General features: G+C 69.4%; 33 protein-coding genes (1 of these 33 only partly in view). 12 read left to right on the plus strand and 21 right to left on the minus strand.

The genetic code is table 11. The annotated features are described in order from the left end of the window. The 3 genes in view from ACFVKT_RS18295 to ACFVKT_RS18305 are tightly spaced (at most 17 nt apart) and all read left to right on the plus strand, a layout consistent with a single transcriptional unit that may run on beyond the window. A protein-coding gene (locus ACFVKT_RS18295; RefSeq protein ID WP_385732590.1) for a glycosyltransferase crosses the window boundary here: on the plus strand, nucleotides 1-200 show its final stretch. The gene continues 913 nt to the left of window position 1, outside the view; the window shows 200 of its 1,113 coding nt (coding positions 914-1,113); its start codon lies off the left edge, out of view; its stop codon occupies nucleotides 198-200. A gap of 17 nt (nucleotides 201-217) precedes the next feature. Next, nucleotides 218-874, plus strand: coding sequence for a lipopolysaccharide biosynthesis protein (locus ACFVKT_RS18300; RefSeq protein WP_385732592.1), 657 nt, complete (start codon nucleotides 218-220; stop codon nucleotides 872-874). Continuing rightward, on the plus strand, nucleotides 871-2,001 hold the full coding sequence (locus ACFVKT_RS18305) for a GNAT family N-acetyltransferase (protein WP_385732594.1): 1,131 nt from the start codon (nucleotides 871-873) through the stop codon (nucleotides 1,999-2,001). The genes ACFVKT_RS18300 and ACFVKT_RS18305 overlap by 4 nt, the downstream gene beginning before the upstream one ends. Nucleotides 2,002-2,032: 31 nt before the next feature. Here ACFVKT_RS18305 and ACFVKT_RS18310 read toward each other — a convergent pair whose 3' ends face one another. Next, nucleotides 2,033-3,355 carry a glycoside hydrolase family 26 protein gene (locus ACFVKT_RS18310; protein WP_385732595.1) on the minus strand — a complete coding sequence of 441 codons (1,323 nt, stop codon included), beginning with the start codon at nucleotides 3,353-3,355 and terminating at the stop codon, nucleotides 2,033-2,035. Nucleotides 3,356-3,536: 181 nt separating this feature from the next. On the opposite strand from ACFVKT_RS18310, the gene ACFVKT_RS18315 reads away from it, so the two are divergent. Further along, nucleotides 3,537-4,799 (plus strand): ATP-grasp domain-containing protein, encoded by a 1,263-nt coding sequence (locus tag ACFVKT_RS18315; protein ID WP_385732597.1) that lies wholly within the window; start codon nucleotides 3,537-3,539, stop codon nucleotides 4,797-4,799. After that, nucleotides 4,799-6,046, plus strand: coding sequence for an NAD(P)/FAD-dependent oxidoreductase (locus ACFVKT_RS18320; protein WP_385732599.1), 1,248 nt, complete (start codon nucleotides 4,799-4,801; stop codon nucleotides 6,044-6,046). The genes ACFVKT_RS18315 and ACFVKT_RS18320 overlap by 1 nt, the downstream gene beginning before the upstream one ends. A 46-nt stretch (nucleotides 6,047-6,092) precedes the next feature. On the opposite strand, the gene ACFVKT_RS18325 is transcribed toward ACFVKT_RS18320, so the two are convergent. The 3 genes from ACFVKT_RS18325 to ACFVKT_RS18335 form a co-directional block, all read right to left on the minus strand. Next, nucleotides 6,093-6,977, minus strand: a complete 885-nt coding sequence (locus tag ACFVKT_RS18325) for a chaplin (protein ID WP_385732601.1) — start codon at nucleotides 6,975-6,977, stop codon at nucleotides 6,093-6,095. Nucleotides 6,978-7,082: 105 nt separating this feature from the next. Then, a complete protein-coding gene (locus ACFVKT_RS18330; RefSeq protein WP_385733168.1) occupies nucleotides 7,083-7,274 on the minus strand; it encodes a chaplin in 192 nt (63 codons plus the stop codon). Nucleotides 7,275-7,562: 288 nt separating this feature from the next. Continuing rightward, nucleotides 7,563-7,973 (minus strand): rodlin, encoded by a 411-nt coding sequence (locus ACFVKT_RS18335; RefSeq protein ID WP_385732603.1) that lies wholly within the window; start codon nucleotides 7,971-7,973, stop codon nucleotides 7,563-7,565. A gap of 261 nt (nucleotides 7,974-8,234) precedes the next feature. Between ACFVKT_RS18335 and ACFVKT_RS18340 the strand changes: the two genes are divergently transcribed. Together ACFVKT_RS18340 and ACFVKT_RS18345 are read left to right on the plus strand one after the other, a co-directional pair. Then, nucleotides 8,235-8,645 (plus strand): rodlin, encoded by a 411-nt coding sequence (locus tag ACFVKT_RS18340; protein WP_385732605.1) that lies wholly within the window; start codon nucleotides 8,235-8,237, stop codon nucleotides 8,643-8,645. Between the two features lie 260 nt (nucleotides 8,646-8,905). Beyond that, a complete protein-coding gene (locus tag ACFVKT_RS18345; RefSeq protein WP_385732607.1) occupies nucleotides 8,906-9,313 on the plus strand; it encodes a rodlin in 408 nt (135 codons plus the stop codon). A 73-nt stretch (nucleotides 9,314-9,386) separates the two neighbouring features. On the opposite strand, the gene ACFVKT_RS18350 is transcribed toward ACFVKT_RS18345, so the two are convergent. Next, nucleotides 9,387-11,306, minus strand: coding sequence for an AMP-dependent synthetase/ligase (locus tag ACFVKT_RS18350; protein WP_385732609.1), 1,920 nt, complete (start codon nucleotides 11,304-11,306; stop codon nucleotides 9,387-9,389). 82 nt (nucleotides 11,307-11,388) lie between these two features. After that, nucleotides 11,389-12,198, minus strand: a complete 810-nt coding sequence (locus tag ACFVKT_RS18355; RefSeq protein ID WP_385732611.1) for an SDR family NAD(P)-dependent oxidoreductase — start codon at nucleotides 12,196-12,198, stop codon at nucleotides 11,389-11,391. A gap of 182 nt (nucleotides 12,199-12,380) precedes the next feature. Between ACFVKT_RS18355 and ACFVKT_RS18360 the strand changes: the two genes are divergently transcribed. Continuing rightward, nucleotides 12,381-12,956 carry a TetR/AcrR family transcriptional regulator gene (locus ACFVKT_RS18360; RefSeq protein WP_385732613.1) on the plus strand — a complete coding sequence of 192 codons (576 nt, stop codon included), beginning with the start codon at nucleotides 12,381-12,383 and terminating at the stop codon, nucleotides 12,954-12,956. A 1-nt stretch (nucleotide 12,957) separates the two neighbouring features. Here the strand turns inward: ACFVKT_RS18360 and ACFVKT_RS18365 are convergent, their stop codons facing one another. The 4 genes from ACFVKT_RS18365 to ACFVKT_RS18380 form a co-directional block, all read right to left on the minus strand. Continuing rightward, on the minus strand, nucleotides 12,958-14,532 hold the full coding sequence (locus ACFVKT_RS18365) for a von Willebrand factor type A domain-containing protein (protein ID WP_385732615.1): 1,575 nt from the start codon (nucleotides 14,530-14,532) through the stop codon (nucleotides 12,958-12,960). Nucleotides 14,533-14,685: 153 nt separating this feature from the next. Next, the gene (locus ACFVKT_RS18370) at nucleotides 14,686-15,549 is read right to left on the minus strand and encodes an ABC transporter permease (protein WP_385732617.1); all 864 of its coding nucleotides are present in this window, start codon (nucleotides 15,547-15,549) and stop codon (nucleotides 14,686-14,688) included. Beyond that, on the minus strand, nucleotides 15,546-18,203 hold the full coding sequence (locus ACFVKT_RS18375; protein WP_385732619.1) for an alpha/beta fold hydrolase: 2,658 nt from the start codon (nucleotides 18,201-18,203) through the stop codon (nucleotides 15,546-15,548). Before ACFVKT_RS18375 ends, ACFVKT_RS18370 begins: the two co-directional genes overlap by 4 nt. Nucleotides 18,204-18,383: 180 nt before the next feature. Beyond that, on the minus strand, nucleotides 18,384-19,793 hold the full coding sequence (locus ACFVKT_RS18380) for an APC family permease (protein WP_385732621.1): 1,410 nt from the start codon (nucleotides 19,791-19,793) through the stop codon (nucleotides 18,384-18,386). 427 nt (nucleotides 19,794-20,220) lie between these two features. Between ACFVKT_RS18380 and ACFVKT_RS18385 the strand changes: the two genes are divergently transcribed. Then, the gene (locus ACFVKT_RS18385) at nucleotides 20,221-21,063 is read left to right on the plus strand and encodes a hypothetical protein (protein WP_385732623.1); all 843 of its coding nucleotides are present in this window, start codon (nucleotides 20,221-20,223) and stop codon (nucleotides 21,061-21,063) included. A 52-nt stretch (nucleotides 21,064-21,115) separates the two neighbouring features. Here ACFVKT_RS18385 and mmsA read toward each other — a convergent pair whose 3' ends face one another. Genes mmsA through iolC form a run of 5 tightly spaced genes read right to left on the minus strand, consistent with a single transcriptional unit; the run spans nucleotide 21,116 to nucleotide 27,326 of the window. After that, nucleotides 21,116-22,618 (minus strand): CoA-acylating methylmalonate-semialdehyde dehydrogenase, encoded by a 1,503-nt coding sequence (mmsA, locus tag ACFVKT_RS18390; RefSeq protein ID WP_385732625.1) that lies wholly within the window; start codon nucleotides 22,616-22,618, stop codon nucleotides 21,116-21,118. Between the two features lie 14 nt (nucleotides 22,619-22,632). Further along, nucleotides 22,633-24,558: a 3D-(3,5/4)-trihydroxycyclohexane-1,2-dione acylhydrolase (decyclizing) gene (iolD, locus tag ACFVKT_RS18395; RefSeq protein ID WP_385732627.1), complete on the minus strand. Its 1,926-nt coding sequence runs from the start codon at nucleotides 24,556-24,558 to the stop codon at nucleotides 22,633-22,635. Beyond that, on the minus strand, nucleotides 24,555-25,370 hold the full coding sequence (gene iolB / locus ACFVKT_RS18400; protein WP_385732629.1) for a 5-deoxy-glucuronate isomerase: 816 nt from the start codon (nucleotides 25,368-25,370) through the stop codon (nucleotides 24,555-24,557). The genes iolD and iolB overlap by 4 nt, the downstream gene beginning before the upstream one ends. 7 nt (nucleotides 25,371-25,377) lie before the next feature. Then, nucleotides 25,378-26,313: a deoxyribose-phosphate aldolase gene (locus ACFVKT_RS18405; RefSeq protein WP_385733170.1), complete on the minus strand. Its 936-nt coding sequence runs from the start codon at nucleotides 26,311-26,313 to the stop codon at nucleotides 25,378-25,380. Nucleotides 26,314-26,360: 47 nt separating this feature from the next. Further along, a complete protein-coding gene (iolC, locus tag ACFVKT_RS18410) occupies nucleotides 26,361-27,326 on the minus strand; it encodes a 5-dehydro-2-deoxygluconokinase (protein ID WP_385732631.1) in 966 nt (321 codons plus the stop codon). 124 nt (nucleotides 27,327-27,450) lie between these two features. Between iolC and ACFVKT_RS18415 the strand changes: the two genes are divergently transcribed. Both ACFVKT_RS18415 and ACFVKT_RS18420 read left to right on the plus strand, forming a co-directional pair. Beyond that, entirely contained in the window at nucleotides 27,451-28,380 is a 930-nt protein-coding gene (locus tag ACFVKT_RS18415) for a sugar phosphate isomerase/epimerase family protein (RefSeq protein ID WP_385732633.1), read from the plus strand. Nucleotides 28,381-28,707: 327 nt separating this feature from the next. Next, nucleotides 28,708-28,908: a helix-turn-helix transcriptional regulator gene (locus ACFVKT_RS18420; protein ID WP_385732635.1), complete on the plus strand. Its 201-nt coding sequence runs from the start codon at nucleotides 28,708-28,710 to the stop codon at nucleotides 28,906-28,908. 154 nt (nucleotides 28,909-29,062) lie between these two features. Here the strand turns inward: ACFVKT_RS18420 and ACFVKT_RS18425 are convergent, their stop codons facing one another. The 5 genes from ACFVKT_RS18425 to ACFVKT_RS18445 form a co-directional block, all read right to left on the minus strand. Then, complete coding sequence (locus ACFVKT_RS18425) at nucleotides 29,063-30,103, minus strand: zinc-dependent alcohol dehydrogenase family protein (RefSeq protein WP_385732637.1); 1,041 nt, start codon at nucleotides 30,101-30,103, stop codon at nucleotides 29,063-29,065. A gap of 55 nt (nucleotides 30,104-30,158) precedes the next feature. After that, nucleotides 30,159-31,004, minus strand: coding sequence for a hypothetical protein (locus ACFVKT_RS18430; protein WP_385732639.1), 846 nt, complete (start codon nucleotides 31,002-31,004; stop codon nucleotides 30,159-30,161). A 105-nt stretch (nucleotides 31,005-31,109) separates the two neighbouring features. Further along, complete coding sequence (locus tag ACFVKT_RS18435; RefSeq protein WP_385732641.1) at nucleotides 31,110-31,895, minus strand: hypothetical protein; 786 nt, start codon at nucleotides 31,893-31,895, stop codon at nucleotides 31,110-31,112. A gap of 345 nt (nucleotides 31,896-32,240) precedes the next feature. Then, nucleotides 32,241-32,789 (minus strand): hypothetical protein, encoded by a 549-nt coding sequence (locus ACFVKT_RS18440; RefSeq protein ID WP_385732643.1) that lies wholly within the window; start codon nucleotides 32,787-32,789, stop codon nucleotides 32,241-32,243. Nucleotides 32,790-33,642: 853 nt separating this feature from the next. Next, on the minus strand, nucleotides 33,643-41,640 hold the full coding sequence (locus ACFVKT_RS18445) for a ricin-type beta-trefoil lectin domain protein (protein WP_385732645.1): 7,998 nt from the start codon (nucleotides 41,638-41,640) through the stop codon (nucleotides 33,643-33,645). Between the two features lie 624 nt (nucleotides 41,641-42,264). On the opposite strand from ACFVKT_RS18445, the gene ACFVKT_RS18450 reads away from it, so the two are divergent. Further along, the gene (locus ACFVKT_RS18450; RefSeq protein ID WP_385732647.1) at nucleotides 42,265-45,840 is read left to right on the plus strand and encodes a DNRLRE domain-containing protein; all 3,576 of its coding nucleotides are present in this window, start codon (nucleotides 42,265-42,267) and stop codon (nucleotides 45,838-45,840) included. Here ACFVKT_RS18450 and ACFVKT_RS18455 read toward each other — a convergent pair. Beyond that, nucleotides 45,837-45,983 carry a hypothetical protein gene (locus ACFVKT_RS18455; RefSeq protein WP_385732649.1) on the minus strand — a complete coding sequence of 49 codons (147 nt, stop codon included), beginning with the start codon at nucleotides 45,981-45,983 and terminating at the stop codon, nucleotides 45,837-45,839. The genes ACFVKT_RS18450 and ACFVKT_RS18455 overlap by 4 nt on opposite strands. Nucleotides 45,984-46,133: the final 150 nt, after the last annotated feature.

Raw genomic sequence — 46,133 nt, forward strand, 5'->3', positions numbered from 1 at the left:
TCGAGGACCTGCCGGCCCAAGCGGGCCTCAGCGCCCGCCGGGTCCAGGGCGGCTCGGACTCGTTCGCCCGCGCCCTGCGGAAGGTCCGCGAGGAGGGCCCAGCCCCCCGCTCGGTACCGGAAGCCGCCCACCACTACTGCATCACCCGCAGCGCCGCACAGCTCATGGACGTGTACGCGGCCGCTGTGACCCGCACCTGACTGGGAGTGAGTTCCTGATGACCGAAAACCCCACCAGAGGCCTCCGCCCGAACGCGGCGGCCATCGCCCGCGCGAAGACCATGCCCCCCTGGTCGCTGCTCGCCGCCGGCGCCGTGATCGGCGGGCTGCTCGGCGGCGCGTTCGGGGTCGTGAAGGCGCCGATGTACACGGCCACGAGTTACGTCGTCGCCGTACCGACCGAGAAGTCGGACCCGGCGGCCGCCCTCGGCTTCGCCCAGGCGTACGGCCGGGTCGCCACCCAGCTCGCCGTGCTCGGCGACGCGCAGGTGTGGGCCGGTGTGCCGGTGAAGACGCTCCAGGAGAGCGTGCAGACCGCGACCTCCCCGGACGCCCCCATGGTCTCCGTCTCGGCCACCTCCTCGCGCCCCGACCTCGCCGCCGACATGGCCAACGCCGTCTCGCGCGCACTGACCCGGCACGCGAACGACGCCAAGGCCGACACGAACGTCGAACTCCAGCAGTTCGCCCGTGCCACGAAGCCCACCGAGGCGTCCTCGGCCTCGCCGGGCGTGACCGGTCTGGTCGGCGCGAGCGCGGGCGGCCTGCTCGGCGGCCTCGTACTGCTCGTCCGTCCCCGACGCACCGTGGACGCCGCCCACCCGGCCTCCGTGCCGAGCCCCGCCACGGCCGCCGATGTGCGCGGGCAGATGTGAGCGGCACGCTGCAAACCGTCGTCGCCGGGACGCTGGTGGCCGAACTCGTCACCGACGAGCGCGAGTTCGCCGAGCTCGGCCCGGCCTGGGGCCGCCTGTACCGGAGTTGTGCCACCGCGACCCCGTTCCAGAGTCACGCCTGGCTGCACTCCTGGTGGCTCTCCTACGGCACCCCCGGCCGACTGCGGCTGGTGCTCGTGCGTGATGACGACGGCGAACTGCGGGCGGTGGCGCCGCTGATGCGCGTACGCCGTCCGCTGCCCGCACTCGTACCGCTCGGCGGGGCGATCTCGGACTACGGGGACGTCCTCATCGACGACGAGCACGCCGACCGGGCGGCGGCCACACTCACCGAGGGGCTGTCCGCGGCCGCCCGCACCGCTCTCATCGACTTCCGCGAGGTACGGCCCGGCGGCGCGGTGGAGCGGATCTTCGAGCGCTGGCGCGGGCCGCGCAGCCGGGTACGGGACTCGCTCTGCCTGGAGCTGCCGGGCACCTCGATGGACGAACTGGTCGGCCGGCTGCCCTCCTCGAAGGCCCAGCGGGTGCGGGCCAAGCTGCGCAAGCTCAGCGCGCTCGGGATCGAGCAGCGCGTCGTACGCCCTGACGAGGTGGACGCGGCGCTGCGGCGGCTGCTCGAACTGCATCAACTGCAGTGGCAGGGACGGAAGGTGACGTCCGAACACCTTCAGGAGAGGTTCTCCGAGCATCTGGTCCGGTCGGTCGGTCCGATGGTGCGCTCGGGGGACGCGGTGGTCACCGAGTTCCGGCTCGACGACACCGTGATGGCCGTGGACCTCACGCTGCTGTCGCGGCGCCTGGCGGGCGGCTATCTGTACGGCGCCCACCCGCAGCTGCGTGAGCGGAAGGCGGATGTCGCGGTGATACTGCTCAACGCCTGCGCCCAGCACACCGAGACGGGTGGACGCGCGGCGCTGAGCCTGCTGCGCGGCGACGAGCCCTACAAGCACCACTGGCGCCCGGACCCCGTCGTCAACCAGCGCCTGCTGCTCGCCCGGCGGCGAACGGCGCCGCTGATGTCGGCGGTCGTCTGCGACGTCGCCGCGCGCAGCCGGGGCAAGGAGCTTCTGCGACGCTGGAGGGAGCGCGGTGGCGGCAGTCCGTGAACGACCCACCGCCACCGCTCTCCTGCCCGCCTCACCTGTCGCGCGACCACCAGTCGAAGCGGAGGCAGAGCTTCCCGCCGATCCAGTACTCGACCCAGTCACCCAGCTGCACCGGGGAGCAGTTGGGCGGGGGCACCGGGTTGGGCGGCGGAGTCGGCTTGGGCGTGGGAACGGGCGTGGGAACCGGAACGGGTGTGGGAACCGTGTGGCCGGACAGCGCCGAGCGGTAGATCTCGGACGCCTTCGGATTGTCCGCGCACTGCCACACACCGTGCGGGCAGTAGTCGGTGACCGTGTTGTACAGCGGCTTGTGCTCGTCCATCCACGCGAGCATGCGCTTCATGTACGCCGCGTTGTCACCGTTGCGGAAGAGTCCCCATTCAGGATAGGAAATGGGCTTGCCGTGGGATTTGGCGAAGTCCACGTGCTCCTGAAGCCCGTAAGGCTCTTTCACCTGCTCGTCGAATGACAGCCCCGACGGCTGGTCGTACGAATCCATACCGATGATGTCGACCGTGTCGTCCCCCGGATAGCACTGCGTCCAGGGGATGGCGTCCCGGCCGCGGTTCGGGGTGAAGTCGAACCGGAATTTCTGTCCCGGCACCGCCCGCATGGTGGTGACGATTCTGTTCCAGTACTTCTTCCAGGCCTCCGGGTCGGGACCGCAGCGATGGGTGTAGGTAATGCCGTTCATTTCCCAGCCGAGCACGATGACGGTGTCCGGAACCTTCAGTTCGACCAGCCGCTCCGCCAGCGCGCGGAAGTGTTTGTCGAACGCTCCGGCGGCGGCCTGGCGCAGCAGCACCCGGACCTCGGCGTCGGACACGCGCCCCTCGTTGCGCTCCATCATCGGCACGTTGAGGACGAGCATCCGGTCGTCCTGCTCGAGCCGCCAGTCCGCCCAGACATCGAGGAATCCGGGGGCGCCCTCGATGTTGCTCCACCGGTCGCCGGGCAGATACGTGTGCCCGACGCGGAGTTCGGTGCCGCCCAGCCATTTGCTGAGCTCGGCGATCCGGGCGACACCGCGGGCGCCGTAGTCCAGGTAGGCGCCGAACGCGGGTGCCTTTTCGGCCGGCTTCGGTTCGGTCGTGGCCGTGGGAGTCACGGGTGTCGTAGGTGCGGTTGGTGTCGCGGGTGCGGTAGGTGTCGCGGGTGGCGTGAGTGGTGCGGGCGTCACAGGTGTCGTCGCCGGGGTCACCGAGGCCGGTGTCGGCGCCGGCGGATCGTCGACTCCCACCACCCCGGCGCCCACGGCGTATCCCGGACCCGACGCCAGGGCGACCGACGCGACGATGCCGGCCGCGACGCACGCCAGCCGCCTGCTCCGGAGCCGTTGCTGCTGAGGGGCCATGCCTGCTCCTCTCTCCACTCTCTGTTCCGACGGCACATTCCGTCTTCCGGTACTCCGATTTGCCTTCTGGCTACTTCTGCCTACTGACACTCAGTCATATGAATACCCATTCCGCCAACCGAGGCTCCGGCCTTTGTGTGCGCCGATCACCCGCACGGGTGACCGACCCGAAGGAAATTCCGTGCCGTTTCTCGACACCCGCGTCCCCGCCGTGCTTCTACGGATCGACCGGAACCCCTTTCACCACGGAACGCTGGGCGCCGCACGCTCACTCGGCAGAGCGGGCGTGGAGGTCCATGTGGTCGCCGATTCAACGGGAAGTCCCGTCCGCAGGTCGCGTTTTGTCTCCGAGATGCATCCCCCGCCACCGCCCGGCGCATCCACCGGAGAAATCGTCACCGCATTGCGCCGAGTGGCCGCGCGCGTATCCCGTCCCGCCGTACTCATCCCGATGGATGACGCGAGCGCCGTCGCCGTCGGCCACTGCCGTGAACACCTCGCCCCCTCGTATCTGCTGCCGCAGCAGCCCGACACGCTCGCCGAGCGCGTGGCCGACAAGGCCGAACTGGCCGCCGTGTGCGAGAGCGCGGGCGTTCCGCACCCGGTGACGCTGATCCCGGACAGCCCGGCGCAGGCGGTCGCGGCCGCCTGGCAGTTGGGGCTGCCGGTGGTGGCGAAATGGAGCCGCCCCTGGCTGGTGCCCGGCGGGTCGGGGCTGCGCAGCACGGTGGTGGTGCGCTCGCCGCAGGAGGCGCAGGCACTGTATCTGCGCGCCGAGGAGGCGGGCAGCCGCCTGCTGTTGCAGGCGTTCCTGCCGCCGGGTCCCGACCGCGACTGGTTCTTCCACGGGTACGCCGACCGGTCCGGGGCGGTGTCCGGAGGCGGGCCCGGCCGCAAGCAGCGCGCCTGGCCGCGCGGCGCCGGACTGACCGCGGTCGGCCGCTGGACCCCCAACCCGCAGCTCCAGTCGCTCGTCGAACAGCTCATCGGCGCGCTGGGCTACCGCGGCGTCTTCGACCTCGACTTCCGCAGGGACGGCGCGAGCGGCCGCTACCACCTGCTCGACTTCAACCCCCGCCCCGGCGCCCAGTTCCGGCTCTTCGCCGACGGGGCCGGCCTGGATGTCGTACGCGCCCTGCACCTGGACCTGACACACCGTCCGCTGCCGGACCCGGCGCCGCTTCCCGGCCGCACGTTCGTGGTGGAGAACTACGCCCCGCTCAGCGCGCTGCTCCTCCGGCCCGAAGGCTGCGAGCTGGCCTGGCACGCACGGGACGACCTCGCGCCCGGGCTCACGATGTGGGCCCTGTGGGGCCGCCATGTGGTCCGGCGCCTGCTGGACCGCGTACGGCGTTCGGCGCCTGTCGCCGATCGGCCGCGGGTCGTTCGACAGCCGGGCACCCCGGCTCCCCTGACCGACGACGAGAAAGCGAGTAGCTGCTGATGTACGACCTCCTGGTGGTGGGAGCCGGCCCGTACGGCCTGTCCGTCGCCTCCCACGCCGCGGCGGCGGGGCTGAGCCTGCGCGTCCTCGGCCGGCCCATGGCGTCCTGGCGGGACCACATGCCCCGCGGCATGTTCCTGAAGTCGGAGCCGTGGGCGTCGAACCTCTCCGACCCCGCGGGCCGCTGGCGCCTCGACACCTACTGCGCCGGTCAGGGCGTCCAGGCCCGGCACGGCGAGCCCATCCCGGTCGAGATGTTCGCCTCGTACGGCCTGTGGTTCGCCCGCAACGCGGTGCCCGAGGTCGACGAGCGCACGGTGGTCCGGGTGAGCTGCGTCCCCGGCGGCTTCGAGGCGGTCGTGGACGACGGCGAGATCCTGCACGCCCGCACGGTCGTCCTCGCCATCGGCGTGCTGCCGTTCGTCGAGGTACCGGCCGCCCTGCGCGAGCTCGATCCCTCGTACGTCTCGCACAGCAGTCACCACGGTGACCTCGACCGTTTCCGCGGCCAGGACGTCACCGTGATCGGCGGCGGCCAGGCGGCGCTGGAGACGGCGGCCATCCTCGCCGAACAGGGCACCCGCGTCCGGGTCCTGGCCCGCGCCGACGAGCTGAACTGGAACGACGTGCCGCCCGCCTGGGAGCGCCCGTGGTGGGAGTCGGCCCGCGCCCCGCACAGCGGCCTGGGCCCCGGCTGGCGCAACTGGTTCTACGCCGAGCGCCCCGGCCTCTTCCGCCGCCTCCCGGAGGCCACCCGCGCCCGGATCACGGCCACGGCCCTGGGACCGGCGGGCGCCTGGTGGGTACGCGACCGCGTCGAGCCGGCCGTCGAACTGCTGCTTGGCCACCAGGTCGCGGCGGCCTACCCGTCCGGAAACGGCGTACGCCTGGAGACGGTGAGCGGCGGCGGTGAACTGACGACTCTGGAGACCGAACACGTCATCGCCGCCACGGGGTTCAGGGCGACCCGCGAACGGCTCGGCCTGCTCGCAGACGAGTTGCGCGGGGACCTGGCCGCGGTGGCCGACGGTTCCCCCGAGGTCGGCCGGGACTTCGAGTCCTCGGTGCCCGGCCTCTTCATGGCGGGCCTGGTGACGGCGTCCGGCTTCGGCCCGGCGATGCGCTTCGTGCACGGCGCCGCGTTCACGGCCCAGACGCTCGTACGAGGGGTACGGCGGCGGCTGCGCACGATGCCTGTGCCGGTACCGCACCGGCGGCGCGAGGTCCCGGACCCGGTTCGGCGATGACACGGGCTCGGGTGCCGGGCGCGTAACGCGTCCGGCACCCGGAGTGCTACCGACGGGAGGCGGCTCGGCCTCGTCGGTACAGGACGGTTCCGCCCACGAGAAGGGCGGCGCTGGCGGCCGAGGTCGCGAGCAGTCCCTCACTGCCGGTGTGCGGCAGGGCGGGCGGGGTCCCGGGGGGAGTCTTGCGCGGGGTGCCGGGGACGGTAGGGGGAGTTGTGCTGGGCGGGGTGGTGGTTGTGGGGGGTGTCTTCGTCGGCGGCGTCGTGGGAGGCGTCGTCGGCGGTTTGGTCGGTGGGAGCGTCGGCGGTGTGGTGGGAGGTGTGGTCGTCGGGGGCGTGGTCGGCGGAGTGTCGCCGTAGCCCGCGGGGCCGTTGCCGCAGTCGTTGCCGAACGTGGGGTTGCCTACGCCGACCGCGTCCGCCGTGTTGCCGCACGCGTTCACCGGCACGTCCACCGGGGCCTGGACGTTGCCGCCCGACAGGACGCCGGGCGAGCCGTACGTCTCGCCGTGCGCCGTGGAGCCGGAGCCAGCACCGGTGCCGCCGCCCTGGTCACCGCCATGGCTACCCGGGTGACCGCCACCCGAGTGGCCGGAACCGGAGCCGTAGCCCGACGAGTCGTCGGCGCCGGAGCTGTGCGGCGCACCGTGGGAACCGTGGGAACCGTGGGAACCGTGGGAACCCGAACCCGAGCCGTTGGCACAGGAGTTCCCGAACGCCGGGTTGAGCACGCCGATCACGTCGACGGTGTTGCCACAGGCGTTCACCGGTACGTTCACCGGAAGCTGGAGGTTGTTGCCCGACCCCACGCCGGGCGAGTCCTGGGCGCTTCCGTTCGCGTTCGAGTCGGCGAAGGCGGGCGTGCCGTACAGGGACAGGATGCTCGTCGCGGCCGCGGCCACGACCATTCCCTTGCTCAGGGTCTGTCGCAATCTCTTGCCTTCCTGCTCGATGAAGTGAGGAAAGCCGGCCCTGGAACCGAAAGGCGTTCCAAGGCCGGCTGTGACCCAGCCGATGTGGCTGCTGTGACGTCTGCGTCAGTCGTTGACGCAGGTGTTGCCGAACGCGGGGTTCAGCAGGGCGATGACGTTGATCGAGTTGCCGCACACGTTGACCGGAACGTGGACGGGGACCTGGACCACGTTGCCCGAGAGGACACCCGGCGAACCGACGGCCGCACCCTCGGCTCCGGCGTCCGCGAACGCGGGGGAGGCGAGTCCCAGGGCCATGATCGCGCCCGCGACGACAGCAGCGCTCTTCTTGAGCTTCACGTGCTTTCCCTTCTCTGCGGTCATGCCCCTATGTCGGCCGAAACCGAGCGAGCACAACATGAACGGCTCGCACCATGACCTGCAGCCTGTAAACGAGGGACAGCCGACCGAAGAAACTACACAACGTAAGCCGCTTGGGAATTCACTCGAATCGCCCTGCGGCAGAACGGGAAGACAATTGCGGAAAAGCCCGGGCCCGCCCATGCGTCAACACGCCGGGCGGCCCGAGCCTTTTCGGGGTATCGGTCAGCCGTTGCCGATGCCGTTGCCGGACAGGACCGGGATGTCGTCCAGGATGTGCGACAGCGGCTCGTCGCCCTTGGCCTGGGTCGAGTTCTCGGCGCACTGCTGGTTCTGCGGGGCCGACAGGATCGGGATGTCCTGGACGGCGACTCCGCCGATGAGGGCGGCTCCGCCCACGTTGCCCTTGACGGGCACACCGAGGCAGAGCTTGTTCAGCGAGCCCTGAGCCAGGCTCAGCTGCGGGCTCTTGTCGCCCTTGGTCTTGGAGTTGCCGAACTGCTGGACCGCACCGTTTCCACTGACCGAAGTGGTTCCGTTGTCGTCACCGATGGCAAGCGCCTGAGGGGCAGCCGCCGCCGAGATACCGACCACGGAGGCGGCGACCGCCGCCGCGGCCATTGCCTTCTTAAGCATTTCGCGTTCCTTTCCTGGCAGACACACGTGTTCCTGCTCTCGCATCAACCGGGCCACGCCTGAATGGTTGCGATGCTTCACCCGAATGGCCCGTTCGGCGTGGGGCGGCCCCTGGGAATCGAGCGCGAATACAAATGGCGCGGGCATGCCGGAATCACTCTTCGATGTGGGCCATCGGAGTGAATGAGAGCAACCAAGAACGGCCGGGGCAGTTGACCAGAGCGCTCCGGTGGACGGGGTTTCTCCAGAAGGGACTAGCTAGTGATCAAGAAGGTTATGGCTGCTGCGGCGGTCGCCGCTTCCGTCGTCGGTGCATCCGCTGCCGCCGCGACGCCGGCGCTGGCGATCGGGAACGACGGTGGCACGACGTCCACCAGCGGCAACGGCGCCGTGCAGTCTTACGGCAACTCGGCCACCTACGGCCACATGAGCCCGCAGATGGCGCTCATCCAGGGCTCGCTCAACAAGCCCTGTGTCGGTCTGCCGGCCAAGCTCAACCTCGGTGGAGCCGCCCTCATCGGCGGTGTCGCGCTGCAGGACATCCCGGTCCTGTCGGCCCCGCAGAACCAGCAGTGTGTCGAGAACTCGACCCAGGCCAAGGGCGACGAGCCGCTGTCGCACATCCTGGACGACATCCCGGTCCTGTCCGGCAACGGTGTCGGCAACAAGTAGTTCTCTTCGGAGTTCGCACCGACGGGCCGCCGGTTTCCCGGTGGCCCGTCGGCTTGTGGTTCACGAACTGGCGGCCTGTCCGCTTGTGGTTCACGAACCGCCGGCCCGTCCGCTTGTGGTTCACGAACTGACGCGCCCCTGAGGGGCGTTCTCAAAAACATGCTGGGCCAAACGGGGCATAACCCGCAACCCCGGCAGGGGCTACACAGTTGATCATCACGCAGCTCCTCACTGGAGTCCGCTTTCCGAAGGGAATGAACATGAAGAAGCTGTGGGCAACCGCCGCTATTGCCGCTTCCGTCGCTGGTATCTCGGCCGGGGTCGCCCCCCAGGCCCTGGCGATCGGCAACGACAACGGCACCACGTCCACCAGCGGCAACGGCGCGGTCCAGGAGTTCGGCAACTCCAAGACCGAGGGCGACATGAGCCCGCAGCTCTCGCTCATCCAGGGTTCGCTCAACAAGCCCTGCATCGGCCTGCCCGCGAAGGTCAACGCCGGCGGCATCGCGGGCATCGGCGGCGTCGCCGTCCAGGACATCCCGATCCTGTCGGCCCCGCAGAACCAGCAGTGTGTCGAGAACTCGACCCAGGCCAAGGGCGACGAGCCGCTGTCGCACATCCTGGACAACATCCCGGTCCTGTCCGGCAACGGCACCGGCAACCACTGATCGCAGCACCGGTAGAGCGGGCCGTCGAGCACCATCGGCGGCCCGCTTTCCCATGCCCTGGGCACCTGAGTTCTCAGCCCCCGTACAGCGCCTCGATCTCCTCCGCGTACGCCGCCGTCACCGCGTGGCGTCTGACCTTCAGGGACGGGGTGAGCAGTCCGTTGTCCTCGGTGAACTCGCCTGCCACCAGGGTGAAGCGGCGGATGGACTCGGCGCGCGAGACCGCCTGATTCGCGTGGTCGACGGCTTTCTGGACCTCGGCGCGCATCCGGGGGTCGGCCGCGAGCGCGGACAGCGAAGTGTCGGCGGGCAGGTCGCGTACGGCGAGCCAGTGGGCGACGGACTCGGGGTCCAGGGTGATCAGGGCGGCGACGTAGGGGCGGTTGTCGCCGACGACGACGCACTGGCCGACGGGCGAGCGGCTGCGCAGGCGGTCCTCCAGGACGGCGGGTGAGACGTTCTTGCCGCCCGAGGTGACCAGCAGGTCCTTCTTGCGGCCGGTGATGGTGAGGTAGCCGTCGTCGTCGAGGGCGCCGAGGTCGCCGGTGGCGAACCAGTCGTCCCGCAGGACCGCGTCCGTGGCCGCCGGGTTGTTCCAGTAGGCGCCGAAGACGACACCTCCCTTGATGAGGACCTCGCCGTCGTCGGCGATGCGGATGGCGGTGCCGGGGACCGGGAGGCCGACGGTGCCCGGGCGGGGGCGCAGGGGCGGGACGATCGTCGCCGCCGCCGTGGTCTCGGTGAGGCCGTAGCCCTCGTAGACGATGATTCCGGCGGCGTGGAAGAAGAGGTTGAGGTCGCGGTCGAGCGGGGAGCCGCCGCTGATGGCATAGCGGGCCCGGCCGCCGAGTTCCTTGCGGATACGGCGGTAGACCAGCAGGTCGTAGAGCGCCCAGGCGGCGTAGAGGCCCGGTCCTGGTCCCTTGCCCGTCCCCAGGAACTTGTTCAGGTACGCCTCGCCGAAGCGGACGCCGATGCGGTCGGCGCGGTCGAAGGAGGCTCCGCGGCCGATCTTCTCGGCGGTCGCGCGGCCGGTGTGGTGGATCTTCTCGAAGAGGTAGGGGACGCCGACCAGGAAGGTCGGTCTGAACTCCCTGAGGGCGGGGCGGAGTTCGGCGGGCTTGATGCTCGGGCAGTGGCCCACCTCGATGCGGGCCATCAGGCATGCGATCTGGAGGGTGCGGCCCATGATGTGGGCGAGCGGGAGGAAGAGGAGGGTCGAGGCGGTCTGGCCTGTGACCTCCTCGAAGACGGGGTGCAGCAGCTCGACCGTGTTGGCGGCCTCGGCGTGCAGGTTGGCGTGGGTGAGGACGCAGCCCTTGGGCCGGCCGGTGGTTCCGGAGGTGTAGCAGATGGTGGCGATGGAGTCGGGGGTGAGGGCGGCGCGGCGCTTGACCACTTCCTCGTCGGTGATGTCCCGGCCCAGGGCGGCGAGTTCGGCCATGGCATGCGCGTCCAGCGTCCAGACGCGCGGGAGTTCGGCGTGCCGGGCCGTGGCGGTGGTCACGGTGTCCGCGTTCTCCGAAGTCTCGACGATCACGAAGTGTGCGCCCGAGTCCCTGACGATCCACTCCACTTGCTCGGCGGACGAGGTCGCGTAGACGGGGACGCTCTGGCCGCCCGCCGCCCAGATCGCGAAGTCGAGGACCGTCCACTCGTAGCGCGTACGGGACATCACCGCGACCCGGCCGCCCGGTTCGAGCCCGGCCGCGATCAACCCCTTTGCGGTGGCGGTGACTTCGCGGGCGAAGGACGCCGCGGTCACCGGGAGCCAGGTGCCGTGTTCCTGGCGGCGCAGGACGACGGTTTCCGGGAACTCGGCCGCGTTGGTGAAGGGCAGGTCGGCGGTGCTGCCGGTGGTGGGTGGCTGGACCAGGAGCGGGGTGCGGGCCTCTCGGACGGTGCCGGTCGAGTCCCTGGTCAGCTCCACCTCGGTGCCGGACGCGAGGCCGGTGCGCTTCCCGGCCCGCTTCAGGTCCTTGCGTACGCCCATGACGGCTCCCGGTCGCAGGGTGCTGAACGGGGGTCAACTTACCCAGGCGTGACGGTGATTCAACGGGCTGTGCCTGGCCGGTTCAGCTGGTCGCGGGTGCGGAGGACTCCGGCTCCAGCACCTTGCGTGTGACGCGCTCGCCGATCGCCGCCACCAGGGTGCGCGGGCGGCGCGGGTTCAGGTGGGCGCCGAGTGCGTTGCCCAGTCCCGGGGTGATGTACGCGCGGTCGCGGTCGAGGGCGCGCAGGGCCGCGCGGACGACCGGTTCCGAGGGGGACACAGAGCCCATCGCGGCCTTGCGGGTGCCGATCGCCTCGAAGAAGCCCGTCTCGACCGGCCCCGGGCACAGGGCGGTGACCCGGATGCCGCGGCCTCGGTACTCCTGGCGCAGCGCCAGCGAGAAGTTGAGGACGAAGGACTTGGTGGCGCCGTAGACCGCGAAGTACGGGGACGGCTGGTAGCCCGCTGTGGAGCCGACGTTGAGGACGGCTCCGGAGCCGCGCTCCAGCATGCCGGGGAGCACGGCGTGGGTGAGGTCGACGAGGGCGACGACGTTGACCATGATCTCGTCGTGCTCGCGGCGCGGGTCGATCTCCGCGAAGCGGCCGCAGGTGCCGAAGCCGGCGTTGTTGACCAGCAGGTCGACGGTGAGACCGCGGGCGGTGAGGGCCTCGGCGACGCGGTCGGCGGCATCGGGGTCGGCGAGGTCGTGGGGCAGCACGTGCGCCTGGACGCCGTACGTCGTACGCAGCCGGTCGGCCAGTTCTTCGAGGCGGTCCCGGGAGCGGGCGAGAAGGATCACGTCGTGGCCGCGGGCGGCGAGCTGGGTGGCGAACTCGGCGCCCAGCCCGGAGGAGGCCCCGGTGATGAGGGCGGTGGATGTGGTGGTCATGGCTGTTCCCCTTCAGAAGGTCGGGGTGATGACGAGTCGAACGGTCGAACGTCTAACTAAGACACTACTGTAGCTCTTATTCTTCTAATTGCAACAGAGCTGATTCACTTCTATGGAAAACCGCGACCGAGGCGTATCATCTACGTCCAGTGGGATCAGGAAACGACGGAGTGGAGGTGCCCATGGGCCGAGCGCTGCGAGCCGATGCCGAGCGCAGTGTGCGCGTGATTCTGGAGGCGGCCGAGGGAGTGCTCGCCGCCGATCCGGGCGCGTCCATGGAGCAGATCGCCGAGGCCGCCGGGGTGGCCAGGACGACGGTCCACCGGCGTTTCGCCAGTCGGCAGGCGCTGATCGAGGCGCTCGCCGAGTCGGCCGTACGGCAGCTCACTCAGGCCATCGAGGACGCGCGGCCCGACACCACACCGCCGCTGGTCGCGCTGCACCGCGTCACGGCCAACGTGCTGCGGATCAAGGGGGCTTGGAGCTATGCCCTGGGGCGGCCGAGCGACGAGGGCGGCGCCGCCGCGGCGGGCTGGGACCAGGTCGGGGCGCGCTGCGCCGAACTCCTGGGGCGTGCCAAGGCCGAGGGCCTGCTCGACCCGGCCGCGGACCTGGAGTGGGTCCGCCGCGTCTACTACGCCCTGATCGGCGAGGCCCTGCACGACGACGAGCGGCCGGACCCCGATCCCGACGCCCTGGCGACGCTCGTCGTCGACACACTGCTGTACGGCGCCGGGCGGCGGACCGGCGCCGGCTGACTCAGCGCCTCATGCCGGCCGCTGTGCCGATGGCTTCGGCGAGTTCGCGTACCGCCTTGTCCTCTGTGCTGTCCGCCAACTCGTCCGCGCGGGAACTGAGTTCGCTCAGGGGGAGGCTGCCCGGGAGTCGTGTCCAGCGGTCGTCCCCCTGGCGGAGGGCGTCGGCGAAGTACGCGGCTACCGCGGCGACCTGGAGGCCGTCGGAGGAGGTCCAGAGGTTGTCGTCTAGGTCGGCGGCCTCCAGCTGGCCGGACTCCTCGTGCGGGGAGCGGGTTTCGGGGTCGAGCCAGCGGACGCTCGCCGTGGCGAGGTGGCCGGAGGCGCCGGGCTCGGTGCGGACCGCGTAGAGGGCGGTCACCGTGTGGCCGGGGCCGACCTCGCCGCCGTCCACGCGGTCGTCGCGGAAGTCCTCGTCGGCTACCTGGCGGTTGTCGTAGCCGATGAGCCGGAACTGCTCGACCGTCTCCGGGTCGAAGGCGACCTGTGCCTTGGCGTCGCGGGCGGTGAGGTCGATGTTCTTCGGGAGTTCCTCGCAGAAGACCTCACGGGCGTCCTCGGTGTCCGAGACGTACGTCGTGTGGCCGTCGCCCTTGTCGGCGAGTTGCTCCATCAGGTCGTCGCCGTAGTCGCTGCCGACGCCGACGCCGAAGAGGGTGATGCCGTGTTCGCGGCGGTTGTCCGCGATGCGCTCCAGGATCGTGTCGGCGTCGGTGTCGCCGGTGTTGGCGAGGGCGTCGGAGACGAGGACGACGCGGTTGGTGGCGCCCTCACGCAGGCCTTCGGTGGCGGTGGCGTAGCCGGTTTCGACGCCGGCGCCGAGGTTGGTCGACGACTGGGGTTCCAGGCTGTCGACGGCGTCGTGGACGCGGCCTCGGTGATCGCCGAGCCGGGTCATGGGCAGGACGGTCTCGGCCTCGTCGCTGAAGGTGACCAGGGCGACCGAGTCGTCGTCGCGGAGGCGGTCCGTCATCACGTCGAGGGAGTCCTTGGCCAGGTCGAGGCGGCCCGGTTCGTCCATGGAGCCGGAGACGTCGATGACGAACGTGAGGGCGGCGGGCGGGCGTTCGTCGTCGTCCTCCTCCGCGCGGGTGGCGAGGCCGACCCGGACGAGCGACCAGTCCTCGTCGTCGGTGCGGGCGCCGTCGACGGTGACCGAGAATCCGTTGCCGTCGGGGCGTTCGTAGTCCTGGCGGAAGCTGTTGACGAACTCCTCGGGGCGGATCGTCGACGGGTCGGGCATCCTGCCGTCCGCGAGGGTGCGGCGGGCGTAGCCGTACGAGGCGGTGTCGACGTCCAGGGCGAAGGTGGAGAGATAGTCGGGGGACGGGGCGAACTCGCGGCCCTCGTCGCCCTGTTGCTCGCCGCTCTGTTCGCCTTGGGTGGCGCCCGAGGAGTAGGCGGGGGCGGGCAGCGGTGCCGTGCCGTCGTTCCGGTCCGTCGAGAAGCCGTGCTCACCGCCGCCCCCGCTGCAGCCGGTGAGCAGGAGAGCGCCCGCAGTTGTCAGAGTGAGCAGCGTGCCGTGCAGCCGACGACTACGGGTGGTGGCAGCCCTCGCCCGTATGTGGTCCTTCCCCATCTGTGCCCCCTCGGTGAGCGGCCCGTATATGGGCCGACGTCTGTGACTGTGACGTCCGAGGGGGCCGGGATGTGCGCTACGGAGCGTTGCGGATGGATCTCGAAGCGGCCACGGCGGGCGGCCGCCGAGACCGGTAGGTGATCCTCCGGAGACCTACGACACGATGTCCTTGCGCCGGAAACCCCGGAAGGCCAGGGCAAACAGGACGAGGGCGTACGTTACCGAAATCGCGGCGCCCTGGATCATGCCTGACCACTCCAGTTGCGGCTGGACGGCGTCCGCCCAGGCGAACTGCCAGTGCGCGGGCAGGAAGTCGCGCCAGTGGCCGAGAGCCGTGACGGCGTCCAGTACGTTCCCCACGATGGTCAGACCGACGGCTCCGCCGACCGCGCCCAGGGGAGCGTCCGTCTTGGTCGACAGCCAGAACGCGAGCCCCGCGGTGACCAGTTGGGAGACGAAGATGTACGCCACCACGACCAGCAGCCGCTGCGCCGCGGTACCCGCGGAGAGCGCGCCGCCGGTGGGAATCTCCAGCGGGCCCCAGCCGTAGGCCGCGGTGCCGACCAGCAGTGCGACGATCGGCAGCAGCACCATGGCGGCGAGGCTGAGGCCCAGCGCGACGGTCAGCTTGGACCACAGCAGCCGGGCCCGGGGCACGGGCGCCGCCAGCAGATAGCGCAGCGAGGACCAGCTCGCCTCGGAGGCGATGGTGTCCCCGCAGAACAGCGCGACGGGGATCACCAGCAGAAATCCCGCGGAGACGAAGAGGTTCACCGCGGCGAAGTTCGCGCCCGACGCGGTGGCCGTGTCCATCAGGGTGATCTGGTTGCCCCGCCCGTCCGGAGTACCGCCGATCGCGAAGGCCGCGACCAGCACGAAGGGCAGCACCGTGAGGATCGCGCCCATGACGAGGGTGCGGCGGCGCTTGAGCTGCCGGATGAGTTCGACGCGCAGCGGCAGGGTCCGGCGCGCCCGGTATCCGTCGGCCGTCTCGGCCCGCTCGACGAGGGTGCTCATGCGTTGCCCCCGATCAGGGTGAGGAAGGCGTCTTCGAGCCGGCGGTGCGGGCCCACCGATTCCACGGGTACTTCGAGCCGTACGAGCTCCACGACCAGGCGCTGTGCGCTGCCGCCGGGATCGAGCCGGACCAGGATCCCGTCGTCGGTGACGACGGCCGAGGCCACGCCCGGCAGCGCACCGACCTTCTCGGCGACCGGCTCGTCCACGCGGGAACCCGTGCCGATGAGCAGGGTGTCGCCGGAGCCGACGATCTCGGACACCGGGCCCGCCTGTATCAGCCGTCCACGGTCCATGACCACCAGGTGGGTGCAGGTCTGCTCGACCTCGGCCAGCAGGTGGCTGGAGACGATGACCGTGCGCCCGGCGGCGGCGTAGCGGATCATCACCTCGCGCATCTCGCGGATCTGCGGCGGGTCCAGGCCGTTGGTGGGTTCGTCGAGGATCAGCAGGTCCGGGAGGCCGAGCATGGCCTGCGCGATGGCCAGGCGCTGGCGCATGCCCTGGGAGTAGGTGCGGACCGCGCGGGCCAGCGCGTCGCCGAGGCCCGCGATCTCCAGGGCCTCCTCCAGGTGGGCGTCCTCGGGCGGACGGCCGGTGGCCTGCCAGTACAGCTTCAGGTTGTCGCGGCCCGAGAGGTGCGGGAGGAAGCCCGCGCCCTCGACGAAGGCGCCGACCCGGGACAGGACCGGTGCACCCGGCTGGATCTCGTGGCCGAAGACGCGGATCTCGCCGCCGTCCGGCTTGATCAGGCCCATCAGCATGCGCAGGGTGGTCGTCTTGCCCGCGCCGTTCGGCCCGAGGAGGCCCAGGACCTGGCCCTTCTCCACGCGGAACGACAGCTCCCGTACCGCGTACCGGTCCGCCGACTTCGCGTACCGCTTGCTCAAGTCGGTGATCTGGAGCGGGACTTCGGCCAGCTCGGGGTCGGGCGGCGCTGCGGTCGTACGGCGGCGGCCGGTCAGCAGCAGGACCAGGGCGGCCAGCGCTCCGGCGAGCGGCAGCCACCACACCCAGGAGGGGAGCGACGCGGCGGCCGTCGTCACGGCGGGGGCGGTGGGGACGTGCAGGTCGCTCTTCAGGGAGACCGTGTACGTCGCCGGGGCGCCCGGTGAGGCGTAGCCGAGGTCCGTCGAGGCCAGGACCAGGCGCAGCCGGTGGCCCTCCTGCACCTCGTAGTCGATGGCTGGCAAGGTGACGGTGACGTCCTTGCCCGCCTTGGCTCCCTCGACCCGGATCGGAGTCACCAGCTGGGAGGGGAGCACCTGTTGACCGCCGCCGGGGCCGACGTCGTACACCTTCGCGAAGAGGACGGCCTCGTCGGTGCTGGAGGTGACGTGCACCGTCACCGTGGGCGATCCGGTGATCCGCAGGTCGCTGCCGAGGGACGACGACTGGAACTGCGCGTACTGGCCCGGGAAGTCGAGGGACACCCCGACGCCGAGGGAGGAGAGCTGGGAGAGGCCGCCCGCGCCGCCGAGGCCGGGGAGGGCCGAGATGGCGGGCGGGTTCGCGCCCGCGGGGTTCTCGAAGCTCTGCTCGCGTCCGGCCAGCTCCACGGCGTGCTCGCCGCTCTCCAGGCCGGGGTAGGTGTCGCCGCTCGCGCCCCGGAGCAGTGCGGCGCCGTCGGTGGAGTCGACGCCTCCGGTGCGGGTGACGCGGAACGCGGGGCCGGTGTCGACGCCCGTCTCGTCCTTCAGATACCGGTCGAACCAGGAGCTGACCCGGGCCTGGACGCGGTCCGCCTCCAGGTCGCCGCCGTCATGGCCGCCGGAGATCCAGTCGACGTCCACGGGTGCGCCGTTGGCGCGGAGCTGCCTGGCCATGGCGTCGGCCTGGCCGAGCGGGAAGAGGGAGTCGGTCTGGCCCTGCACGATGAGGGTCGGCACCTTGATGCGGTCGCCGACCGCGGAGGGGCTGCGCTCCTCAAGGAGCTGGGTGGCCGCCGCGTCCGGCTTTCCGGACTCGGCCACGCGGTTGTACATCTCGCACAGCTGGGTCTCGAACTTGTCGCAGCCGCCGCCGGAGTTGATGAAGATGCCGGCCCAGAGCTTCTTGAAGACGCCGTTCGGGAAGAGGGCGTCCGACAGGTTCCAGTAGGTGATCTCCGGGGCGATCGCGTCCACCCGCTGGTCATAGGCGGCGGCCTCCAGGGCGACCGCCCCGCCGTACGAGGCGCCGGTGACGCCCACGCGCGGGTCACCGGGCTTGTCGAGCTGGACCTCCGGGCGCTTCGCCAGCCAGTCGATGAGCTTGGAGACGTCGGCGACCTCGCCGTTCGGGTCGTTCAGCCCGATCTTGCCCGTGGACCTGCCGAAGCCGCGCGCCGACCAGGTCAGCACCGCGTAGCCGTCCCGCGCGAGCTGCTCGGCCTGTGCCTTGACGTCGTCCTTGCTGCCGCCGAAGCCGTGCCCGAGGAGTACGGCTGGGCGGCGGTCCGTGCTCGGGCCCGCAGTGAAGTACGAGGTGTCGATGCGCACCCCGTCGCCCATGTCCATGAGGCGGTCGGCGCGCTGTACGGACGGGGCGTCGTCGGAGGCGACGGCCGTCCACGTCCCGGCGCCGGCGAGCACCACGACGGCGGCCGCGGCGGCGATCCACCGTCGCGGCCGCCGCAGTGTGGGCACCCGAGGTCGGGGCAGTCGAAGATCCATGCGTCAACGGTAAGGCCCACCACTGTCAACCGATGCCGCCGCCGGTCTGAACCCCCGCCCCTCCCACGGGAGTACGGCCCGGGCCCGGCATACCGCGACCGTGGTACGAGCGGCCGGGGACCGGCTGCCCGATCACCTGGCTGTCCGACCGGCCTCCTGCCCGGCTGTCCGACCGTCCGGTTACGCCCGTGCGTCCTCCGGGATCGACACCAGCCACCGGGTCTCGCGGCGAGGCCGCAGGTAGAAGGCCCAGTACAGGGTGGCGGCGGCCACGATGCCGCCGGTCCACAGGAGGTACTCGGCCTCCTGCATGCTGAGGATGTAGGCGAGGACGGCGATCAGGAGGACCGGTACGGCGGGCCACAGGGGCATGCGCCAGGCGGGTGTGTGGGTGTGCGGGCCGCGCCGGGCGAACAGTGCGGCGACCGCGACGAGCAGGTACATACCGGTCACCGAGACGCCCGTGACGCCGTACAGGGTGTCCAGGTTGACGAAGCAGAGGGCCGCGCCGGGGACGCCGACCAGGAGGGTGGCGACCCACGGGGAGCCGAAGCGGCCGAGCCTGGACAGGACGCCGTTGACCGGTTCGGGCCAGGCCTTGTCGCGGGCCGAGGCGAACAGGACGCGGGAGTTCTGGATGACCATGACGATGCCGGCGTTGATGATCGCGAGGGCCACACAGAGGCTGACGAAGGTGCCGACGGCGGAGTTCGACCAGGCGGTGACCATGGTGCTGATGTCGCCGCCGGTGAGGGCGGAGAGGTCGGGGGCGCCCATGGTGATCGCGACGACCGGGACCAGGATGATCACCGTCGAGATTGCGAGGGTGGCCAGCACCGTGCGGGCGACGTTGCGGCGCGGGTTCTCCAGCTCCTCGGAGAGGTAGACCGCGGTCGAGAAGCCCTGGGTGATGAAGAGGGCGATCGCGAGTCCGGAGATGACCAGCATGGCCGTCACGGTGTCGGTGTGACCGCCGGATCCGGCCACCTGCATCGAGGTGAGGCTGCCGAGGCCGCGCTCGCTGTGCGAGAAGCCGAGGACCGCCACCACGGCCGCCGCGATGACTTCGAGGACCAGGAAGACGCCGGTGATCCAGGCGTTGGCGCGCAGGTCGAGCAGGCCCGCGAGGGTGGCGAGCAGCATCACGCCGGCGCCCGCCATCGAGGGGTTCAGATGCACGATCGGCGCCAGATAGTCCGCCGTGCCCATGGCGATCACCGGCGGCACGATCATGACGACCAGGAGGGAGAGGACGAAGACCAGCCAGCCCGCGAGCCGGCCGGCCATCGTCGAGACCATGGCGTACTCGCCGCCCGCGCTGGGGATGAGGGTGCCCAGCTCCGAGTAGCAGAACGCCACCGCTATACAGAGCAGTGAGCCGATCGCGATGGTGAGCGCGGTCGCCGTGCCGAGGGACGAGAAGAGGTCGGGCACGACCACGAAGAGCGTGGAGGCGGGCGTCACGCAGGAGAGCGTCAGCAGGGTGCCGCCGACGATGCCGATGGAGCGCTTGAGCTTGCGGGGGCCGTCGGGCGCCGTGGGGGCGGTGTCCGGGACGGCGGTCTCGACAGGGCGGAGCGTGTCGGTCATGCGGCGGTTCCGATCGACTCGTGTCGTACGTCAGATGGCTCGGGCGGGAGCGTTATCGCCTCCGGCGGCTCGCTTCGTTCATCTCTTCGTCCGCTCCCGGCGTTGATGGAACCTTGACGGAAACCGTTGCGTCAATGGCCGTTTACCTACGGAATCCGCAATAGCGGAGCGTCGCAGGTCACATCGCTTTCCCAGGCATCCACATCTGCATGTCGCAATCATCAATACAGATCAGAATGTGACCTTGCTTTCGAAGGCATTCGGGATCAAAAGCCTTCACCATCCGTTTCCTCACCCATGTGCGATAACCGCAGTGGCGAGGCTGAAACTCGCGAGGAATATTCCGCTGCTCCGGACGCCTACCGAACAGTAGAGTCCTGCTCCACAGGGGAAGCACAAAGGGGAAGCACAACCAGGGGTGGGGCACATGAAGCACATACGCATGGCGGTCTGGGCCGGGGTGACCGCGGCCGCGCTGGCCGGGACCGCCGGATGCGGCGGGGCGAGCACGGAGAAGGCGGCCGAGGCGGTCAGTCACGCCGACACGATCTTCGCGGCGCTGGGGCGGGCGACGGACCGGACCGAGGCGCTCGGCTCCGCCGAGGTCAGGATGTCCACCGACGTCGGCAACGGCAGCCCGATCGCCATGGAGGGCACGTACTCCTGGGGCGACGGTTACGCCTACGACGTCGAGATGGACACCGAGGCGGCTCAGATGGAGACGCTCACCGACGACCCGACGATCCACTGTCTGCTCGTGGACGGCGCCTACTACTACGACACCGACCCGCAGCCCTCCGGCCCGCTCAAGGGCAAGGAGTGGATGAAGGTCGACGCGTCGGCGATGCTCGGCGAGCAGGGCGCCAAGGCGCTCAGCGGGAGTGGTGGCGGCAGCCCCGCGGCCTCGATGAGAAGCCTCAAGTACGCGAACGACGTCGAGGATCTCGGCACGGAGACGGTGAACGGGCAGAGCACCACGCACTACCGGGCCGAGATCGACGCCGCCCGGATGGACAAGTTCAGGGCGGCCAACGGCGAGGACAACGCCTTCGACGCGGTGACCGGCGGCAGCGGCTCAACGACCACGGACATCTGGGTCGGCGCCGAGGACCTGCCCGTCCGCCTGAAGCAGCGGATCGGCACCATGACGGTCACCATGGACTTCCTGAAGTTCGGTGCCACCGCCGAGATCGAGGCCCCGCCGGCCGCACAGACCGGCGACCTCACCGAAGCGGTCAAGGACGCCTACGCGCAACAGGGCACCGGCTGAGCCGGAACACACCGGTGCCCCGCTCCACAAGGACGCGGGGCACCGAGGCGTTTCAGTGGTTGCGCGGGAAGCCCAGGTCCACGCCGGTCGGCGCCTCGGACGGGTCCGGCCAGCGGGTCGTGACGACCTTGCCGCGGGTGTAGAAGTGCGTGCCGTCGTTGCCGTAGATGTGGTGGTCGCCGAAGAGCGAGTCCTTCCAGCCACCGAAGGAGTGGTAGCCGACGGGGACCGGGATCGGGACGTTCACGCCGACCATGCCCGCCTCGATCTCCAGCTGGAAGCGCCGGGCCGCGCCGCCGTCCCGAGTGAAGATCGCGGTGCCGTTGCCGAACGGCGAGCCGTTGATGAGGGCCACACCCTCCTCGTACGTCTCCACGCGCAGCACGCACAGCACCGGGCCGAAGATCTCGTCCTTGTACGCGTCCGAGGTGACCGGCACCCGGTCGAGCAGCGAGAGGCCGATCCAGTGGCCGTCCTCGAACCCGTCGACCGTGTAGCCGGTGCCGTCGAGGACGACCTCGGAGCCCTGCGCCGCCGCGCCCGTCACGTACGAGGCGACCTTGTCGCGGTGGGCGGCCGTGATCAGCGGGCCCATCTCGGAGGCCGGGTCGTTGCCGGGGCCGATCTTGATCTTCTCGGCTCGCTCGCGGATCTTCTGGACCAGCTCGTCGCCGATCGCTCCGACGGCGACGACGGCCGAGATGGCCATGCAGCGCTCGCCCGCCGAGCCGTAGGCCGCGGAGACGGCCGCGTCGGCCGCGGCGTCCAGGTCGGCGTCCGGGAGGACCAGCATGTGGTTCTTGGCGCCGCCCAGAGCCTGGACGCGCTTGTGGTTGGCGGCCGCGGTGGTGTGGATGTAGCGGGCGATCGGGGTCGAGCCGACGAAGGAGACGGCCTTGACGTCCGGGTGCTCGAGGAGCCGGTCCACGGCCACCTTGTCGCCGTGCACGACATTGAAGACGCCGTCCGGCAGACCGGCTTCCGCGAGCAGCTCTGCGATCTTCATCGCGGGCGACGGGTCCTTCTCCGACGGCTTCAGGACGAAGGTGTTGCCGCACGCGATGGCCAGCGGGAACATCCACATCGGCACCATGGCCGGGAAGTTGAACGGCGTGATGCCCGCGACGACGCCCAGCGGCTGCCGGATCGAGGCCACGTCGACCCGGGACGCCACCTCGGTCGACAGCTCGCCCTTGAGCTGCACGGTGATCCCGCAGGCCAGGTCGACGATCTCCAGGCCGCGCGCCACCTCGCCGAGCGCGTCCGAGTGGACCTTGCCGTGCTCGGCGGTGATCAGCTCGGCGATCGCGTCACGGTTGGCGTCGAGCAGCGCGCGGAACTTGAAGAGGATCGTGGTCCGTCTGGCCAGCGAGGACTGGCCCCAGGTCGCGTACGCGTCCTTCGCGGCGGCGACCGCGGCGTCCACCTCGTCGACGGTCGCGAAGGCGACCTGCGTGGTCACGGCGCCGGTCGCCGGGTCGGTGACCGGCCCGTACGTACCCGACGCACCCTCGACAGTCTTGCCACCGATCCAGTGGTTGACAGTCTTCGTCATGGACAGGAACTCCTTCACAGATGGCGGCGTCGGGCGGCGACGTGCCTTTCGTACTCCTCGCGCGCCTTGACCGCCGACGAGCGGGTCGCGGTCTCGGCCACAGGTACATCCCACCAGGCCTGGGCCGGAGGCGCGCCCGACACAGTGTCTGCCGTTTCGGTCTCCACGTAGACACAAGTGGGAGTGTCGGCGCTCCGTGCCTCGGCGAGGGCGGCGCGCAGGTCACGGACGGTTTTCGCGCGCAGGACGCGCATCCCCAGGCTGGCCGCGTTGGCGGCGAGATCCACCGGCAGCTTCGCCCCCGTGTACGTGCCGTCCTCGGCCCGGAAGCGGTACGCGGTGCCGTACCGCTCGCCGCCCACCGACTCCGAGAGGCCGCCGATGGAGGCGTACCCGTGGTTCTGCAGGATGAGGACCTTGATCGCGATGCCCTCCTGCACGGCGGTGACGATCTCGGTCGGCATCATGAGGTAGGTGCCGTCGCCGACCAGCGCCCAGACGGGGCGGTCGGGCGCCGCCATCCGGACGCCGATCGCGGCCGGGATCTCGTAGCCCATGCACGAGTAGCCGTACTCGACGTGGTACTGGTCCCGCGACCGTGCCCGCCACAGCTTGTGCAGGTCGCCGGGGAGCGAACCGGCCGCGTTGATCAGGATGTCGTCCTCGTCGACCAACTCGTCCAGGACGCCGAGGACTTGGGGCTGGGTGGGCCGGATGTCGATGTCCTCGGCCTCGAAGGCCGCGTCGACGCGGTACTCCCAGCGCTCCTTGTCGTCGCCGTACTCGGTGGCGTACGCCGGTTCGGTGCGGTGCTTGTGCAGCAGCAACGCCTCGGTGAGGGCTTCGAGTCCGGCGCGCGCGTCGGCGATCAGCGGGATCCCGGAGAGCTTGTGACCGTCGTACGGCGCGATGTTGAGGTTCAGGAAGCGGACGCCCGTGCCGGTGAAGAGGGTGCCGGAGGCGGTGGTGAAGTCGGTGTAGCGGGTGCCGACACCGATCACCAGGTCGGCGGTGCGGGCGAGTTCGCAGGCGGTCGCCGTGCCGGTGTGTCCGATGCCGCCGACATCCTGCGGGTGGTCGAAGCGCAGCGACCCCTTGCCGGCCTGCGTGGAGGCGACGGGAATGCGGGTGGCGGCGGCGAGTTCGGCGAGCGCCTCCTCGGCGCGGCTGTGGTGGACGCCGCCGCCCGCGACGATGAGGGGACGGCGGGCCTCGCGGATCGCCCTTACGGCGGCGGTCAGTTCGGACGCGTCGGCCGCCGGGCGGCGCACGGTCCAGGTCCGCTCGGCGAAGAACTCCTCGGGCCAGTCGTACGCCTCCGCCTGCACGTCCTGCGGCAGCGCGAGCGTGACCGCGCCCGTCTCCACGGGGTCGGTGAGCACCCGCATCGCCTGGAGGGCGGCGGGGATCAGGGCCTCCGGGCGGGTGATCCGGTCGAAGTACCTGGACACCGGGCGCAGACAGTCGTTGACCGACACATCGCCCGCGTACGGGACTTCGAGCTGCTGGAGGACCGGATCGGCGGGGCGGGTCGCGAAGGTGTCGCCGGGGAGGAGCAGCACCGGGATGTGGTTGATCGTCGCGAGGGCGGCGCCGGTCACCAGGTTCGTGGCGCCGGGGCCGATGGAGGTGGTGACGGCGTGCGTGGCGAGCCGGTTGGACTGGCGCGCGAAGCCGACTGCCGCATGCACCATGGACTGTTCGTTACGGCCCTGGTGGTACGGCATCTCGTCCGCGTACTCGACGAGCGCCTGGCCGAGCCCGGCGACGTTGCCGTGGCCGAAGATCCCCCAGGTGGCGCCGATCAACCGCCGCCGCTCGCCGTCCCGTTCGGTGTACTGCGCGGCCAGGAACCGCACCAGCGCCTGGGCGACCGTCAGCCTGGTCGTCGCCTGCGATCCGGTCGTCGCCCTTGGCACCTTCGCCATCGGATCCGTCATTGGTACCCCTCGGTGTGCTCTGGGTGGAAGCAGATCCGCCACTCCCGCCCCTCCCCCGGTCCCGCCATCACGTTCAGGTAGTACATCGCGTGGCCGGGCTGGGCGATGGACGGGCCGTGCCATCCGTCGGGGACGAGGACGGCATCGCCGGTACGGACCTCGGCGAGGACGTCGGATCCGCCCTCGTGCGAAGGGAATACGCGCTGATAGCCGAATCCGTTCGGGCCGTCGATCTCGAAGTAGTAGATCTCCTCGAGCTCCGACTCCAGACCCGGCCGGTGTTCGTCGTGCTTGTGGGGCGGATACGAGGACCAGTTGCCGCCGGGGGTGATGACCTCGACGGCGATGAGCCTGTCGCACTCGAAGGCGTCGGCGGAGGCGAAATTGCGCACCTGGCGGGCGCAGTTGCCGCTGCCGCGGTCTTCGACGGGTACCTCCGGCGCGGGGCCGTAGCGGGCGGGGAGTAGGCGCTCGCACTTCGCTCCTGCCAGGGCGAAGCGGCCTCCCGCGCCGGAGGCGATCTGTGCCCGGGCGTCACGGGGCAGGTAGACGAAGTCGCTTACCCCGCTGAACACACTGTCCCTGCCCAGGATCTGGAAATGCTGGTCCTCGATGTCCACCGTGCAGCCGCCGCTGAGAGGCAGCACGATCCACTCGCTGTCGCCGGTGGTGAAGGTGTGCGTGCCACCGGGGCCGAGCTCGACGACGCGCAGGCTGCTGTGGGTCCAGCCGGCCCGCTTGGGGTCGATGTCGAGGACGTACTGTGCGCCCGCGGACGCACCCTTGGGGACGTACAGGCCATTGCTGGTCATCGGCTCCTCACAGCAGTCCGACGGCGGTGTCCACGGCCGCGGTCACATCGCCGTCCGCCGGGTAGAGCAGCGAACGGCCGACCACCAGGCCCTGGACCGTGGGGAGTTGAAGCGCGCCGCGCCACTTCTCGTACGCGCCCTCCTGGTCCTCGCCGACGTCGCCGCCGAGGAGCACGGCGGGCAGCGTGGACGTCTCCATGACGCGGGCCATGTCGTCGGGGTTCTCGGTGACGGGGACCTTCAGCCAGGTGTACGCCGAACTGCCGCCGAGGCCGCTCGCGATGGCGATGGACTTGGTGACCGCCTCGGCGCTGAGATCGTTCCGGAGGGTTCCGTCCTCGCGGCGACGGCAGAGGAACGGCTCGACGAACACCGGGAGTTGCCGCCGCGCCATCTCGTCGATGACACGGGCGGTGGACTCCAGGGTGCGCAGCGAGCCCGGGTCCTCGTAGTCGATACGCAGCAGCAGCTTGCCCGCGTCGAAGCCGAGCCGCTCGATGTCCTGCGGGCGGTGCCCGGTGAACCGGTCGTCCAACTCGAAGGAGGCGCCCGCGAGTCCGCCCCGGTTCATCGACCCGAGCACGACCTTGTGGTCGAGCGCGCCGAGCAGGAGCAGGTCGTCGAGTATGTCGGCGGTGGCGAGGACGCCGTCGACTCCCGGGCGGGAGAGGGCGATACAGAGCCGCTCCAGGAGACCGGCGCGGCTCGCCATCGCGAACTTGCGGTCACCGACGGCGAGTGCCCCGCGGGCCGGGTGGTCCGCGGCGACGATCATCAGCCGGCCGCTGTCGTTGACCAGGGGGCGGCGGATCCGGCGGGCGGCGGCCTCGGCGATGGCTTCGGGGTGGTGGGTGCGGGTGCGGACGAGTTCGGCGACGTCGACTCGCCTGTACGGCGCCGGGTCGCGGCCTTCGGGGGCGGCCGTGCTGCGGCCGTTGTGCAGCGCCGGGTCGCCGCCCTCGTGTCTCGCGCCGCCGACCTGGCCGGCCCTCACAGCACCGCTCCTGCCGTGAGGGCGTCCTCGACCTCAGCCGGGGTCGGCATCGCGGAGGAGCATTCCAGGCGGGACGCGACGATGGCGCCCGCGGCGTTGGCGTACCGCATGATCCGCTCCAGGTCCCAGCCGGCGAGCAGGCCGTGGCAGAGGGAGCCGCCGAAGGCGTCGCCGGCGCCGAGACCGTTCAGGACGGTCACCGGGAGGGGCGGGACCTCGGCGGAGGTGCCGTCGCGGTGGACGGCGAGGACGCCCTTGGGGCCCTGCTTGACGACGGCGAGTTCGACGCCGGCGTCCAGCAGGGCGCGGGCGGCGGCATGCGGTTCGCGCTCGCCGGTGGCGATCTCGACCTCGTCGATGTTGCCGACGGCGACGGTGGTGTGGCGCAGGGCCTCGGCGTAGAAGGGGCGGGCGGAGTCGGGGCCCGTCCCGGCTGTGTCTTTCCAGAACATGGGGCGCCAGTCGAGGTCGAAGACCGTCGTACCGGACTTGGCACGGTGGGCCAGCGCCGCGAGCGTCGCCGTGCGGCTGGGCTCCTCGCTCAGGCCGGTGCCCGTCATCCAGAAGATGCGGGCCTCGTGGACGGCGTCGAGGTCCAGCTCGTGGGCGTCGATCTCCAGGTCGGGGGCCTTGGGCTGCCGGTAGAAGTACAGCGGGAAGTCGTCCGGCGGGAAGACCTCGCAGAACGTGACCGGCGTGGGCAGGCCGGGGACCGGGGTGACCCAGCGGTCGTCGACGCCGAAGTCGCGCAGTGCCTCGTGGAGGTAGGCGCCGAAGGGGTCGTCGCCCGTGCGCGTGATCACCGCCGTACGCCGTCCGAGCCGCGCGGCGGCCACCGCGACGTTCGTCGCCGAGCCACCGAGGAACTTCCCGAACGTGGTCACCCGCGCCAGTGGGACCCCCGTCTGCAACGGGTAGAGGTCCACACCGATCCGCCCCATGGTGATCAGGTCGTACGCCATCGAGTTCCCTTCGCTTCGGCTGCACCCAAAGGTCTAGTCGGGTCCGGGGAGCCCTGTCAACGTTTTGTCCAGACATTCGGACGAGGTATTGACACGTCCTTGGCGCCACCCGAAGCTGACGCCCATGACGTCGTTGTCACCGGAGGGATCGCCTCCGTCCTCACTGTCCCGTATCCGGATCGGTTCGGCTCCCGACTCCTGGGGCGTCTGGTTCCCGGACGACCCTCAGCAGGTCCCCTGGCAGCGTTTCCTCGACGAGGTCTCCGGGTCCGGCTACGAGTGGATCGAGCTGGGCCCGTACGGCTATCTCCCCAGCGATCCGGCCGTCCTGAAGGCCGAGACCGCCAAGCGCGGGCTCACCGTCTCCGCGGGCACGGTCTTCACCGGGCTGCACCGTGGTCCCGAGGTGTGGGAGTCGACCTGGGCGCACGTCTCGGACATCGCGGCGCTCACCCAGGCGATGGGCGCCGAGCATCTGGTGGTCATCCCCGCGTTCTGGCGGGACGACAAGACGGGCGACGTGCTGGAGGACAGCACGCTGACGCCCACACAATGGCGCAATCTGACCGCTCAGACCGAGCGGCTGGCGCACGAGGTGCGTGAGAGGTACGGGCTGCGGATCGTCGTCCACCCGCATGCCGACACGCACATCGACAGCGAGGAGAACGTCACGCGTTTCCTCGACGCGACGGATTCCTCGCTGGTGTCGCTGTGCCTGGACACCGGGCACTACGCGTACTGCGGCGGCGACAGCGTCAAGCTCATCGAGACGTACGGGGAGCGCATCGGATACCTGCACCTCAAGCAGGTGGATCCGCTGATCCTGGCCGAGGTGCGGGCGGACGAGGTGCCGTTCGGTCCGGCGGTGGCGCGTGGCGTGATGTGCGAGCCGCCGTCCGGTGTACCGGCGCTTGAGCCCGTACTGGCCGCCGCACAGAAGCTGGACGTCGACCTCTTCGCGATCGTCGAGCAGGACATGTACCCGTGTCCGCCGGACAAGCCGCTGCCGATCGCGCAGCGGACGCGGGCGTTCCTGAGGTCCTGCGGGGCGTAGGGCCTGTCCGGCGGTGTCGCGGGGTGGGCCCGCCGAGCGCTCGGGGCTCGGCGGGGCCCACCCGGCCTCCCGGTGGCCACCAGGTGACCGTCCGCCAATTGCTCTGGTGGCCATCGTCAATTGCGTCGCTCGTGTCACAAATGACCTCTTCCCGTCACACATGTCGCGTGTACGCGGGTCTTGGGTCACACCCGGACCACAGGCACTTCCCGCTGCTCACTCTGTGTCGTTCACCGGGCACAGGCTTTGTTGATCACCAGCGCAGTGCCCGGCTCCCCCGACGGCCGCCCCCGGCCGCCGCCGCGGTACGCGCAGGGAGGTGCACTCATGACCGACCGCAAGCTTTGGTCGTACAAGGAGATCGCGGCGCACATCAAGGTGCAGCCGGACACCGTGAGGTCGTACCGCAAGCACGGTCTGCTCCCCCCGCCCGACCACGTGGAGAGCGGCAAGCCCTACTGGTACGCGGACACCGTCCGGGCCTGGGTCGCCGCCCGGCCCGGCAACCGCGGCCGTAGAGACATCTGACCCATAGAGACATCTGACCCATTCGTCCTCTGTGCCCCGCCCGTGTGCGGGGCACAGCCGTGTGGGGGGGCACAGCCGCGTGCAGGGCACGTGCCGTGTGCGGGCCTGTGCCTGTGCGGGCCGCGGCCATCGGGCGGCGGGCGGTTTTCGTCCCTCAGCTCCACGGCTCGATGACCGTGACGCCCGCCCCCGCCCCCGGCGCCGTGCCCATCGCCGTCAGCGCGGCCGGTGCCGCCTCCAGCGGGATGGTGGAGGTGACCAGGAGGTCGGGGCGGAGCACGCCGGCCCGCACCAGTTCCAGCATCTGCGGGTAGGCGTGCGCCGCCATCCCGTGGCTGCCGAGGAGTTCGAGTTCGAGGCCGATCACCCGGGACATGGGGATCTCGGGGGCCACGGGCAGCAGCCCGACCTGGATGTGACGGCCCCGGCGGCGCAGGCCGTTCACCGAGGCCGCGCAGGTGACCGGGGACCCGAGGGCGTCCAGCGACAAGTGGGCGCCGCCGCCGGTCAGTTCGCGTACCGCGTCCGCCGAGTCCGCCGCCCCTGACGCGTCGACGGTCTCGGCCGCCCCGAACTTCCGGGCCAGGTCCAGCGCCTGGGCCGACACGTCGACGGCGATGACGCGTGCCCCGGCCGCCGCCGCGATCATCACGGCGGACAGGCCGACGCCACCGCAGCCGTGTACGGCGACCCACTCCCCCGCGGCCACCCGGCCCTGCGCGACCACCGCCCGGTAGGCCGTGGCGAACCGGCAGCCCAGCGAGGCGGCCGTCGCGTACGACAGTTCCTCCGGCACCGCGACCAGGTTCACGTCGGCGTGCTCCAGGGCCACGTACTGCGCGAAGGAACCCCAGTGGGTGAAGCCCGGCTGGGTCTGGCGCTCGCACACCTGCTGGTCTCCCGCGGCACACGAGGGACAGCTTCCGCAGGCGCACACGAACGGCACGGTGACCCGGTCTCCGGGGCGCCAGCCGGTGACGCGGGCGCCCACGGTCTCGACGACCCCGGCGAGTTCGTGACCCGGCACGTGCGGCAGCGCGATGTCCGGGTCGTGGCCCATCCAGCCGTGCCAGTCGCTCCGGCACAGCCCCGTGGCCTCGACCCGCACCACGACCCCGTGCTCCGCGGGCACCGGATCCGCCACCTCACGCACCTCGGCCGGCTCCCCGTACCGCTCGAACACCACTGCCCGCATCGGCTTCGCCCTTCGTTCTGCGTGCTGCCCTCGTGCTTCGTGCTGCGCGTTTCGCTCAGTCGGCCTTGGTGAGCCGGGTGAGCTGGGCCTGGACCAGAGCGGCGGGGACGGTAAAGGCCTCCCCGGTGGCCTGGGAAGCAAGATTCGTGGCGGGGAAGTAGCCGATCGTGCCACCCTCCCGAACCACGACCACCTCCACTGGCCCACTCGCCCCGTCGACCGCGACGGTCAGGGTCGCAGCGATGACCTCGTCCGCACCGTCGGTACCGGAGGGCGCTCCCTTCTTCGCAGCCTTGACCGTCTCCACCGGATCGTCGCCCGCCACCGTGTAGTCGTACCCGGCCGCGCACTCCCGCACCGCCTGGCCGATCCCGGCCATCACCGTCTTCGCCGCCGACTCCTGCTCGTACGAGGCCAGCGAAACGAAGGCAGTCGTCGCATCCAGCGCCGCGGCCGCCAGCTGCTCGTCCGACGGGTCCGCCCCAAGGTCCGCCTCGGACGTCTCCTGCGGCCCCAGCCACATCCGCCGCACCACCGACACCGGCGCTCCCAGCACCGACCCGGCCTGCACCGTGGCCAGCGGCGTGCACACCGCGTTCTTCGCGACCACCGTCCCGGCGTTGGGGAAGTCCAGGTCCGACACCTGCGCCGTCACCGTCCCACCGGCGACCGCCTGCCCGTCCGCCAACGCGACCGCTTCCAGCCCTTCCGCCGACAGAGCCGCCGCGCCCGCGCCTCCGCCGGCAACGGCCGACGCAGACGCCTCCGCCTCCGCGGAGGCAACCGAGCCCGCGTCGCCACTGACGGGGCCGCTCTCGGACCCCGAACACCCCGCCAGCGACACCACCGCCAGCACCCCGACCAGCGCAACCCCACCACGCCACACAGCACGTCTTCGCATGATCCCGCTCCTCACTCCCGCCACATCCTGCCCGACGCCTACGACCGCACCCCCGCACACGGCTGCCTGGTGCGCCGGCCCCGTGCGGGGGGTGTGGTGAGCGGGTCAGGCGAGCTTGTCGGCCTGGGCGGTCACGAGGTCTGCGGGGAAGGTGAAGTCCTCGCCGGAGGTCATGGCGGCCACGTTGGCCACCGTGAAGTGGGCGAGGGTGGCGCCGTCGCGGAAGACGACCACCTTCCAGGGGGCATCGATGCCGTCGATCGGAGTGACGGCGGTGAACGCGACCGCCTCTTCACCCGCCGTCGGCGCGGTGCCCTTGGTGACCTTGCTCGCGTCCATCTGCTCGCCGCCGGCAGTCCACTGGAAGCCGCCCGCGCACGCGGTGACCGCGTCGGCGACGGACTTCAACGCGGCGGTGGCCTCATCGGCGCTCGCGTAGGAGGCGAGGGTCACCGTGCCGGTGTTGATGTCCAGTGGCGCCTCTTCGGAGGGGGCACCGGTCACCCGCCGGTGAGCGGTCGCCGCGGGCTGCCCCACCGCGGTCCCGGCCACCGCACGCCCCAACGGCACGCATTCCTCCCCGTTCACCTTCACCGCATCCGCGGCAGTGATCTCGGCCTTGTCGGGGGTGGCCACCTCGTACCCGGTCAGATCCGCCTTCACCAGCGCCGCCGTCTCCAACTCGGCGGCGGTCAGCGGCTTGACGGCGGAGGCGGCAACGGAGGTCTCCGCAGCGGACTCCGACGGGGAGACATCGGTGGCGGCAGAGTCACCGCTGTCGGAACCGGCGCAGCCGGTGAGCGCCGCGAGGGACATCAGGGCGCCAGCGGCCAGGGCACCCGTACGGGCACGGGCGGCGGAGCGGGGGTGGCGTATGCCGGAGCTGTTCACGATGTGCTTTGTTCGCTTTCTCTGTCGCACTGCCCATGACTGACACACCGCCAGCCAAACCTGTTCACACGCCACGCCGCCCTTACGACAGCCTGGCCGACTGCGCCTCGCCGTCTAACAGCGGACCGGTAACGCCCCGGACCGCCAGCGCGAAATCGTCGAAGCCGTCCTCCACTCGACGAGTCCACGGCCGAGCAAGGCTTCCTGACTCTGCGTGATGTCCGAAGATAAAGAAAAAGCAAAAATAGTGAATGACCGAACCATTCACCGATCGAAAATAATTTCCCGCCGAAATGGGATCGTGACGAAAGGATTCACCGTTGCCGAGGTGCTAAAATGTCGAGATTATGGCCGATCGAAAGTTTCAACATTAACTCGATAGGCAGCATCATGCGAAATTTCTCGCGCAATCTGAATGATGAAATCTGGAAGCGCTTCGGCTGACGCTTTTCCAAAAGCATCAACAGAGTTCGGGTCGGCCTTCCAGTCAATCATGTTGACCCGCACGCGGTATCTTCCTGCCGCCACCGGGATTTCAACCGACTCGGTTGATCCAATTTCTCCAACATCTTCAAGGCCACCAATCAGGACAGCCCCATTCGACCGCAAAAGGTATTCCTCGGAGGAAACAACAAGATATGGAGTTTCACGCTCGCTGAGCGCGTCAGCCGCCTCGTCGAGCCGAACAACGGACTGAAAAACTCCATCGCCTCCGATGTTGATCGGGACGAACACACCATTAGCGATGTGGGGAACCAACGCAGAGTCCTCTGCGACTTGATCCTCCCAAGTATCGAAGTCTCTGATGTGTGCAAACGCTTCCGGCTGCCACAGAGCGCACATGCCAGCGTTCGTACGGATCAAACAGGACACCTCTTGACCTTGCGCGCCCATGTAGAGTCCTCTTCCGTGGAATTCCTTGATGGTTTAAGTGGCTAACATTTTCGAGGCCCGATTGTCACCTTGCAGACAAGGTCACCTGAACTGAGTCCTTGCTGTTTAATTTTTGCCGCGATCTGCGGGCCGAGACTTCGATTCACCGACGCATCGAGAGGTGACATGTTCGCGATGTCGTCTGCTCCGCCCAACTGCAAATCGAAAATATGGTCGATATCTGATCCGGGAACCTTCGGCCTCCCTGCCTTAGCCCAGACCTCCGAGGCACTGGCCCCTCGGACAGATGGCGTGACCACCAGCTGGCCCACCCGCTGCAGCCGTCGTCCGCTGACGTTGCCGTCAAGCCCCATCCCGGACCACTGCTGCCCTCACCGGATTCTCCGGTGAGGGCAGCAGTGTAATTTCTCAGACAACCCTACGGGGAATCATCCCAGCAAGGCATCTCAAACCTCGACCCGCACACCTGCGCGCGAGAAGTCAAGAGATTTAATGCCTATTTCTTCGATCCCTCTTGGATTGGATTCCCACGGCCGGAACCCAACAATCGGACGCGGAGACCCACCTCCCCAAGAATCCCAAGAATCGAAGTAGATCGAAGCTCTGACTATTGGCCCATAAGGACCGACAGCCACGGGCTCTCCAATCGATTGCTGGATGGCATCCATTACTTGTCCCACCTGGCCAGCATCGACCCTCTCCTGAGTGCTCCAACAGCCGAGCCAGGACACCGGCGGCAGTGATTCAGGGGACCGCAGGCATACCCAGGTCCTCTCGGGAAGCTCACCATCCCCACGCAGCACGTAGGCCGTGAAGTGCACGGAGGACTCCAGTCGGACAGCCCATACCTCCACTAGTTCCCTCCAATCATCATTTCAATGAGTGTATCCGGGTGCATCCGCCCATCCAGAACGCGGTTCCTTATCTCCTCGGTTCTGTTATTCCCGTCAGCGATATGCAGCCGGGATCCGGGGAGATTTATATCATCCCCAGGAGCGAAATCCCTGAACCCGGTAATTGGTTCATGCCCATTCGGCCCGCCGAATCGGATCAGGTCATCATTACTCAGCGATGTCACACCGCCATGCCCTGCATCGGCGCTGCCATACATCTGCTCGCGAGTCGCAGGGTTCCCCTGAATGCGGTCCAACATCTCACTCGCCTTTGCATAAAAACGCGTCGGCTTCTCATGGACCGGAAGGTCAGCGAGCTTTCCGTTGCAATTGTGGACAAGGACCGGCGCAGCCCCCGCCAGCACATAGTACGTATGGACGTTGCTGACGGTCAGGTCGTGCGTGACCTGGGTCTTCGTGTAGCGGGTGATCGCGGTGATCTGGACGTGGGTGCCGGCGCTCGTCTGGAGCCACTGGCCGGATTTCAGGTGGCCGCCGTCCACCCAGGTGCCGTCGGTGGGATCGGCGGCGGGGTCGGTGACCCAGAAGGGGTGGGTGTCGGTGGTCGTCAGTTTTGAAGTGGTGCCGTCGGTTGTTTTGACGGTCAGGACGGTGAAGTCCTTGTCGTCGTAGGTGGTGATGGTGGCAACGGCGGTCTCGGTGGCCGAGGTCGTCGAGGTCTCGGGGTCGTTGGCGGCCAGCTGGTCGCCGTTCTCGACGTCCTCGATCGGCTTCGTCGTGCCGTCGGCCATCAACACCTTGGTGCCGGGCAGGAAGCTGTGAGGGACTTCGCAGGACCCCGCCGATCCGCTGTCGTCGGCGTCCGTGCTGTCTCCGCCGTCGGCGTGGTTGTCCTTGGCCTTCTTCGCGTCGTTGGACTTGGCGCCGGCGGATGCCTTGGTCTGTTCGGCCTTGCCCGCCGTGCCCTTGGAGCCGGTGCCGGTTTTCCTCTTCGCCGCGGCCTTCGCCGCCAGGGCTTTCTCCTTGGCCTTCTTCAGGGCTTCGGCGGCTTTTTGTTTCGCGATTGCCTTGGCCCGCTGGACGGCGGCCTTCGCGGCCTTCAGGCTGGCGATGGTCTTGCGGGCGACGTCCTTGGCCTTGTTCAGGGCCTTGATGCCGCTGATGATGCGGTCGACGACCTTGGCGACCTTGTAGGCGAGCTTGAAGACCTTCGCCCAGGGGATGGCGTCCAGCAGGAGGGAACCACAGGCCCACAGGTCGCCCTGGGTGAAGCAGCTGACGACGTCGTTCCAGCCGATGAACTCCTTGAACAGGGCCCATCCGTAGGTCCGCACGATGTCCGTCACGGACCCGGCCAGGATCTTCTCCTGGGCGGCGATCTGGGCGTCCAGAGAAGCCTCGGCGGCGTCGTAGTCGGACGCGGTGGAGGTCAGGCCGGTGGGGTCGGCGTGGGTGACCGGGTTGTTGTTGGAGTAGGTGTAGCCGTTGGCCTGGAGGGGGTCGGTGAGGTCGAGTACGGGGTCGGCGGAGAGGAAGCGACCGGTGGCCGGGTCGTACTCGCGGGCTCCCAGGTGGGTCAGGCCCGTGGTGTTGTCGTCGGTGCCGCCGACGTAGCCGGTGTGGCTCTGCCAGGCGGCGTTCTCGACCCGCTCGTTGCCGTACGGATCGAGGCGGGAGAAGCGGGTCTGGTTGCCGGTGGTGAGCCGGATCTCGGCCATCGGCGTGCCGTGGTGGTCGGTGACCAGGGCGTACAGGTTCGTCTCCCCCGCACCGCGGCGGACCACCGTGGGCGCGCCCGGCTGGACGTAGGACCGCTCGACGTAGTTCACCGCGCCCGTGGCACGCAGCGACAGGGTGGTGTCGTCCAGGTACAGGGTGCGGTCGCCCGTGGTGGTGGAGATGATCCGGTTGCCGAACGCGTCGTACAGGTAGGACGTCTCGTCCGCCGGGTTCCATGCCTGGGCGGTGCTGTTGTCGCAGGTGCCCAGCACCAGATCGACGCCGGTGGTGGTGGAGTTGGCCGGGGAGACGAGGCACATCGAGGTGGCCGCGTACTTCAGGGCCCCGGTGGCGGTGACCGTCCACTGCTGGGCGGCGGTGTCGTCGCAGGCCGCGACGACGACCGCGGTACCGGCCGTGACGGCCTTCCCCGCGGGTTGCACGCACGCCCCCAACACCTGCAGGGCACCCTTGGTGGTGGTGTCGGTGGTGTTCGCGTCCTCGATACGGAACTGCTGGGGCTTGGTGCTGTTGCACGGCCACATCTGGATCGCGGTCCCGGCGGTGGTGGACCCCAGGGAGAGGTCCATGCACATGCCCGAGTTCAGCCCCGAGGTGTACGCGCCCTTGCCGGCGGCTCCGAAGCCCGAGACCGTCTGGGCCTTGCCGTCCCAGGTCCAGGAGATCTCCTGCTCGTCCCCGCCGATCGTCCGGGAGGTGGTCTGCCCCAGGTCGTCGGACTCCAGCGCGGAGGCCGCCGTGATCGCCGACCCCGCCGCGTTGGTGTAACGGGACTCCATCGAGGTGAGGGTGTGCGGCTGGGCCACCCCCGAGCCCGAGGTGGCGTCCTCGGTGCCGTAGACGTAGGAGGTGGTGGAGTCGGCCGAGGTGTTCACCGTCCCGTTCAGCAGGAACGACACCTCGGTGTTGTGCGTGTTCAGGGTCTCGCGGTTGCCCAGCTCGTCGTAGGTGTAGGACTGCCAGTACCCGGCGTTGGCGGCGGTCACGTTCACCGTGCCGTCGGCGGCGACCGGCACCGTGCACCCGGTTTGCTGGGTGGTCCAGGCCTCGGTGAGCTGGCCGATCCCGTCGTAGGTGAAGCACTGGCGGTCCACGACGGCCGCGTAGGTGTCGGCGGTGGAGGTGATGTTGCCTGACACGTCGTAGACGTAGTTACGGGCGTTGACCCGGTGTCCGGTCAGGCCCGAGGTCGCGTCCGAGGTCGACTCCCTGTCCACCAGGGTCTGTTCGGCCTGTCCGGTCGCCTCGTCGAACAGGTTGGTCGTCCACACTCGCGCGCCCTGCTCACCGGTGGTGGTGCGCAGTACCTCCCCGTACACGCTGTAGGAGGTCTCGGAGGTGTACCAGTCGGTGCCCGAGGTGGAGATCGGCAGCCCGTCTGCGTTGTAGCGGACGATCACCTTCTCCTCGGGCAGGCCGCCCATGGCGGGGGTGGTGTACGAGGCCAGTTGCCCGGAGTCGGTGTACGCGTAGTTGGTGGTGTAGGTGGTGCTGAAGCCCTCCGCCGTCGAGGGCAGCCCCGCCGCCACTGCGGGCAGGGTCAGGGTCTTGGCCGTCGGGTTGCCGTCCACGGTGTAGCCGCCGACCGAGGTGGTGTACGCCTTCCCGTCGGTGTAGCGGGTGGCCTTGGCCAGTTGGCCGACCCCGTTGGCGACCGTCGTGGCGTCGTAGGTGTACGACAGCAGGTCGGTGCCGGTGCTGTTGTCCTCGACCAGGAGGGGGCGGTCCAGGGCGTCGTAGCTGGTCTTGGTGGTGAACCCGGTCTGGTTCTTCGAGGTCGCGACCCGGCCCAGGGTGTCGTAGGTGAGTGTGGTGGTGCCGGTGTCGGGGTCGGTGGAGGTGAGCGGCTGGCCGATCGCGTTGTAGGTGGTCTTCCAGACGTTTCCGGCGCTGTCGGTGACGGTGGTCTGGTCGCCGCGCGCGTCGTAGCTGTAGCGGGTGGAGTTGAAGTCAGCGGCGGTGAAGGAGTTGGACTGGGCGGCGGACTTGGAGGAGAAGGTGTCCATCCGGGTGGTGCGACCCAGGGCGTCCACCCAGGTGCGGGAGGACGCCGAACCGGTCGGCTGGACGACGGTGGTGTGGTCCAGGCCGTAGAGGTAGGTGGTGGTGCGGTTCTCGGTCTTCGTGCCGTCGGTGTCGGTGGTGCCGTCCTGGACGTAGGAGTTGTAGACGGGGGTGATGGTGGTGGTGCGTCCCAAGCCGTCGTAGGTGTACTGGGTGGCGTTGGGGATGGTCGAGGTGGAGGCGGGGGCGAAGACCGAGGTGTCGGGGGCGCCGTCGGTGTAGTAGGCGTTGTTGGTGGAGCCGATCTGGCCGTTGTCGTTGTAGACGGTGTCGGTGATCAGGCGGCCCTTGCCGCCCACCGCGCCGGTCTGCTCCTGCCGTACCCGGCCGAGGCCGTCGTAGATGACGGTGGTGTCGGTGTAGGTGCCGTCGTCCTTCAGGCCTGAAGTGACCACCGAGACCGGCTTGTTGGGGTCGGTGTTGTAGACGAAGGTCGCGTTCGGCTTGCCGGTGGACTGCTCGTCCCAGGTCCTGGGGGTCTCGCCGTCGTCGCCGATGGGCAGGTCCTCCTCGCACACCCGCCCGTAGGTGGCGTTCGGGGTGGTCCCGGCCTCCCAGCCGGCGCACACCCGGCCCAGCGGGTCGTAGGCGACGTAGGAGATGTTGCCGTTGGCGTCCTTCTCGGTCAGCCCCACTCCGCGGCCCGGATCCAGGGTCGAGGTCGAGGACTGGGTCAGGGCGTTGGTCGAGGTGACCGAGTACACCTGCCCCTCGGCCGGGGTGAAGGTGATGGTGTCCTTGTTGTCCTGGTAGTCCTTGGAGGAGGTCACCCGCCCGTAGCCGTCGTAGACCGTGGTGGAGGCCGGGATGGTGTTCCAGGTGGTGCCGGCCGCGACGGGGTCCCACACCTTGGTGACCTGGCCCTTGGTCAGCGTCTGGGTGGTCGAGGCCGCGGCCGCCCCGTCATACGCCATTTTCGAGGCCGACAGCAGGGTGGACGCGGTCGACGAGGACAGGCTGGTCGCGCAGGTCGTCCCGCTCACCGAGATCGTCGAGGAGACCAGGCCGATCAGGTTCAGCGTGGTGTCGTTGACGTAGGACGTGTAGGTGCAGGACTCGTCGCCGGACACCCCGAGGTCGCCGTTGGAGACGACCTTGGTGGGCAGGCCGTAGGAGTCGTAGTCGGTCTGGGTGGAGACCGTGCGCAAGGGGGAGGAGTCGTCGCCCTTGCCCGAGGACCTGGTGATGGTCTTGGTGGTGTCGAGGGTGACCCGCCAGGCGTTGAGGTCTGGGTCGTCGGTGATCACACGGCCGGTGTCGGTGTCGGCGACTCCTCGGACGCGGGTGGCAAGGATCGTCGGGTCGCCTGGGATATTGACCGTCCGCGACACCCAGTCCGCGCCGGACGATCCGTCCGCGTACACGATCGCCTCTGCGACCATGCCCGCGTACGCCTCCTTGTCCGTCTTGATCGACACCGCGGAGGCGTCCGTCAGGGAGTACGAACGGGTCTTCCACGCCGCGCTGTCCCCGCTGCCCGAGACATACAGGTCCTCACTCATACCGCGGAAGTAGCGAGTGGCGGTCTTCGTGGCCTTCGAACCAGTGATGTCCGAGCCGACAGTCACGGTGACCAGGGGATAGCCACGCCACTGGTCCCAGGTGCGGGTCTTCTTCCGCGTACCCTCGGCCCGGTTGTAGGCCCACAGCGCCCCGTCGATCACGTCGCTGTAGGTGCTGTAGTCGTACGTGGTGGTCTTGTTCTCGACGCCGGTCATGTTCGGCATCTCGATGACCTGCTTGACCACGTACTTGTGGAACCAGGAGATCTTCGTATCGGCCAAGTCAGGGTCGGCGTGCCAATACACCGGGAAGCACCGCAGTTGGTTCTCGTCGACGTCCGGGAAGCCGGTGCCCGAGGCACACGCCCCGGTCGGGGTGGAGTAGGTGACCTGGGTCTCACCCCCGTACTCCGAGACCACCGTGTCGATGCGCAGCCGGTCGAAGGTCGGGCCCTCGTCGGTGGGGCCGGTGGGTATCCGGTTGGCCAGGAGCTTGCTGTGGAAGGACACCGGGTTCAGGGTCTCGGTGGACCCGTCGACCCCGTAACCCGTTCTGGTGATCGACTCCAGCCACAGGGCGGTGTAGTGACCGGTCTTGTCCCAGGGGAAGGACTGGTTCAGTGCCCACTTGTCCACCTTGGCCAGGGGGGTACTGGTCTGCCCCGACAGTGCGCAGGCGCGCTGGTCGCCGGTCCCGGTCTTCGGGTCGTACGGGGTCAGAGAGGCACCCTGGACTCGCTGGGTGCAGGAGGTCACGTCGGTAATCAGTTTGCGGGACCAGAAGGTCGGCGACGGGGTCATGCACTCCCCCGACGCGCCGCAATACAGATCCGCGGGGGTGTCGTACCAGATGTAGTTCTCCGACCAGTTGCCGGAGGTGAAGTGGTCCGAGGCGCACTTGGTCTCGGACTCCATGCACCGCTCGTCCGCGGTGAAGGTCATCCGGGCCAGCGGCTCGGCGGAGTAGATCGTGTCGGCGCGCTGCCCGTAGTCGATGCGCTTGAGGTAGCCGCCGCGCTCGTAGGCGACGGGGTTGTCGAAGTCGAAGGCCTGGGCGTAGTGGTTGGTCTCCGACGCCCACCACAGGGACATGGCGTTGCCGTTGACGTCGACGACGTAGTCGAGGTTCCACTTCCAGGCCTGGTCCTGGAAGGAGTCCTTGAAGGTGGCGTCGTAGCCGGGCTCACCCTCGTGGTTGGAGGCGACCGGCACGGTGAACACCGAGTCGGTGGTGTCCTTCCCGGACGCCCAGCCGGGGAGGTGGTTCAGCCCGTAGTAGTACTGGGTACCCGCGGTGTCGGTGATGCGCCAGTACTCGCCGTCGTCGTCCCCGTTGGCTTTCGAGGTGTCCTTCAGCAGTTCGATCTTGGTGTTGTCGCCGTTCGCGGTCCGCCACCCGCCGGACGCATAGACCAGTTCGGTGGTCGTCCCGTTCAGGGTGAGCGTCGCGTTCTGGGTGCCATAGCAGAGGTCAGCGGCCGACTTGCCCTTGTTGTTCGCTCCCGCGGTCGCGTCCAGCATGCACGAGGTGTACGTCCGGGTGACGCTGCCCGGATCCCAGGACCAGCCCTCGCCGATCCCGGACGCCTGGTTGTTCGTCGAGGAGGTCTTGCCGTCCACCGACTGCGAGTTGTACGAGAAGGCCACGTTCGGCGTCGGCCCGTTCGGCACCGCCGGACCGGCCAACGGATAGGAGTAGGTGAACGCCCCAGAGGAGGACCCCGCCGACCACGAACCGGACGCGGGCAACGGGGTCGCGGCGAAGTCACCGCCCGCGCCGGATCCCGAGGAGGTACCCACCAGCGCACCCGAACCCGACGAGCCGCTCGCGATGGTGCGGATGCCGGAGTCGGTGTCATCGGTCGCTGGAGTGTAGAGGGCGTCGGACACCGACCCTGCACCGGTCGCGGCAGCCGTCGTCCCCGTAGCCGTGGTGGCGGTCGGATCGACCACCAGAGCCGACACGTCCACCGTGACGTGTACCGTCGGCGCGAGGTCGGTGCTCGCCTTCTCGGTGGTGGTGCTCGCCCCGGTGTCCTCGTCGACGGTCGTGTCGGTGATGGTGGTGGCGACCTGGTCGTACACCACCTCGGTGGGCACCGCGGTCGGCTCCGAACAGCCCGCCACATCGGGGGTGGTGAGGAAGCAGGACGGGTACATCCAGAAGTCCAGGCGGTCCATCCACTCCGCGCCGTAGTTCTGCGAGAAGTCCGCCGCGTCCAGCGCGATGACCGCCTCGCCCGTCGCCGTGGCGGGCGGCGCGACCTCCAGGACCACGCCCTCGACACCGGCCGCGTCCGCCTCCGCGTCCGAGGCCATCGCCACCGACCAGTTGCCCTCCAGGGCGGTCGCCTCCGCCGAGGTCGCGTCCTTCGGCGCGCCGATCTGAACCGGGACCGTGCCGTCCGTGGCGGTGACCTGCACCAGCTCCCCGGCCTCCAGGCCGGTCAGACTGGCCGCGGCCGAACCCCCCTCGATGGGATCGGTGTACAGCGCCTGGAAGTCGTCGACCGCGGTCGAGGTCACCGTCTCCAAGGACTCGAGCGAAGTCGTCGCGGCGCTGTCCTCGGCCAGCGCATCGGCCTCAGGCAGGTCCACCAGGTCCACCCCGGTACGGGCGTCGTCCCCGCCCGGCAGGGCATAGGCCATCGGTGAGGTCCCCAGCATCAGCGCCAGGAACGGACCGGCCACAACCGTCAGTCGGACTCGCGCCCTTCGCGCCCGCGTCATCCTCAACGCCCCGCGACCCCGCCAGGAAGCACCCCGCACCGCCGACCCCGCCCTCTCGACCCACGCAATCCCGAAATCCCCCTCGACAACACGGAGATCGGGGCAGGCGGCATCACAACACGACTTGTATGAGCGCGATTTCTACACGCTGTGAGGATCCTTGGTCAATATCAGGAAGTTTTTGTATCGAATCGATCACGGCGCAATTGACACCCAAAGCGGAAAAGAGCCCAACCATAAACAGAGAGGGGAGATTTAGTTACTACATACAACAACCCAAGGAAAACTATTTATTTGGTATATACAAAGCAAAAAACGGGTAACTCGACCTGCCTATCAACCCAGTTCGCCCCGGTGCGTCCGCCCGCTTCGCGACACGGGGGGCATCAAACACTTCCTCCGCACACTCCCCCTGCCCAATTGCACGCTCACAGACTTCCCACAGCATTCGACGCCTCTTCGAAATCCGTCCTCAGGAAGGGTGATACTTCCCCCTCGATCCTCTTGCCCGTGGTGTGTCCGAAAACGGCCGGAGGGGAATTCGGGCGGAGCCAGAGAGACATGTGTGAGGGGACGGGAAACACTGTGGACGAGCAGCCGATCAGGAGACCGGGCCGCCGGCGAACCAAACAACTCGCGGCGCTCGTCGCCGCGGTCACGGCGACCGCTCTGGGCCTGAGCCTGCTGGGATCGGACCTCGGCTTCGGCACTCGCGAGGCAGGACCGGAACAACCCGCCGCCAAGGTGAAGCCGGTGGACGAGGACACCGCCCAGGACAGGGCCCGTGCCACCGGCAAGAAGGTCGAGGTGACCGCGCTGCGCGACGAGTCGTCCACCACCTACGCCAACCCCGACGGAACCTTCACCCTCACCACCTACGCCCAGCCGGTACGCGCCAAGAACGCCGACGGGCAGTGGCAGGACATCGACACCAGACTGGTCGCCACCGAACAGGGATGGGCCACCACCGCCTCTCCCGCCCCTGTCACCTTCTCCTCCGGCGGCCCTGGCAGCAGCGGCGGCGACGGCGGCGGGGGTGCCGTCAAGTCGGGCCTGCGCCAGGCGAGTTACACCGGTCCGCTGCAAGCCGCGTACACCGCCGCCGACGACGAGCCGGACACCGGGGCCACCGAGGAGGACACGGCGACCCCCACCATCCCGACCACCTGGTCGGACCTGGTCACCCTCACCACCGGCGGACACGAGCTGACCGTGTCCTGGCCCGGCGCCCTGCCCGAACCCGTCATCACCGACGCCCAGGCCCTCTACCAGGACGTCCTTCCCGACGTGGACCTCCTGCTGACCGCCCGCGACACCGGCTTCTCCCACGTACTGATCGTCCACACCCCCGAAGCAGCGGCCGACGAGACCCTGACCGAGCTCACCTACCGGCTCACCTCCCCCGACCTCACCTTCCAGATCGACCCGGCCACCGACACCGTCACCGCCCACACCTCCGACGGCACCGAGGTCGCCGCCTCCCCCACCCCCCTGATGTGGGACTCCGCCGGCACCCCCGACACCACGATCGGCGACGACCCCGAACCCACCGACGAGGACACCGGGAGCCCGGAGGCCGACCCCAGCGCGTCGGCCTCGGAAGATGCGGACGAGGAGACCATCACCGAGGGCGAGAACGACGAGGCCGTCACCCCGGAGGAAACCACCGCGGACAACGGATCATCGTCCGCCACCGCTTCCCCCGGCACCGGTACGGGCGACGACACCGACACCGACACCGGCACAGGCACAGGGGACGACACCGGCACCGAGACCGCCAGTGCCGAGCCCGCGAGCTTCACCCACGCGGTCCCGGCCGGCCTGTCCACAGCTGACACGCTGGCCCTGCAGGGGCTGGCCGGTCCCGTCCCCGGCACCCACGCCGCCACCGCCGAGGCTCTCCTGACCGACGGCGCCTACCTCACCGTCCGGCCGGACACCCAGCTCCTCGCCTCACCCGGCACCGCCTACCCCGTCTTCATCGACCCCTCGGTCTCCGGCGTCACCGACGCCTGGACCACCGCCTACAAGAAGTACCCCTCCTCCAGCTTCTTCGACGGCGCGAACTACAACACCGGCACCACCGAGGCCCGTGTCGGCTACGAGTCCGACACCTGGGGCACCGCCCGCTCATTCTTCAGGCTCAAACTCAAGAAGTCGATCAAGGGCGCCACCGTCAAGTCCGCCACCGTCAAGGTCCGGGAGACCCATTCCTGGTCGTGCTCGACCCGCCAGGTCGAGTTGTGGCACACCGGGTCCATCTCCTCGTCCACCACCTGGAACAACCAGCCGTCCTGGAAGACCCTCATCACCGAGCAGTCCTTCGCACACGGCTACTCCTCCAGCAGCTGCCCCGACGCCTACGTCAACTTCAACATCAAGACGCTCGCCCAGTCCGCCGCCGACGGCGCCTGGACCTCCTTCACCATCGGGCTGCGCGCCAACTCCGCCTCCGGCTCCACCGCCGAGACCGACGCCTACACCTGGAAGAAGTTCAAGGCCGAGAACACCGACGCCCCCGCCCTGTCCATCACCTACCTCCGCGCCCCGAACACCCCCACCAACCTCGCCATCACCGCCGGCACCTGCGACACCTCCACCAGCCCGTACATCAACATCGGCAAGCAGTCCACCATCACCCTGTCCGCCAAGGCCACGGACCCCGACGGCGACCTCGCCTCCCTCTACTTCGAGTACTGGCGGACCGGTTACAGCACGACCACCAAGGTCACCGCCACCAAGCCGGTCAGCACCACCACCGGTGCGGCGTCCTGGGCGATCGCCGGCACCAAGTTCACCAACACCTACGACTACTCCTGGCGGGTACGGGCCGAGGACGACGACGGAACCGACTCCGGATGGGCCCCCACCACCGGCGACGACGTCTGCCGCTTCACCTACAACACCTCCATCCCCACCACCCCCTCGGCCGTCTCCACCGTCTTCCCCGAGGACATCAAGCCCGACGGCAGCAGCGCAGGCGGCACCATCTGGTCATCGGCCACCTTCGGCACCCCCGGCGCCTTCACCTTCTCCACCACCGATGTCGACGTGGTGAAGTTCGCGTACTCCTTCAACAGCACCACCTACGCCAACTGGGTCTGCGCCTCCACCTCCGGTACCACCGGTGGCCCCACCGCCTCCTGCTCCACCGTCATCACCTCCAAGACCATCACCGGCAGCCCCACCCTGGCCGGAGCCAACGTCCTCTACATCAAGGCGTACGACGCCGCAGGCAACGTCTCCAACGCCAAGAAGTTCGTCTTCTACGTCACCCCCAGAGCCGTGGCCGACGGCGCCGCCGACTACACCGGCGACCAGATCCCCGACTTCGCCACCATCCGCACCACCGGGAAGCTCTTCATCGAGAGCATCACCAGCACCGGAACCCACGTCGCCTCCACCGCCACCACCCACGACGACGGCACCCTCCTCACCGACTCCACCTCCATCGGCCACTGGTGGAACGGCGCCAGCGACTACGCCTTGATCACCCACAACGGCGACTACGCCCCCGGCGACGGCATCACCGACTTCATCGTCCGTACCCCGGACGGCGGTCTCTACGTCTACCCCGGCGACGGATACGGCGGCACCGACGTCTCCCAGCGCCAGGAGATCCAGCTCCCCTCGAACGCCCCCGACCCCGCCACCCTCACCGACATCAAGTCCATGGGCGATGCGAACGGCGACGAACAACCCGAGCTCCTCGCCGTCTCGGGCGACGCCCTGTGGATCTTCACCGGTTACAGCGGCGGCAGCTTCGCCACCGCCACCGAGCTCTCCGCCGCCTCCTGGTCGGGACGCGACTTCGTCACGCTCGCCGACTTCAACTCCGACGGCACCATCGACATGCTCTACCGCACCGCCGCCGGCAACCTCATCCTGCGCCACTCCGCCGCCTCGGCCACCGGCACCGACTGGACCACCCTGGCCAGCTCCGCCGCCAGCCTCGACGGCGACAAGGCCTACGCCACCGGCGGCTTCCTCACCACCGACTACCCCTACCTCTACGGCAGCCCCGGCATGACCAGCACCGACCTCCCCGACATCTGGGCCCTCACCCCCGCCGGCCTCCTCTACCGCCTCGACGGCACCGCCACCGGCATCAGCGCCACCACCTCCACCGGAAAAACCCTCACCGTCGGAGCCATCGGCTAGCCGCGCGCCCTCACCTCGTCCCGGTCCCGGTCCCGCTCCTCTTCGCACCATGAGGAGCGGGACCGGCTGCCGATTCCGTGGGACAGCAGCGGGGCGAGCACCGCGATGGACATGATCAGGATGAGCGTCCCGGACTGCGGCACAGAGGGTGCCGACCATAGGATTCGGACAAATCGTCCCGCTCGGGCAGCGTCTGCCTGAGCGGGCAGCCTCCGTCCGAACGGGCAGGCGCGGTCTCCGTCCAAGCGGACGGAGTGCGCGCCTGCCCAAGCCCGCGGGCAGTGCCGTGAGCC

Origin of the sequence: Streptomyces sp. NPDC127595 (assembly GCF_042671685.1) — a bacterium.
Classification (GTDB): Bacteria; Actinomycetota; Actinomycetes; order Streptomycetales; family Streptomycetaceae; genus Streptomyces.

Coding starts and splice junctions, on each gene's coding strand:
- ACFVKT_RS18300 (WP_385732592.1), top strand. CDS start 218: ATGACCGAAAACCCCACCAGAGGCCTCCGCCCGAACGCGGCGGCCATC.
- ACFVKT_RS18310 (WP_385732595.1), bottom strand. CDS start 3,355: ATGGCCCCTCAGCAGCAACGGCTCCGGAGCAGGCGGCTGGCGTGCGTC.
- ACFVKT_RS18320 (WP_385732599.1), top strand. CDS start 4,799: ATGTACGACCTCCTGGTGGTGGGAGCCGGCCCGTACGGCCTGTCCGTC.
- ACFVKT_RS18330 (WP_385733168.1), bottom strand. CDS start 7,274: ATGGCCCTGGGACTCGCCTCCCCCGCGTTCGCGGACGCCGGAGCCGAG.
- ACFVKT_RS18335 (WP_385732603.1), bottom strand. CDS start 7,973: ATGCTTAAGAAGGCAATGGCCGCGGCGGCGGTCGCCGCCTCCGTGGTC.
- ACFVKT_RS18345 (WP_385732607.1), top strand. CDS start 8,906: ATGAAGAAGCTGTGGGCAACCGCCGCTATTGCCGCTTCCGTCGCTGGT.
- ACFVKT_RS18350 (WP_385732609.1), bottom strand. CDS start 11,306: ATGGGCGTACGCAAGGACCTGAAGCGGGCCGGGAAGCGCACCGGCCTC.
- ACFVKT_RS18355 (WP_385732611.1), bottom strand. CDS start 12,198: ATGACCACCACATCCACCGCCCTCATCACCGGGGCCTCCTCCGGGCTG.
- ACFVKT_RS18360 (WP_385732613.1), top strand. CDS start 12,381: ATGGGCCGAGCGCTGCGAGCCGATGCCGAGCGCAGTGTGCGCGTGATT.
- ACFVKT_RS18365 (WP_385732615.1), bottom strand. CDS start 14,532: ATGGGGAAGGACCACATACGGGCGAGGGCTGCCACCACCCGTAGTCGT.
- ACFVKT_RS18370 (WP_385732617.1), bottom strand. CDS start 15,549: ATGAGCACCCTCGTCGAGCGGGCCGAGACGGCCGACGGATACCGGGCG.
- ACFVKT_RS18375 (WP_385732619.1), bottom strand. CDS start 18,203: ATGGATCTTCGACTGCCCCGACCTCGGGTGCCCACACTGCGGCGGCCG.
- ACFVKT_RS18380 (WP_385732621.1), bottom strand. CDS start 19,793: ATGACCGACACGCTCCGCCCTGTCGAGACCGCCGTCCCGGACACCGCC.
- ACFVKT_RS18385 (WP_385732623.1), top strand. CDS start 20,221: ATGAAGCACATACGCATGGCGGTCTGGGCCGGGGTGACCGCGGCCGCG.
- mmsA (WP_385732625.1), bottom strand. CDS start 22,618: ATGACGAAGACTGTCAACCACTGGATCGGTGGCAAGACTGTCGAGGGT.
- iolD (WP_385732627.1), bottom strand. CDS start 24,558: ATGACGGATCCGATGGCGAAGGTGCCAAGGGCGACGACCGGATCGCAG.
- iolB (WP_385732629.1), bottom strand. CDS start 25,370: ATGACCAGCAATGGCCTGTACGTCCCCAAGGGTGCGTCCGCGGGCGCA.
- iolC (WP_385732631.1), bottom strand. CDS start 27,326: ATGGCGTACGACCTGATCACCATGGGGCGGATCGGTGTGGACCTCTAC.
- ACFVKT_RS18415 (WP_385732633.1), top strand. CDS start 27,451: ATGACGTCGTTGTCACCGGAGGGATCGCCTCCGTCCTCACTGTCCCGT.
- ACFVKT_RS18420 (WP_385732635.1), top strand. CDS start 28,708: ATGACCGACCGCAAGCTTTGGTCGTACAAGGAGATCGCGGCGCACATC.
- ACFVKT_RS18425 (WP_385732637.1), bottom strand. CDS start 30,103: ATGCGGGCAGTGGTGTTCGAGCGGTACGGGGAGCCGGCCGAGGTGCGT.
- ACFVKT_RS18430 (WP_385732639.1), bottom strand. CDS start 31,004: ATGCGAAGACGTGCTGTGTGGCGTGGTGGGGTTGCGCTGGTCGGGGTG.
- ACFVKT_RS18440 (WP_385732643.1), bottom strand. CDS start 32,789: ATGGGCGCGCAAGGTCAAGAGGTGTCCTGTTTGATCCGTACGAACGCT.